At 41.5% G+C, this 55,804-nt stretch carries 64 protein-coding genes (1 of these 64 running past the window's edge); 39 read left to right on the forward strand and 25 right to left on the reverse strand.

The window, feature by feature from the left end:
- Positions 1-595: 595 nt before the first annotated feature.
- On the forward strand, positions 596-1,585 hold the full coding sequence (locus DWY79_RS07095; protein WP_230328090.1) for an O-antigen ligase: 990 nt from the start codon (positions 596-598) through the stop codon (positions 1,583-1,585).
- A gap of 5 nt (positions 1,586-1,590) precedes the next feature.
- The gene (locus tag DWY79_RS07100) at positions 1,591-2,469 is read left to right on the forward strand and encodes a phosphorylcholine transferase LicD (RefSeq protein ID WP_230328091.1); all 879 of its coding nucleotides are present in this window, start codon (positions 1,591-1,593) and stop codon (positions 2,467-2,469) included.
- Here DWY79_RS07100 and DWY79_RS07105 read toward each other — a convergent pair.
- The 6 genes from DWY79_RS07105 to DWY79_RS07130 all read right to left on the reverse strand — a co-directional run bounded on the left by DWY79_RS07105 (position 2,464) and on the right by DWY79_RS07130 (position 8,511).
- Positions 2,464-3,204, reverse strand: a complete 741-nt coding sequence (locus tag DWY79_RS07105) for a WecB/TagA/CpsF family glycosyltransferase (RefSeq protein ID WP_122369089.1) — start codon at positions 3,202-3,204, stop codon at positions 2,464-2,466. The two genes, DWY79_RS07100 and DWY79_RS07105, sit on opposite strands and share 6 nt — an antisense overlap.
- Complete coding sequence (locus DWY79_RS07110) at positions 3,194-4,441, reverse strand: glycosyltransferase family 4 protein (RefSeq protein ID WP_122369090.1); 1,248 nt, start codon at positions 4,439-4,441, stop codon at positions 3,194-3,196. Before DWY79_RS07110 ends, DWY79_RS07105 begins: the two co-directional genes overlap by 11 nt.
- Positions 4,442-5,494 (reverse strand): glycosyltransferase family 4 protein, encoded by a 1,053-nt coding sequence (locus tag DWY79_RS07115; protein WP_122369091.1) that lies wholly within the window; start codon positions 5,492-5,494, stop codon positions 4,442-4,444.
- A complete protein-coding gene (locus DWY79_RS07120) occupies positions 5,491-6,000 on the reverse strand; it encodes a DapH/DapD/GlmU-related protein (RefSeq protein WP_158593840.1) in 510 nt (169 codons plus the stop codon). The genes DWY79_RS07115 and DWY79_RS07120 overlap by 4 nt, the downstream gene beginning before the upstream one ends.
- A 98-nt stretch (positions 6,001-6,098) precedes the next feature.
- A complete protein-coding gene (locus DWY79_RS07125) occupies positions 6,099-7,700 on the reverse strand; it encodes a GNVR domain-containing protein (RefSeq protein ID WP_122369093.1) in 1,602 nt (533 codons plus the stop codon).
- Positions 7,701-7,707: 7 nt separating this feature from the next.
- Positions 7,708-8,511 carry a polysaccharide biosynthesis/export family protein gene (locus DWY79_RS07130; RefSeq protein ID WP_122369094.1) on the reverse strand — a complete coding sequence of 268 codons (804 nt, stop codon included), beginning with the start codon at positions 8,509-8,511 and terminating at the stop codon, positions 7,708-7,710.
- Between the two features lie 196 nt (positions 8,512-8,707).
- On the opposite strand from DWY79_RS07130, the gene DWY79_RS07135 reads away from it, so the two are divergent.
- On the forward strand, positions 8,708-9,547 hold the full coding sequence (locus DWY79_RS07135; protein ID WP_005856099.1) for a S1 RNA-binding domain-containing protein: 840 nt from the start codon (positions 8,708-8,710) through the stop codon (positions 9,545-9,547).
- A 96-nt stretch (positions 9,548-9,643) separates the two neighbouring features.
- Here the strand turns inward: DWY79_RS07135 and lepA are convergent, their stop codons facing one another.
- Positions 9,644-11,431 (reverse strand): translation elongation factor 4, encoded by a 1,788-nt coding sequence (gene lepA / locus DWY79_RS07140; protein WP_005856098.1) that lies wholly within the window; start codon positions 11,429-11,431, stop codon positions 9,644-9,646.
- A gap of 86 nt (positions 11,432-11,517) precedes the next feature.
- Here lepA and DWY79_RS07145 point away from each other — a divergent pair, with 86 nt between their 5' ends.
- The 18 genes from DWY79_RS07145 (at position 11,518) to DWY79_RS07230 (ending at position 26,490) form a co-directional block, all read left to right on the forward strand.
- Positions 11,518-13,716, forward strand: coding sequence for a tetratricopeptide repeat protein (locus DWY79_RS07145; RefSeq protein ID WP_122369095.1), 2,199 nt, complete (start codon positions 11,518-11,520; stop codon positions 13,714-13,716).
- Between the two features lie 41 nt (positions 13,717-13,757).
- On the forward strand, positions 13,758-14,279 hold the full coding sequence (locus tag DWY79_RS07150; RefSeq protein WP_005856094.1) for a GNAT family N-acetyltransferase: 522 nt from the start codon (positions 13,758-13,760) through the stop codon (positions 14,277-14,279).
- A 365-nt stretch (positions 14,280-14,644) separates the two neighbouring features.
- On the forward strand, positions 14,645-14,971 hold the full coding sequence (locus DWY79_RS07155) for a helix-turn-helix transcriptional regulator (protein WP_118195647.1): 327 nt from the start codon (positions 14,645-14,647) through the stop codon (positions 14,969-14,971).
- A gap of 77 nt (positions 14,972-15,048) precedes the next feature.
- Complete coding sequence (locus DWY79_RS07160) at positions 15,049-15,282, forward strand: thioredoxin family protein (RefSeq protein ID WP_004292400.1); 234 nt, start codon at positions 15,049-15,051, stop codon at positions 15,280-15,282.
- Between the two features lie 10 nt (positions 15,283-15,292).
- A complete protein-coding gene (locus tag DWY79_RS07165) occupies positions 15,293-15,736 on the forward strand; it encodes a nitrophenyl compound nitroreductase subunit ArsF family protein (protein ID WP_004292399.1) in 444 nt (147 codons plus the stop codon).
- A 1-nt stretch (position 15,737) separates the two neighbouring features.
- Positions 15,738-16,445: an aromatic aminobenezylarsenical efflux permease ArsG family transporter gene (locus DWY79_RS07170; RefSeq protein ID WP_011107126.1), complete on the forward strand. Its 708-nt coding sequence runs from the start codon at positions 15,738-15,740 to the stop codon at positions 16,443-16,445.
- Positions 16,446-16,478: 33 nt separating this feature from the next.
- Positions 16,479-16,805: an arsenite efflux transporter metallochaperone ArsD gene (gene arsD, locus DWY79_RS07175; RefSeq protein WP_011107125.1), complete on the forward strand. Its 327-nt coding sequence runs from the start codon at positions 16,479-16,481 to the stop codon at positions 16,803-16,805.
- Positions 16,806-16,832: 27 nt separating this feature from the next.
- The gene (gene arsA / locus DWY79_RS07180; RefSeq protein ID WP_011107124.1) at positions 16,833-18,545 is read left to right on the forward strand and encodes an arsenical pump-driving ATPase; all 1,713 of its coding nucleotides are present in this window, start codon (positions 16,833-16,835) and stop codon (positions 18,543-18,545) included.
- 4 nt (positions 18,546-18,549) lie between these two features.
- Positions 18,550-18,978, forward strand: a complete 429-nt coding sequence (locus DWY79_RS07185) for an arsenate reductase ArsC (protein WP_011107123.1) — start codon at positions 18,550-18,552, stop codon at positions 18,976-18,978.
- A 12-nt stretch (positions 18,979-18,990) separates the two neighbouring features.
- Positions 18,991-20,037: an ACR3 family arsenite efflux transporter gene (gene arsB, locus DWY79_RS07190; RefSeq protein ID WP_011107122.1), complete on the forward strand. Its 1,047-nt coding sequence runs from the start codon at positions 18,991-18,993 to the stop codon at positions 20,035-20,037.
- Positions 20,038-20,039: 2 nt separating this feature from the next.
- The gene (locus DWY79_RS07195; protein ID WP_011107121.1) at positions 20,040-20,540 is read left to right on the forward strand and encodes a hypothetical protein; all 501 of its coding nucleotides are present in this window, start codon (positions 20,040-20,042) and stop codon (positions 20,538-20,540) included.
- Between the two features lie 25 nt (positions 20,541-20,565).
- Positions 20,566-21,471 carry a permease gene (locus tag DWY79_RS07200; protein WP_011107120.1) on the forward strand — a complete coding sequence of 302 codons (906 nt, stop codon included), beginning with the start codon at positions 20,566-20,568 and terminating at the stop codon, positions 21,469-21,471.
- Between the two features lie 25 nt (positions 21,472-21,496).
- Positions 21,497-21,700, forward strand: a complete 204-nt coding sequence (locus tag DWY79_RS07205; RefSeq protein ID WP_015532707.1) for a hypothetical protein — start codon at positions 21,497-21,499, stop codon at positions 21,698-21,700.
- Positions 21,701-21,867: 167 nt separating this feature from the next.
- Positions 21,868-22,728: an RteC domain-containing protein gene (locus tag DWY79_RS07210; protein ID WP_011107118.1), complete on the forward strand. Its 861-nt coding sequence runs from the start codon at positions 21,868-21,870 to the stop codon at positions 22,726-22,728.
- 210 nt (positions 22,729-22,938) lie between these two features.
- On the forward strand, positions 22,939-23,298 hold the full coding sequence (locus DWY79_RS07215; RefSeq protein ID WP_011107117.1) for a helix-turn-helix domain-containing protein: 360 nt from the start codon (positions 22,939-22,941) through the stop codon (positions 23,296-23,298).
- Positions 23,261-25,303 (forward strand): bifunctional DNA primase/helicase, encoded by a 2,043-nt coding sequence (locus DWY79_RS07220; protein WP_105100239.1) that lies wholly within the window; start codon positions 23,261-23,263, stop codon positions 25,301-25,303. Before DWY79_RS07215 ends, DWY79_RS07220 begins: the two co-directional genes overlap by 38 nt.
- A 12-nt stretch (positions 25,304-25,315) precedes the next feature.
- Positions 25,316-25,594 carry a helix-turn-helix domain-containing protein gene (locus DWY79_RS07225; RefSeq protein ID WP_005926255.1) on the forward strand — a complete coding sequence of 93 codons (279 nt, stop codon included), beginning with the start codon at positions 25,316-25,318 and terminating at the stop codon, positions 25,592-25,594.
- Between the two features lie 374 nt (positions 25,595-25,968).
- Positions 25,969-26,490: a dihydrofolate reductase family protein gene (locus DWY79_RS07230; protein WP_015532708.1), complete on the forward strand. Its 522-nt coding sequence runs from the start codon at positions 25,969-25,971 to the stop codon at positions 26,488-26,490.
- A gap of 105 nt (positions 26,491-26,595) precedes the next feature.
- Here the strand turns inward: DWY79_RS07230 and DWY79_RS07235 are convergent, their stop codons facing one another.
- From DWY79_RS07235 to mobA, 6 genes are all read right to left on the reverse strand, one after another.
- Complete coding sequence (locus DWY79_RS07235) at positions 26,596-28,677, reverse strand: type IA DNA topoisomerase (RefSeq protein WP_122369096.1); 2,082 nt, start codon at positions 28,675-28,677, stop codon at positions 26,596-26,598.
- Positions 28,674-28,862: a hypothetical protein gene (locus DWY79_RS07240; RefSeq protein WP_011107113.1), complete on the reverse strand. Its 189-nt coding sequence runs from the start codon at positions 28,860-28,862 to the stop codon at positions 28,674-28,676. The genes DWY79_RS07235 and DWY79_RS07240 overlap by 4 nt, the downstream gene beginning before the upstream one ends.
- Complete coding sequence (locus DWY79_RS07245) at positions 28,859-30,394, reverse strand: DUF3945 domain-containing protein (protein ID WP_122369097.1); 1,536 nt, start codon at positions 30,392-30,394, stop codon at positions 28,859-28,861. Before DWY79_RS07245 ends, DWY79_RS07240 begins: the two co-directional genes overlap by 4 nt.
- Before the next feature lie 173 nt (positions 30,395-30,567).
- Complete coding sequence (mobC, locus tag DWY79_RS07250; protein WP_122369098.1) at positions 30,568-32,577, reverse strand: conjugal transfer protein MobC; 2,010 nt, start codon at positions 32,575-32,577, stop codon at positions 30,568-30,570.
- Positions 32,578-32,597: 20 nt separating this feature from the next.
- On the reverse strand, positions 32,598-33,836 hold the full coding sequence (gene mobB / locus DWY79_RS07255; protein ID WP_011107110.1) for a conjugal transfer protein MobB: 1,239 nt from the start codon (positions 33,834-33,836) through the stop codon (positions 32,598-32,600).
- The gene (gene mobA / locus DWY79_RS07260; RefSeq protein WP_007216065.1) at positions 33,821-34,258 is read right to left on the reverse strand and encodes a conjugal transfer protein MobA; all 438 of its coding nucleotides are present in this window, start codon (positions 34,256-34,258) and stop codon (positions 33,821-33,823) included. Before mobA ends, mobB begins: the two co-directional genes overlap by 16 nt.
- A gap of 358 nt (positions 34,259-34,616) precedes the next feature.
- Between mobA and DWY79_RS07270 the strand changes: the two genes are divergently transcribed.
- The 17 genes from DWY79_RS07270 to DWY79_RS07350 all read left to right on the forward strand — a co-directional run bounded on the left by DWY79_RS07270 (position 34,617) and on the right by DWY79_RS07350 (position 46,856).
- Positions 34,617-34,994, forward strand: coding sequence for a hypothetical protein (locus tag DWY79_RS07270; protein ID WP_117981711.1), 378 nt, complete (start codon positions 34,617-34,619; stop codon positions 34,992-34,994).
- Positions 34,991-35,752 (forward strand): ParA family protein, encoded by a 762-nt coding sequence (locus DWY79_RS07275; protein ID WP_122369100.1) that lies wholly within the window; start codon positions 34,991-34,993, stop codon positions 35,750-35,752. The genes DWY79_RS07270 and DWY79_RS07275 overlap by 4 nt, the downstream gene beginning before the upstream one ends.
- 4 nt (positions 35,753-35,756) lie before the next feature.
- Positions 35,757-36,197 (forward strand): DUF3408 domain-containing protein, encoded by a 441-nt coding sequence (locus DWY79_RS07280; protein ID WP_122369101.1) that lies wholly within the window; start codon positions 35,757-35,759, stop codon positions 36,195-36,197.
- A gap of 1 nt (position 36,198) precedes the next feature.
- On the forward strand, positions 36,199-36,879 hold the full coding sequence (locus DWY79_RS07285; protein ID WP_122369102.1) for a hypothetical protein: 681 nt from the start codon (positions 36,199-36,201) through the stop codon (positions 36,877-36,879).
- Positions 36,880-37,043: 164 nt separating this feature from the next.
- Entirely contained in the window at positions 37,044-37,340 is a 297-nt protein-coding gene (locus DWY79_RS07290) for a DUF4134 domain-containing protein (RefSeq protein WP_007216059.1), read from the forward strand.
- Positions 37,341-37,351: 11 nt separating this feature from the next.
- Positions 37,352-37,678, forward strand: coding sequence for a DUF4133 domain-containing protein (locus DWY79_RS07295; RefSeq protein ID WP_032529744.1), 327 nt, complete (start codon positions 37,352-37,354; stop codon positions 37,676-37,678).
- On the forward strand, positions 37,675-40,179 hold the full coding sequence (locus DWY79_RS07300; protein ID WP_120145316.1) for a TraG family conjugative transposon ATPase: 2,505 nt from the start codon (positions 37,675-37,677) through the stop codon (positions 40,177-40,179). The genes DWY79_RS07295 and DWY79_RS07300 overlap by 4 nt, the downstream gene beginning before the upstream one ends.
- A gap of 27 nt (positions 40,180-40,206) precedes the next feature.
- The gene (locus DWY79_RS07305; RefSeq protein WP_118196841.1) at positions 40,207-40,563 is read left to right on the forward strand and encodes a DUF3876 domain-containing protein; all 357 of its coding nucleotides are present in this window, start codon (positions 40,207-40,209) and stop codon (positions 40,561-40,563) included.
- A 4-nt stretch (positions 40,564-40,567) separates the two neighbouring features.
- Positions 40,568-41,197: a DUF4141 domain-containing protein gene (locus DWY79_RS07310; protein WP_122369103.1), complete on the forward strand. Its 630-nt coding sequence runs from the start codon at positions 40,568-40,570 to the stop codon at positions 41,195-41,197.
- Positions 41,198-41,216: 19 nt separating this feature from the next.
- On the forward strand, positions 41,217-42,242 hold the full coding sequence (traJ, locus tag DWY79_RS07315) for a conjugative transposon protein TraJ (RefSeq protein ID WP_122369104.1): 1,026 nt from the start codon (positions 41,217-41,219) through the stop codon (positions 42,240-42,242).
- A gap of 12 nt (positions 42,243-42,254) precedes the next feature.
- Complete coding sequence (gene traK, locus DWY79_RS07320; protein WP_007483923.1) at positions 42,255-42,878, forward strand: conjugative transposon protein TraK; 624 nt, start codon at positions 42,255-42,257, stop codon at positions 42,876-42,878.
- Positions 42,879-42,881: 3 nt separating this feature from the next.
- Entirely contained in the window at positions 42,882-43,187 is a 306-nt protein-coding gene (locus DWY79_RS07325; protein ID WP_121962875.1) for a TraL conjugative transposon family protein, read from the forward strand.
- Complete coding sequence (gene traM, locus DWY79_RS07330; protein WP_122369105.1) at positions 43,162-44,526, forward strand: conjugative transposon protein TraM; 1,365 nt, start codon at positions 43,162-43,164, stop codon at positions 44,524-44,526. Before DWY79_RS07325 ends, traM begins: the two co-directional genes overlap by 26 nt.
- 39 nt (positions 44,527-44,565) lie before the next feature.
- Positions 44,566-45,474 carry a conjugative transposon protein TraN gene (gene traN, locus DWY79_RS07335; RefSeq protein ID WP_122369106.1) on the forward strand — a complete coding sequence of 303 codons (909 nt, stop codon included), beginning with the start codon at positions 44,566-44,568 and terminating at the stop codon, positions 45,472-45,474.
- A gap of 2 nt (positions 45,475-45,476) precedes the next feature.
- A complete protein-coding gene (locus DWY79_RS07340; protein WP_032854648.1) occupies positions 45,477-46,055 on the forward strand; it encodes a conjugal transfer protein TraO in 579 nt (192 codons plus the stop codon).
- A 21-nt stretch (positions 46,056-46,076) separates the two neighbouring features.
- A complete protein-coding gene (locus DWY79_RS07345) occupies positions 46,077-46,526 on the forward strand; it encodes a DUF3872 domain-containing protein (protein ID WP_122369107.1) in 450 nt (149 codons plus the stop codon).
- Positions 46,527-46,538: 12 nt separating this feature from the next.
- Positions 46,539-46,856 carry a hypothetical protein gene (locus tag DWY79_RS07350; RefSeq protein WP_044301334.1) on the forward strand — a complete coding sequence of 106 codons (318 nt, stop codon included), beginning with the start codon at positions 46,539-46,541 and terminating at the stop codon, positions 46,854-46,856.
- Between the two features lie 301 nt (positions 46,857-47,157).
- Here the strand turns inward: DWY79_RS07350 and DWY79_RS07355 are convergent, their stop codons facing one another.
- The 3 genes from DWY79_RS07355 to DWY79_RS07370 form a co-directional block, all read right to left on the reverse strand.
- Positions 47,158-47,637, reverse strand: coding sequence for a hypothetical protein (locus DWY79_RS07355; RefSeq protein ID WP_122369108.1), 480 nt, complete (start codon positions 47,635-47,637; stop codon positions 47,158-47,160).
- Between the two features lie 19 nt (positions 47,638-47,656).
- Entirely contained in the window at positions 47,657-47,872 is a 216-nt protein-coding gene (locus DWY79_RS07360) for a DUF3873 domain-containing protein (RefSeq protein WP_007483934.1), read from the reverse strand.
- Between the two features lie 280 nt (positions 47,873-48,152).
- Complete coding sequence (locus tag DWY79_RS07370; RefSeq protein WP_122369110.1) at positions 48,153-48,686, reverse strand: antirestriction protein ArdA; 534 nt, start codon at positions 48,684-48,686, stop codon at positions 48,153-48,155.
- Positions 48,687-49,161: 475 nt separating this feature from the next.
- Here DWY79_RS07370 and DWY79_RS07380 point away from each other — a divergent pair, with 475 nt between their 5' ends.
- On the forward strand, positions 49,162-49,605 hold the full coding sequence (locus DWY79_RS07380) for a PH domain-containing protein (protein WP_122369111.1): 444 nt from the start codon (positions 49,162-49,164) through the stop codon (positions 49,603-49,605).
- A gap of 33 nt (positions 49,606-49,638) precedes the next feature.
- Here DWY79_RS07380 and DWY79_RS07385 read toward each other — a convergent pair whose 3' ends face one another.
- The 9 genes from DWY79_RS07385 to DWY79_RS07425 all read right to left on the reverse strand — a co-directional run.
- Entirely contained in the window at positions 49,639-50,091 is a 453-nt protein-coding gene (locus DWY79_RS07385) for a RadC family protein (RefSeq protein ID WP_122369112.1), read from the reverse strand.
- 258 nt (positions 50,092-50,349) lie between these two features.
- On the reverse strand, positions 50,350-50,856 hold the full coding sequence (locus DWY79_RS07390; RefSeq protein WP_122369113.1) for an ORF6N domain-containing protein: 507 nt from the start codon (positions 50,854-50,856) through the stop codon (positions 50,350-50,352).
- Between the two features lie 12 nt (positions 50,857-50,868).
- A complete protein-coding gene (locus DWY79_RS07395) occupies positions 50,869-51,453 on the reverse strand; it encodes a site-specific integrase (protein ID WP_122369114.1) in 585 nt (194 codons plus the stop codon).
- A gap of 76 nt (positions 51,454-51,529) precedes the next feature.
- Positions 51,530-52,762, reverse strand: a complete 1,233-nt coding sequence (locus tag DWY79_RS07400; protein WP_118196620.1) for a site-specific integrase — start codon at positions 52,760-52,762, stop codon at positions 51,530-51,532.
- A 397-nt stretch (positions 52,763-53,159) separates the two neighbouring features.
- On the reverse strand, positions 53,160-53,435 hold the full coding sequence (locus DWY79_RS07405; RefSeq protein ID WP_122369115.1) for a hypothetical protein: 276 nt from the start codon (positions 53,433-53,435) through the stop codon (positions 53,160-53,162).
- A 299-nt stretch (positions 53,436-53,734) separates the two neighbouring features.
- Positions 53,735-54,016, reverse strand: a complete 282-nt coding sequence (locus DWY79_RS07410) for a hypothetical protein (protein ID WP_122369116.1) — start codon at positions 54,014-54,016, stop codon at positions 53,735-53,737.
- 128 nt (positions 54,017-54,144) lie between these two features.
- Positions 54,145-54,645: a hypothetical protein gene (locus tag DWY79_RS07415; protein ID WP_122369117.1), complete on the reverse strand. Its 501-nt coding sequence runs from the start codon at positions 54,643-54,645 to the stop codon at positions 54,145-54,147.
- Between the two features lie 291 nt (positions 54,646-54,936).
- Positions 54,937-55,329, reverse strand: coding sequence for a hypothetical protein (locus DWY79_RS07420; protein WP_122369118.1), 393 nt, complete (start codon positions 55,327-55,329; stop codon positions 54,937-54,939).
- A 61-nt stretch (positions 55,330-55,390) separates the two neighbouring features.
- On the reverse strand, positions 55,391-55,804 hold the 3' portion of the coding sequence (locus tag DWY79_RS07425) for a hypothetical protein (RefSeq protein ID WP_122369119.1). 288 nt of this gene lie beyond the right edge of the window; 414 of the gene's 702 nt are visible here — the last part of the coding sequence; its start codon lies off the right edge, out of view — the gene reads right to left on this strand; the stop codon is at positions 55,391-55,393.

The following is a 55,804-nucleotide window of genomic DNA, read 5'->3' on the forward strand; positions in this document are numbered from 1 at the left end:
GTTCATTGGCGAAGTATCTTAACTTTGCCGGTCAATAAGCCTAAGATACCTTTTTCGTAAGCAACATCCAATAAAATCTACTCAATAAGAGGAGCTGAAATGAAAAGCAGGTCCATTCAAAAAACGCATGGAATATTTCTTCATATTATATTTCTATTTTTGTTATTTATTGTACTTGCTAGTTGCCCCTGCCAACTCTACCTATATAACCAAAGACTTAAATCTTTACTAAAAAAAGTGCGAGGCATAGATGTGAAGAAAATAATGCCTATTTTTGCAAAGTTATATATTAAGTATATAGTGAGTACAAATTGACATTAGGTAAACATTCAACATGATACAAGAATTTATCGACCGACATTTCTATCATCTTTTTCTCATTACTCTTTTTTTTGGTGTCGTATTATATGGGCTAATCGGTTTTCAGTCGATTGACGAATTATGTGGAGCCTTGTTATTTCTCATGTTCCTATTTCATATGTTCAATACCAAGGACTGGGAGATCAATAAGTTTTTCATGATTGTCCTATCCGTATTTCTATTCTATTTATGTTATTCATTTTACATTCATAGTAATAGTACCAAAGGTATTCTAATGGATTTCATTATCCAGCTAAAGCCTTACTTGGCATTCTTCTGCGTATATCAACTCATGCCCACATTTAGTGAAAAGCAGAAGACTATATTACGCCAAAGTAGTGTTTTATGTTGGGGATTGCTAATTCCCATTGGTATAGCAGGCATGGTTAATCCTAAAATCTTCACGGTTACTATGGCACATGCATCCAACTATGCGGCAGCTATTACAGCGCTAGCTTTAGTATTCTTTTATACAAGCGAAAACTCACGGAAAAACAGAATACTTTTTATTATTATGTTAGCGATCGGATTGGCATCCGGCAGATCAAAATTTTATGGTTTCTTTATCTTGGCTGCTTTTATCGTACTCTATTTCAACCATACGGACCGTATCAAAGTCAATCTGAAAAATATCATCTTGTTTCTTTGTATCACTGTTTTCATCGCATTCGTAGCCAAAGAAAAAATCGAACTCTATTTTTTGCAAGGTATATCAGAAGGTGCGGAGAAAGATTATGTAGCTCGTTTCGCTTTATACGCAACATCTTTCTTAATATTTATAGATTACTTTCCTTTTGGCTGCGGATTAGGAAGCTTCGCAACATTCGCATCCGGGGCCTATTACTCACCTATCTACAAGAAGTATGAGATAGACGGAGTATGGGGTATCAGTAAGAGTTATCATAGTTTCATCTCGGACACTTACTATCCCTCATTAGCTCAATTCGGTGTCCTAGGAGTTATTCTATTCATATTATTTTGGATATATCTGCTTAAAAAGGCGCTTCATTACCTCAAAGTTACTTCTGATATGCAACTTACTAACATTGCCATGATCTTGATAGCTTTTTTTGCTGTAGAAAATATCGCAGACGCAACATTTACCAGCAATAGAGGTCTTTATTTCATGATGTTTATGGGTATCATCTATGCAAATATGAAACAGCGAATTAGAGCACATGATATAGCCGAGATAGATGATGAAATTAAAGAAACAAAAGAATAATATATATGACAGACTTCCAATCTATATTTCCTGACATCCGAGAAACAGGAGAAACCCCTTTAAGACAAGCGCAACTTGTAATGTTACGTATGCTAAAAATTATAGACTACATTTGCCGGAAACATGACCTACGTTATTGGTTATGCTCCGGTACCCTTCTAGGTGCAGTACGTCATCAAGGGTTCATTCCTTGGGATGATGATCTTGATATTTGTATGTTACGCGAGGATTACAACCGATTTATACAAATCGCCCCTTTAGAATTTCCGACAGACATATTCCTACAGACACAAGAGACCGATCCCTCTTACGATTATCTACCACTACCGTGTAAAGTCAGAGATAAAAACAGCCTAATTATATCTGAAGGTATGGAAAATCAAAAGTATCAGCAAGGTCTTTTTATTGATATTTTCCCGACAGATCGTTATCACACAGGAGGATTATCTTTCGCCATGGAGAAATGTATGAAGAGCTATTTCAGATTTATCACTAAATGCCTAGACGCAAAGCTGGGGAAAGATCGCTCTTTAAAGAATAAACTAATATCCTCGTTTGAACCCATTTTCAAATATTTGACTATCATCTATAAGAAAATGATACAAAAACATATTAATAAGAATTTACAACTTTCTAATGACGAGTGTCTTATCGGTCATGGAATGGATACACCTTGGAGGAGATACTTTAAGTATGATGAAATATTTCCTTTAGAGGATATGAAATTCGAAGATGCTATCGTTAAAGTTCCACACAATGCGAATGCTTACTTAACTCAATTGTATGGAGAAAACTATATGACTCCTCCTCCAATGAAAGATCGGATACAGAAACATGCGCTCCGCTTAGAGCCTATATTAAAAAAAAAGAAAGAAATCTTATGATTTCTTTCTTCCCCTTTTCATATACACTTTAAATATATCGTATAAGAAAACGCAGTTATATACGAGATATCTTTTCCACATACGCCTAGGTTCGCTAATCAAGCGTCCAAACCATTCCAAGTTCCAGTCGATCATCCACTGAGGTGGCCTACTCTTTGTTCCAGAGTAAAAATCAAAAACCGCTCCAATTCCACAAATAACAGAGGTATCGATAAACTTATGATTCTGAAAGATCCAAGACTCTTGCTTTGGAGCTGTCATGCCAACAAAAACAACATCAGGCTCAAATCGTTGGATTGCCTCTATCATTAACCGATTATCCTCTTCCAAGAATTGAGCTTTATAAGGCGGGCTATACATTCCTACCTTTATGGAAGGATACTCTTTGCTTAAACGTAACTTTATTTTTTCTAATGTCTTATCAGAAGCCCCTAGATAAAAACAAGATCCCTGTTTTTTCTCTAAAAGTTCTAACAGCATACGATGCAGATCCGCACCTGCTATCTTTTTTATCTTTATCCCTGTTAGCAAACGAGTAGCCCACACGACTCCCACTCCATCCGGCAATAGGACATCACTCGTTTGTAAAGCCTTCTTAAAAACAAAATCAGAGTTAGTCATGACCCAAGAATAAGCATTAATCGTATTTATTACACAACGCCGTTCCGGAAGCTTATCCAACTGAAAACAGGAAGCTATCTCAAAATCGCCAACTAATATTTTTTTATCCACCATACTTTTTTAACACTTGACTATATATAGATAATACTTGCTTTGCTTTATAATCCCATGATAGTTTTTGAATCTCATTCATACAATTTGCTGATAGTTCCCGCAACATACCCCGGTTCTTTGACAACTCTCTTATCACGGAGGCAAAAGCACGAGCAGAAGCATGAGGATCGGACAACTTTATCTTACGCCCTATTTTTTCATTCACAACCGCTCCGAAGCCACAAGTATCAAAGCAAATCACAGGCAAATTACATTGTAAAGCTTCTAAAACAACCGTGGAAGTAGCTTCCGATACGCTGGTAAAAAAGAAGATATGCGCATCTTGCATTAATTTAAAAACATCTTCATGAGGGACTTTCCCATACCACTCACATTTATCATCAACAGACAATGAAGACGCTAAATTTTTATAATAAGCAGTCTCTTCAACACTCCCTTCCCCTACGATATGCAAACGAACATCAAGATCCCTTAAATTCGCAATCGTCTCCAAGGCTATATTCAATTGTTTAGCATAGAAAAAACGTCCCACCCAAAGCAAGTCCAACCGACCTTTCGAGGAGTAGCGATCCACATTCAAGTTATATTCACCAAGTGCACAACCCGTCTCGCTGATCAGGAAAGAATCTCGCTGATAATAACCTTGAAAGACTTTTTGCGTCTCCGGGGTAGCAGCCAATAATGCATCCGCCCTCCGTACCGCATTTCTCACTCTCGGATAATATCGCATTTGCAACTTATTCAGCACATTCTTCAATCTCAGTCTAAAAGCATATTTAAAGCCAGCGCCCGCCAAATAACATTCAGGAAAAAGATTCATTCCACCAACAGGCCCCCAAACAAAAGGTAAACCCTCTATTCTCCACAAATAACCGGGCTCTCTAAAACCTATCATATTCAATTGGTGAACAAGATCAATCGGATATTGCCGCATAATCTGATGCGCTTGCTCCAACGCTCTCTCCTGCCATTTTCGATAATAATAATAAAAACGCCAATCACCTTGATTCCAACAAATCTCACGGACCCAAGGCTCTACCGGCAGATAAAAAAAGTGAATAGTATCCTTTTGGGGTAAACTACTCAAGGCCTCTTCTATTTTATCTCGCCACTCACCTTCTGTTATGATGTATAGTTCGCAATACTTGGATAATGCTAAAATCCAATTCCAACCCATACCGGGTTCAGAGCCCCAATGCGGACTACACGCATATGCATTTACTAAGACAGATATCATTTATTCCCCTAATAATTCTTTATAGACCTCGCCTAGTTGATTATTTATAAAATCTAAATTAAACACCGATTCAGACAATTTATGCGATTCCTCAGCTATATGGTTTCGCAAATTCTCATCTTTGACCAATGCCTCTAGCTGGATTTGCAATTTCTTTATATCCCCCGGATCAAATAATAAAATATTCTCACCATCTTTCGCAACATCCATAATACCACCAACAGGAGTACAAACGACAGGAAGAGCAAAAGCCCAAGCATCCAATACCGACATTGGAAAACCTTCCGCATAACTCGGTAGACAAAAAATGGAGGCCTCACCAAACAGCCGGTCTTTCTCTTTTCCGGATACCCAACCACAAAATTCCACATTAGAAGAAATCCCTAAAGACTCTGCCAACATTTTTCCTTCCTCAATCTCTCCATTTCCTGCTAACATCAATTTCCATTCCGGATACTGGGTGACCAAACCGGAAAACGCTTTTATCAAATCGTTATATCCTTTCCTTTTATCAATAGTACCAGCAAACAAGATATATTTTTTTCTCTCATAATTCGTTCCTACGAGAGGCAAAGATATGATTGGATTATACAATATACGTACATTATATTTAACATCCAAGGCTTCCTCTACATACTTTTTCCATTGTGAGGATAACACGAAAACGACATCACTCGCAAGAAACGCTGTCCGATAAAGGATGCGATTTCGTTTCTCATAAATGATAGAGGGGGTGGAACAATGCAAATGAGTTATAACTTTCTTCCTTAGGAGTTTTGCTGGATACAAATAAAACGATTTTCGAAATACAGATGTATGCGTCGATACATGGATATGAACTAAATCATAAAATGGCAAAAGAAGCAGATATTGAATTAACGAAGTTATAAAATAATAGATTTTCATTATATTACTTCTATCAATATATGCTCCAATCCATCTCGTATGATATTTACGCCATTGCTTACCCTTTTCATGAGCACTAACAACAGCGGTGATCCCTCCCCTCGTACCTCGAGATGTCGCAACCACTAAAACTCTCTTCGAACTCATTCTTTCCTTATTGTATTTATTTGCTCAATAGTCAATCGCTCATGCGGTTCATATAAGATCTCCTCATGTTTCTTTATATCATCGGTAGGAAAACGATATTTCAAGACTTTAGCAGGAACTCCACCAACAATCGCATATGGAGGCACATCATGTATGACCAGAGAAGACGCAGCAACCACGGCCCCACGTCCCACCGTCACACCTTTCAATATCGTTACATTCGCCGCGATCCATACATCATCTTCTATATGCACATCCAAGTCGTCTCCTGGCTTCTTTACTTTTATGTCATACATAAAAGATCCAACATCCGACATTCGATGATCTCCTCCTATGATAGTCACTCCCGGGCCGAATAAAACTTTATTCTTTATATATATACGGCTTTCTGTCGCCACAAATAAAGCACGAGGGCCGATATACACATTATTACCAATGGAGATATTCCGATATGTAAAATCAGATGTGATCGCAGAAAAACGAACATTGTGACCACAAGATATCATCCAATTCTTATATATCCCCGAAAGCAAGCGATTAGCCCCTCCCTTGACACATAAAATAGCATAATAGCACAATATAGCAAAAATCCTCATTATTTCTCCTATTTCATACTTCTATACAAATCATACAAAGACAAAAATTGTTCTTTTACAAACAAATAAGCCACAGGTAACACAAGTGTCAATAGCAACATACCAATAGCAGCGTACAATTTACGAGGTCCAACCGGCTTACTTTTTACATAGGCAGCATCCACAATCCTTGCCTTATCTCTAGCTTGACCCAAAATGAGAGCTGCCTCCTCCCTTTTTTGCAATAATATCAAATAGACTCCTTGAATGATCTCTTGCTGACGTTTCATTTCTACATATTGACGTTCCGCAACGGGATAACTATTCATCTTCTCATAAATCTGCTTCTCTTTCTCTTTCACGTCGCGTACAGATATTTGAAGTCCTTTCCGTGCATTACCAATAGTCTCCACAACACTCTTACGTAGCTTATCCGCTTGCTCCGTAAGTGTCCCGACCAATGGATTATTTATACTTGAGTTCTGAATAACACGTGCACGCTCTAATAAAATCTCATTATAGGAAGTCAAAGGACCACCTTTCTCTCCTTCTTGGGCTGACAATAAAACTGGCACCAAATTATATTTATTCGACGGATCTTTCACAAATGCATCCATCATATCAATGATATTAGCTTGAGCTTCTAATTCTATTAATTTCGTCTGGAGCTCTTTCATCTGCTCAACATAGAATTGGACATCATGCTCAATATCCATTAGTTTATTCTTGCTTTTATATTCCTCGATTTTATTCTCAACATCAGCTAATTCCGCAACAATATTTTGGATGCGACCATCTAGGAATGTAATCGTCTTTGTGGCCTCAGTCTTTTTATACGTATCAGATTGGGTATTATAAAGAGCAATCAACGTATTCAACATATCTGTTCCACGCTTTTTCTCATATTCTGTACAGGATAACTCAATGATATTTGAAGACTTTGAACTTTCCTCTATAGAAAATTCCTTTTCCAAATCTTCCGCAACCCAACCAGCCGGACGATATGTTATATTCAACTTTGCGGAAGAAATTTGTTCTTGTCCAGGCGCAAAAGCCAAAACAAAAACTCCCATAGGCAACTCTATAGATGCCGGTAAAGAGGAGAAACTAAACTTTTTCTTTTCCATACTCCCTGATTCCACTGTCACATCGATTTTTCCTGACTTCATGGCAACAAAGAACTCAACTTCTTCTTCCAAGCGAGTATTTGTCAAAGAATCGGTCGTCATCTTGAAAGGAGTCTCCTCATAAAGACGGTATCCCCACGCATAAGGTCTTGAATATTCAACATTTACACCTAACTCTAGAACCATATCCCGCAAAAGCTTATTGGATGTCAAGGTCATCAATTCATCTTCAATATTTATCATTCCGCCAGAATTCCCCCCCAGCCCAAAAGATTTCATCAACCCGGCAGCCTCTCCTAATCCAAAGCTACTCCCTCCAAGGTCTTTATCCTCTTGAATCTGGATACGAGCCATCATCTCATAAGTACGAGGGTAATAAATCAGATATAAAACCGCAGGGATTATAGAAAACAGGAATACCCCTAAAAATAATTTCCAGTGCAACAGATATCTTACGATAATACTTTTAAGTCCGATTGTTTCGTTGTCTTTCACTTCCATCATCTAATTATTATTTAGTAATAGCCAATATAACAGTCGTTATCACAGATACAGCGCTCAAAATTGAGGAGAACACGGTTATACTATATTGTTGGGCTTGACTGTAACGGGCGTTTCTCTTCTTCGCGTTATTCGGTTCCACATAAACAACATCATTTTGTTGAAGATAATAATAGGGGGAAGTAAATATATCCGGCTCGGTAATATCCAAACGAGCAAACTCCTTCTCTCCATTATTATCTCGTATAACCAAGATGTTCTTACGGTTTGCGTTAATTGTCAAATCACCGACTTGACCGATAGCATCTAAAATTGAAAGACGATCATTTTTCACGGAAATCGCACCCGGCCGAGCGACCTCACCCATCATCGTGACCTTATAATTAACAATCTGTACATTAACCAATGCATCTTTCACATAAGGGGAGATCATTTCTTGCATTTTATCACTTAACTGTTGCTTGGTCAATCCCGCCACATGGATCTTTCCCAAAACAGGGAAATTTATGTCACCTTCCTGATCAACCAAATACGTTCTTAATTGACCGGAAGAAACCGTCGTAGTCTCACCTTGAGTCGCATAGGCATATACAGGGGGATTAAAGGGAGTAACGACTGTCGGATCCCATGCCGTAACGGTTATCGTAAGTAAGTCATCAGGGCAAATCTTCGAGGTATAAGCTTGATTCATCTTACTCACTTGTTCGGGGGTCAAGGCATCCACTCCCTGGAAATAAACCACATCTTTAGGAACAGAACAAGCCCCTAACAATAAGACAAACAATGCCACTACTGATACTAATTTCACTCTCATAATCTTTGTTTTCTTCAAATAAGGTGCAAATATACGTTTTTTAGTTTGAACATGAGGCCTCAAAAGGACCACAAGTATAAAGATACTTCTATAACGATGCAATTGTCTAGATATTGCTGCATGCTAAATCAAAATTATAGTTGTTTTTACCGCTTTTTCATGATTATTGCGTAAGTTTGTGACAAAACAAAAACATATGGTTGAGATAGGAAAATACAACACGCTGAAAATAGTGAAAGACCTTGACTTCGGGGTTTATCTGGATGGCGGTAACGGGGTGGAGATCTTGTTGCCGACTCGTTACGTACCTAAAAACGTGAAACCCGGGGATGAGGTCGAGGTGTTTATTTATCATGATAATGAAGGGAGGTTGATCGCTACTACCGCACGTCCTCTGGCAACGGTCGGGGAGTTCCAGTTCATGGAAGTAAAAGACGTGAATAATGCCGGCGCATTTCTGGAATGGGGTATCATGAAAGATTTGCTCGTTCCTTTCAAGGAGCAGAAAATGCCGATGAGAGAGGGGAAATGGTACTTGGTCTATGTCCGGCTGGATCATGTGACAGGACGTATCATGGCATCCGCACGTATCGAGAAGTTCTTGAACAATACCCCTATCGATTACGAACAGAATCAAGAGGTTCAGTTATTGGTAGCTGACGAGACGGATCTTGGCTATAAAGTGATCATCAATAACCAGCATTGGGGATTGATCTATTATAATGAGGTATTCCAGCGTCTTGAGAAAGGTGAGCATCTGAAAGGCTATATAAAAGAGGTGCGTGAGGATGATAAGATAGACGTAAGCCTAACGCCGCAAGGCTACCAAAAGGTAGAGGGGATCGCCGGCGTCATTCTGGAAGCGATGAAAACACAAGGGGGATACATCCCGGTACACGACAAGAGCGATCCGGACGTGATCTATTCCTTATTCCGCTGTAGCAAGAAAGCTTTCAAACAAGCGATCGGGGCACTCTATAAGCAACATCTTATCACGCTGGAAGATGGCGGGATACGGCTCGTGAACGAGAAGTGACCCATTTATATAAAAAAAGTCAATGGAATCCGTTACAGAATCCATTGACTTTTCTTTATAAATCCATTGAGTTAGCGAACGGATTCCATTGACTTTCTAATCCAGCTTCAATACGGCCAAGAACGCTTTTTGCGGAACTTCTACCGTACCGATCTGCTTCATTCGTTTCTTTCCCTCTTTCTGTTTTTCCAGCAATTTACGCTTACGGGAGATATCGCCTCCATAACATTTCGCCGTCACGTCTTTACGGACAGCCTTAATTGTCTCACGAGCGATAATCTTAGCGCCTATCGCCGCTTGGATAGCGATATCGAATTGCTGGCGGGGGATCAACTCTTTCAGTTTCTCGCACATACGACGTCCGAAAGTAACGCTATTATCCACGTGCGTCAATGTAGACAAAGCGTCTACCGGCTCACCGTTCAACAGGATATCTAATTTAGCCAACTTACTGGGACGGAAATCATGTAAATGGTAATCGAAAGAAGCGTACCCTTTTGAAATACTCTTCAACTTATCATAAAAGTCGATTACGATCTCGCCCAACGGCAAGTCATAATGAATCTCGACACGATCACCAGAAATATATTCTTGCTTAAGCAGGACGCCACGCTTACCCAGACAGAGTGTCATGATCGGGCCGATATAGGTAGTGTTCGTGATCACGGAAGCACGGATAAACGGTTCGTCTATATGATCGATCAAAGTCGGGTCCGGCAAGCCTCCCGGATTATGTACCTCGATCTCCTCCCCTTTCTTTGTATGCACGATATAAGAAACGTTCGGTACAGTGGTTATCACATCCATATTGAACTCACGATCCAAACGCTCCTGAACAATCTCCATATGCAACAAGCCCAAGAAACCGCAACGGAACCCAAAACCCAACGCGGCGGAACTCTCCGGCTGGAAAGTCAAGGAAGCGTCGTTCAACTGCAATTTCTCCAATGACGCACGAAGGTTCTCGAAATCCTCGCTATCGATTGGATAGACACCGGCGAAGACCATCGGCTTCACCTCCTCAAAACCGGCGATCGCGTCTTTAGCCGGGCGAGACACATGAGTGATCGTATCACCGACACGCACCTCCCGGGACGTCTTGATACCGGAAATGATATATCCTACGTCTCCCGTCCGGATCTCCTCACGGGGGCACATATCTAATTTCAATATACCTACCTCGTCGGCGTCATACTCTTTTCCTGTAGCGATAAACTTCACATGGTCACCTTTACGGATCACGCCGTTTACCACCTTGAAGTAAGCGATAATACCACGGAACGGATTAAAGACGGAGTCAAAAATCAAACACTGCAACGGGGCCTCCGGATCACCTTTCGGGGCCGGGACCTTCTCCACGATCGTATTCAAGATCTCAGTCACTCCCTCGCCTGTCTTTCCGCTCGCCCGTAAGATATCCTCACGAGGGCAGCCCAACAGTTCCACGATCTGGTCCTCTACCTCCTCCGGCATGGCGCTAGGCAGGTCGATCTTGTTCATCACCGGAATAATCTCTAAGTCATTCTCTATCGCCATATATAGGTTAGAGATGGTTTGCGCCTGAATACCTTGGGCCGCGTCCACGATCAGCAACGCACCCTCGCAGGCGGCGATAGAACGGGAAACCTCATACGAGAAGTCCACGTGTCCCGGAGTATCGATCAGGTTCAGTATATATTCTTCACCCTTATAATTATACTTCATCTGGATCGCATGGCTCTTGATCGTAATACCACGCTCACGCTCTAAATCCATGTCGTCAAGGACTTGAGCTTGCATGTCTTTACCTTCTACTGTCTTGGTATACTCAAGCAAACGGTCTGCCAAGGTACTTTTCCCATGGTCAATATGAGCAATAATACAGAAATTGCGGATATTCTTCATCTGCTAAATTTATTTTTAGGTACGCGAAGATAGGAAATTTAGCCTAAATACTATACTTTTGGCATACCATTTGTTGTTAATAGTATATGACAATACAAGAAATAAATAAAGCATACAACCGAATTATCGGTTCATTAGACGAAAAGGAGCTAAAGAATGCGTTCGATTTTCTCCAAGGTTTAATAGCGGGAATACGTGAGTACTCATTCCAAGACAGGTTGAACGAGCTACAAGATACTTATAAATATATGTTGCGATACCGGATCGAGGGGGCTAAAGATCCGATGCAAGACCAAATATACAACAACTTGATCGCATCCAGCTATGAGTTCGCGGATATAGTGAAGCACAAGGCCTTATCGGTAGATTCGCCTCTCTCCTATTATAGCCGTAGGCGAATGATGCAAAAGGAGCTTACCAACTATGACCAGCTCCACAAGGTCTTGAGAAACGCCTCTCTGGTGAAGATAGAGACTCCGACCGGAACCATCACGGAGCAGCAGCAAATCGAATCCGCCACGATCCTATTGTTCAATAAGATCTGGACCTCGAATCCTCTCAATAAGGAAGAAATAGCCTCCATCAGGAACCTATTGAATGACCAAGAGTTGCCTTTTATCATCGGTAGCCAAATCGTATCGGCATTAATGCTGGGGTTGCAAGTCGCTTTCGATAAGGAGAAACTGCTATTATTATTCGATGCGGCCAATCTCCAAGAAGATGAGATTCGTTACCGTGCGTTGATCGGGATTCTCCTGACGCTCTATACCTATAGGAAACGTACGGCGCTATATCCGCAGATAGCGGATCGACTAGCGGCTTTATCCGAGGGATTTCCTAATTTCACGAAAGCGATCCGAACGATTACCCTTCGTTTTATCCTAGCCCGTGAGACAGAGAAGATCACCCGTAAGCTACAAGACGAGATCATTCCGGAGATGATCAAGCTAGGCCCTAAAATCAGTCAAAAGATAAACTTAAAGGATATCAATCCGGAACTTCTCGGAAACGAGATGAATCCGGAGTGGCAGAATATGTTATCGAACAGTTCCTTAGGGAAGAAAATGGAGGAGTTCAGCGAACTGCAACAAGAAGGCGCGGACGTAATGCACTCTACTTTCGTGCACCTAAAGCATTTCCCCTTTTTCCGGGAACTGGGTAACTGGTTCATGCCATTCACGACCGAGCATTCCGCTTTTGGCAATCAGTTGAGCAAGAATCAAACGGAAAAGGACATGCTAGATTCCATGACTCTTGCGGCATTCATGTGTAATTCCGATAAATACTCCTTATATTTCAGTATGATGCAATTGCCGGATCAAGCCCGTCAAATGATGATGGGACAATTTGGTAGCCAAGCCTCCGAGATGATTCAGCAAACGAAGGAGGAATTGATCAGTAAACGGGGAAAACTGGAAATCATATCCGGACAGTACATACAGGACTTGTATCGTTTCTTCAAACTTTATCCGGGACATCTGGATTTTGATGACATATTTACATCTGCGCTAGACTTTCATAACCTGCCAATTTTGCAGCCTTACGTCAGTGATGAGGAAAGTTTGACAACTATAGCGGAGTATTATCTCCGGAAGAATTACTTCCTCGACGCGCTCACGATCTACAATCGCTTATCCGACGCAAATCAAGAAAGTGATATCTTATTCCAGAAAATCGGTTACTGCAAACAAATGAATGGCGATATACAAGGCGCCTTGGAGGCTTATTTACATGCGGATCTTATCAATCCGGACAGTAAATGGGTTATTCGCCGGATCGCCGGTTGTTACCGTACCTTAAAGCAACCGGAAGAAGCGTTGAAATACTATCATCGTTACGAGGCTTTCAATCCGAATGATTTATCGATCCAAATATGTATCGGCCACTGCCATCTTGAACTCAAGAATTATAATGAGGCGCTGAAATATTATTTCAAGGTAGATTATCTGGACAATAAAAGCACGAAGGCTTGGCGTCCGATCGCTTGGTGTTCTTTCTTGACCGGTAAATACGATCAGGCCCGTAATTATTACAAAAAGATCATGGATAATCAACCCAACACCCAAGATTTCTTGAATGCGGGACATACGGAATGGGCATTACAGAATATAAAGGGAGCGCTTGCTTTTTATAAAAAAGCCGTGGAGAAAGAGTCCGGTGATTTCTCGAAGTTCCAAGAGCAGTTCAATCAAGATATCCCCGATCTTCTTGTAGCGGGAATCGAGGAGGCGGAAGTGCCGTTGATGATGGATCAACTCCGGTATTCCTTGAGCGATATATTCTAACTAGTCATCCAACAATTTGAGAAGACAAGAAAAAATATCGTATGAAAGAGATGATACTAAAGACAAAGCGACTCCTATTAAGGGAATTAAAACAAGATGATTTTGATGATATCTGTAAGCTTTTACAAGATCCGATTGTAATGTACGCTTACGAGGGAGCGTTCAGTAAAAAAGAGGTACAAGAATGGCTTGATAAGCAATTAAGGAGGTATCAAAACGATGGCTTTGGCTTATGGGGGATGATAGAGAAAGGCAGCGGAGAGCTTATCGGTCAGTGTGGTCTCACCTATCAAGAATTCAACGGTCAACAGGTTCCGGAGATCGGTTATTTGCTTAGGGCGGAATACTGGCATAAAGGTTATGCTACCGAGGCCGCCATAGCTTGTAAGGAATACGCCTTCAATATCCTTAACTTCGACAAAGTATACTCCATCATACGGGACACAAATATCCCCTCTCAAAAAGTAGCACTAAGAAACGATATGAGGGAAATCGCAAATTTCATAAAACATTATCGCAATATCGATATGCTTCATTTAGTATTCTGCGTGGATAAGTCATAGTTATCAAGCGGAAAGACTGGGTACTGAACCCAAACGCCCAACCGCCTATAAATCAGTCTTTTATTTTCCAATATTTCAAATAGGTAACGAAACAGTAACGATTTTTATTAACGCTTTTGTCCGGCTTTGTCCGCTGTTTGTCTGCCTATCTCACGGGTTCAAAGATACAACTCTTTTCCGAATTACGCAAATGCCTGAATATAAATGTTTCCATGTAGGTGCAAGGTGCAAGCTATATATATAGATATATACTTGCACCTTGCACCTAAAAAATGTTTAATCTAAAAAATATCATCTGTTTTATTTTGCCAATTTAAAAATAGTTCGTAGTTTTGCGAACAACAAACAAGAAAGGAGATATAAAAGTGAAAACTAAGCAGTACACAGAGGAACAGGAACAGATGGCTCGTTTTGCTAAAGCTATGGGTCACCCGGCACGAATGGCAATTCTTAGTTTCTTAGCTAAACAAGAAAGTTGTTTCTTCGGAGATATTCACGAAGTACTACCCATTGCTAAAGCAACCGTTTCGCAGCATTTAAAAGAACTGAAAGATGCAGGGTTAATTCAGGGGGAAATAGAAACACCAAAAGTTCGGTATTGTATCAACCGAGAGAATTGGGAACTTGCCCGTAAATTATTTGCTGCATTTTTGGGTGATTGTAAATGTACGGGTACATCGTGCTGTGGATAACAGCACCTTTTTTTGAGAATAATGTTCGTAGTTCTACGAATTACGATTGGTATATTAACTTTATAATTGAATAGAAAATGGAAATCAAAGTATTAGGAACTGGGTGTTCAAGCTGTAAGGCATTGTACGAAACCACAAAACAAGCTATTTCAGAACTGGGCTGCGATGCAACTCTAATTAAGGAAGAAGATTTATTAAAAATCATGGAGTATAATATTTTAAGTCTCCCGGCTTTGGTTATTGATGGTAAAGTCATATCTGCCGGAAAAAGATTATCCTTATCAGAAGTGAAAGAATTGATAACTAAATAAATTATTTACTATGAAGAAGTTATTTTATCTACTGATTGCAACAATCGTTTTAATTTCCTGTGGTAATGGTTCAAAGAATAAAACAGAAACCAGCATAGCAAAAGAAAATCAAACTAACCGTGTTGAAGTTCTATATTTTCACGGTGCGCAACGTTGCATAACCTGCCGGGCAATAGAAGCCAATACGGTAGCTCTTTTAGATAGCCTTTATTCCAAAGAACAGGCGGACGGTAAAATCATCTTCAAGGTGATAGATATATCCAAAAAGGAAAATGAGCAAATTGCAGATAAATACGAAGTTACATGGTCGTCTTTGTTTGTGAATGGCTGGAAAGACAGTAAAGAGAATGTAAATAACATGACGGAGTTTAGTTTCTCCAATGCAAGAAATGAACCGGATAAATTTAAAGAGGGAATAAAAAACAAGATTGACGAATTACTAAAAACATTGTAAGATGGACTTTCTTCAATCACTATTAGACAATAGTTCTATTCCTGCTATTACAGCCTTTATCTTAGGGACTTTAACGGCAGTTAGCCCTTGTCCTTTGGCTACTAATATAACGGCAATAGGATTTATCAGTAAGGATATAGAGAACCATCACCGTATATTTATAAACGGATTGCTTTATACATTCGGCAGAATAGTAACTTATACAGCACTTGGTTTCATTCTTATTCCTATTCTTCGTGAGGGTGCAAGTATGTTCATGGTTCAAAAGGCAGTCAGTAAATACGGTGAAATGTTGATTGCTCCGGTTTTAATTATTATCGGAATATTCATGCTTGATATTATAAAACTGAATATACCAAAAGTCAATATTGGCGGAGAGGGTCTAAAGAAGAAAACAAAAGGCAGTTGGGGAGCTATGTTATTAGGAGTTTTATTTGCTCTCGCCTTTTGTCCTACAAGTGGGGTTTTCTATTTCGGTATGCTTATGCCCTTGGCAGCAGCAGAAACAGGCGGGTATCTTTTACCTGTAATTTATGCTATTGCTACGGGACTACCTGTAATCCTTGTTGCTTGGATATTGGCGTACAGTGTTGCCGGATTAGGCAAGTTTTATAACAGAGTACAAATCTTTGAAAAATGGTTTCGCAAAATTGTTGCCATCCTCTTTATTGCGATAGGAATTTATTATGCGGTCATTCTTTATCTATAAACAAACAATGTATTAATTAAAATAAAAGACAGTATGAAAACAATAGAAATTTTTGACCCGGCAATGTGTTGCCCTACGGGTTTGTGTGGAACTAATATTAATCCTGAATTAATGAGGATAGCCGTTGTTATCGAAACATTGAAAAGACAGGGTGTTGTTGTTACCCGTCATAATTTGCGGGACGAACCGCAAGTTTATGTAAGTAACAAGACTGTAAACCAATATCTTCAAAAGAATGGTGCAGAAGCACTGCCTATTACTTTGGTGGATGGTGAAATTGCAGTTTCTAAAGATTATCCCACAACTAAACAAATGAGTGAATGGACAGGAATTAATTTAGACTTGATGCCCGTTAAATAATCGTTGAACAAATTAATATACAGAATAATGAAAGCATTTAATTTATCCGATATAGAACTAACAAAATACTTATTCTTCACAGGAAAAGGTGGAGTAGGAAAAACCTCTATTGCTTGCGCTACGGCAGTGGGATTAGCTGATAAAGGGGAGAAAATTCTTCTTATCAGTACAGACCCGGCTTCTAACCTGCAAGATGTTTTCAATCAAACCCTAAACGGACATGGTACAGCTATTTCAGAAGTACCGGGGCTGACGGTCGTAAACCTTGACCCTGAACAGGCAGCAGCAGAGTACAGGGAAAGTGTGATTGCACCTTTTAGAGGACAATTACCTGAAAGCGTTATTCAAAATATGGAAGAACAACTTTCAGGCTCTTGTACGGTAGAAATCGCTGCCTTTAATGAGTTTTCAGACTTTATCACCGATGCTGATAAAGCGAAGGAATACGACCACATTATTTTTGATACAGCACCTACCGGACACACATTGCGAATGTTGCAGCTTCCATCGGCATGGAGTACATTTATTAGTGAAAGTACACATGGCGCATCTTGTTTAGGACAATTATCAGGCTTGGAAGAAAGGAAAGGTATCTATAAACAGGCGGTTGATACATTGTCTGATACAAGCGCAACCCGGTTAGTATTGGTAAGCCGTCCTGAAATAGCACCGTTGAAAGAAGCTGCCCGTTCTTCGCATGAATTACAACTATTGGGAATTAAAAATCAGCTATTGGTGATAAATGGTGTTTTACAGCAATTAGATGAAGCAGACAATGTTTCACAACAACTGTATAACAGGCAGCAAAAGGCGTTACAAAGTATGCCTATTGCATTATCTGAATATCCCATGTATAGCGTTCCTCTGCGTTCTTACAATTTATCCAATATTGCCAATATCCGCCGTATGCTATACAGTGATAGTATTACGAATGAAATTCGTTATCAGCCGATAACTGATAGCAAAAGTATAGATGAATTGGTAAATGACCTCTATACTTCCGGTAAACGAGTAGTGTTCACAATGGGAAAAGGTGGCGTAGGAAAAACGACCTTAGCCACAGAAATAGCCTTGAAATTAACAAAGCTCGGTGCAAAGGTTCATCTTACCACTACTGACCCGGCAAATCACCTGAACTATGATTTTGCCATCAAATCAGGTATTACGGTAAGCCATATAGACGAAGCGGAAGTGCTGGAAAAATACAAGAATGAAGTTCGTAGCAAAGCTGCCGAAACCATGACTGCCGAAGATATGGAATATATAGAGGAAGATTTACGTTCACCATGTACGCAAGAAATCGCCGTATTTAAGGCTTTTGCTGAAATTGTAGATAAAGCGGAGAATGAAATCGTAGTGATTGATACTGCACCAACAGGACATACTTTGTTGCTTTTGGATGCTACCCAAAGCTATCACAAAGAAGTAGAACGTACACAGGGAGAAGTAACCGGAGCAGTAGCCAATTTATTACCCCGTTTACGCAATCCACAGGAAACGGAAGTAGTAATAGTCACTTTACCCGAAGCAACACCTGTTTTTGAAGCAGAACGCCTACAAATGGATTTGCAGCGTGCCGGGATTAACAACAAATGGTGGGTAGTAAATGCCTGTTTGTCATTGACAAATACAGCAAATTCATTTTTGCAAGCAAAAGCGCAAAGTGAATTGACTTGGATTAAGAAAGTAGAAGAATTGTCAAAGGGCAATACTGCCCTGATTGAATGGAAAAACTTATAAGAATATGAAGATTTTAATCCTTTGCACTGGTAACAGTTGCCGTAGCCAAATGGCACACGGTTTCTTACAGTCATTCGATAAAAACATGGATGTCTTTTCAGCAGGAACAAAACCTGCTGAAAAGGTTAATCCGATGGCGGTAAAAGTTATGTCTGAAACAGGAATAGACCTTACCAACCATACCCCTAAAAACGTTAGCCTGTATTTAGGGCACGAATGGGACTATGTGATAACGGTATGTGGCGGCGCAAATGAAAGCTGCCCTATGTTTACAGGCAAGGTAAAAAACAGATTGCACATTGGATTTGACGACCCATCAGAAGCGACCGGGACACCGGAGTTTATAAATAGTGAATTTCTTCGGGTACGGGATGAAATAAGAATGCGTTTCTATGATTTTTACCTGCAAGAATTAAAACCGCAATTAAAATAAAGGGCAGTCATTATGGAAAAGAAACAAGGAATTGGATTTTTTGAAAGATACCTGACTATTTGGGTAGCCTTGTGTATCGTTATCGGGATAGCCATCGGACAATATCTTCCGGCAATACCGCAAACATTGAGCAAATTTGAATATGCCAACGTGTCTATACCTGTGGCTATCCTGATTTGGTTAATGATATATCCCATGATGCTGAAAGTAGATTTTCAGAGCATCAAGAACGTAGGCAAACGTCCGAAAGGGATTGTCATTACTTGTGTGACGAACTGGGTAATAAAGCCATTCACCATGTTTGGAATAGCTTATCTATTCTTCTACGTTATTTTCAAGTCATTAATCCCTGCCGGATTAGCCGAAGAATATTTAGCTGGGGCAGTTCTGTTAGGTGCTGCACCCTGTACGGCGATGGTGTTTGTATGGAGTCATTTAACCAAAGGGGATGCAGCTTACACATTGGTGCAAGTGGCAGTCAATGATTTAATAATATTGGTTGCTTTCGCTCCTATCGTTGCGTTTTTGTTGGGTGTCGGTGGCGTTTCTATCCCGTGGGACACGCTTATACTCTCGGTCGTACTGTTTGTTGTCATTCCACTTTCTGCCGGAATAGTAACCCGTGTAACGGTTATCCGGCGAAAAGGAATAGACTATTTCAATACCGTCTTTGTCCGCAAGTTCGATAACTATACGGTTGGCGGATTGCTATTAACGCTTATCATCCTGTTTTCGTTTCAGGGGGAAACGATACTGAACAATCCGTTACATATTGTCTTGATTGCCGTCCCGCTTGTCCTGCAAACGGTTCTGATATTCTTTGTTGCCTACGGTTGGGCAAAGTGGTGGAAGTTACCCCACAATGTCGCCGCACCTGCCGGAATGATTGGTGCGAGTAACTTCTTTGAGTTGGCGGTGGCGGTGGCTATTTCTCTTTTCGGCTTACAGTCCGGTGCTGCACTGGCTACCGTAGTAGGCGTATTGGTTGAAGTTCCAGTAATGCTTATGTTAGTAAAAATAGCCAATAATACAAGAAGTTGGTTTCCTAAAGTAAAATAAGAATGGGCAAGTCAGGAACAATTTGGTCGATGATAGCAAGTGTAATATCACCATTACTTGCTTTATTAGGTGTAATAAGTTGCTGTGGGCTACCTATATTAGCCGGAATATTAGCAACATTAGGAATTGGAGCGTCACAACTTAGTTTTTTTGCAGAGTATAAAGGTTGGTTTATTGGCTTTGCCATCATCTCCCTACTCTTTGGCTTTTATCAAGTTTATTTCAAAAAAGAAACTTGTGGATGTGGAACGAATGTTTCAGAAACAAATCTGAAAAGACGTTCCAAATCAAAGTCTTTCCAAAAATTCTTCTTGTGGTTAGGTGTGGCAATACTTGTATTCGTTCTGTTTATTGGAAATAAAAATCAAACAGTCCAAAGCAATGAAAGTGGCGGATGCTGCCCGGCAAACACACAATCAGTGCAACCAGAAGAAAAGAAATGTTGCGGAACACAGCCACAACCTGAACAGGAAGAAAGCTGTTGTGACACTACATTTAATTAATAAATAGTTTTTAATTCAATAGATTATGAATACTTTATTAGACACATTACAATACTTCGTATTTATTACGATTGAGTTGATAGCCTTATTTCTGTTAATCAGCGCAGCCGTAGAAATTATACTGATGTATATCCCGGAAGAAACGATTCGGAAAAAGCTATCAGGTTCGGGTATTATGGGCAATGTCATAGCTGCCGGATTTGGGGCATTAACCCCTTTCTGCGCTTGCTCTACCATTCCTATGACAGTAGGTTTTCTAAATGCAGGAGTTCCATTTGGTTCTACAATGTCCTTTCTGATAGCTTCTCCATTACTCAATCCTATCATTATAGGTATGTTGGGAGCTTTGGTAGGATTTAAGGCAATGGTTTTCTATTTTGTCATCGCTTTTATCTGTTCCGTTGCATTTGGATATGTTCTCGAAAAAATAGGCGCACAAAAGTATGTGAAAAATGTTCGGGTGAAACCCAGTTGTTGTTCAGGCAGCGAACAGCCTAAAAACAAAAGGTTGCTTCCTTTCCGCCAAAAAATAAAGATTGCTTTTATAAATGCGTGGGGGAGCCTTAGACCTATTATGATATATTTACTGATAGGTGTTGCTCTCGGTGCTGGCATTTATGGCTATATGCCGCAAGATTTTGTGTTGAAAATAGCAGGTGCAGACAATCCTCTCGCTATACCTGTGGCTGCCGTATTGGGTATTCCTCTGTATATCCGTGCAGAAACAGCTATCCCCATCGGCATAGCATTGATGGGCAAAGGTATGAGCATCGGGGCGGTTATTGCCCTCGTTATCGGTGGTGCAGGAATGGCTATTCCCGAAATGAGTATGCTTGCCAGTATATTCAAGAAAAAACTGGTAGGCATGATAGTGGCGGTTATCTTTTTAACGGCAGTTATCGCAGGTTATGTATTTAACCTGTTTTTATAATCACTTAAAAATAAATAGTTCAATTATGGAAGAAAAGGAAGATAAGAAGAAAGGCTTTTTTGCCTCTCTATTTGCTCCGAAACCTTGTAAATGTAGTTGCGGAGTGCAAATAGAGGAAGTAGAAGAAGATGGAAATCCGTCAGAGAATTTGAAAAAGGACGAAACCAAAGTATCAGAAAAGAATGATACGAGTGAAAATCAAGGTAACTCTTGCGGATGCTGTGGCTAAAATCATTCATCAATATTCTGTTTGAAAGGAAACTAACTTAATACAATTTTTTAATTGGCTATCTAATGTAGGAAGTATGCTCACATACTTTCTACATTTATTTATTGTATATTAAAATATAAAAATAAACTTCTATTTGCAATATAAATGACAGAAGAATATATGACATGAATAGCGAAATCGAATATGAGAATTTTATAAAGAACATAGACCTTGTAATCTATGATAAAATAGATATTGATAATTGGAATATTTCAATAGACTTAATATTTGAAGTAGTAGAGTTCCTACAAAAATCACTCGAAGAATTAAGAACGATTATTATTGAGCATCCGTTTGAAAGTAAAGAAGAGGAAATTTATTTTTTCAAATATATAAAACCGGAAGTCTTGGGACGATTATTATACTTCACAGATGTGTATAACGCTGAAATGAGAAAACCGAATGGTAGCATTGAGGTAGTAAAGAAGCACTACAATGACAGATTGGATGAACTGACCTCCTATTTTGAAAGTAATTTAGACTTCTATCAATATTACCGTTCCAAAGCGACACATTTAGATAATCATTATTTTGTAAGGGGGCATATTGATTTTAAACTATGCCCGAATTGTACCCCTTATGACCGTGACCCGGAATTTTCAACTTGCTACGACCACAAAGCAGCACAAATATTAGCAAATGATATGCTTAGCATTTATTTGAATAAAAGGCTACATTATGTAGATAAGCAAATAATCATTGAAGAAAGTCGAGCATTTCTTTCTGAACACCCTTTTCGATGGACTGCTCCAAAGATAGCATTAGTAGAACTTGGATATTCTATTTATGCTGCGTGTGTCTTGAATAATGGTAAAGCAGATATTAAAGAGATTATGACTTATTTAGAAGCATCTTTCAAAGTTGATTTAGGGGATTACTATCGGACTTATATAACAATAAAAGACCGGAAGAAAGACCGGACTTCATTTCTTAGTAACCTAATAAAGTGTTTGCTGAAGAAAATGGATGAAGACGACAACTTATAAAAAACAAAAGCACAAAAACAACCAAGTATCTACCAACTTGGTTGTTTTTGTTTTTACCCGTTTTCACCCATTTTTTCTTACTTTTCAGCTCAAAACAGATGGTTTTTAGGCTAAAATCCTCAAAAAAATAAATCTTCCAACTTGGAAAGAGGTTGGAAGATTTATTTTTTCAAATGCTTCAACTTTGCAGCAAATCAATTAGTTAGCAAAATGGAGATAATAACATTCGAGTCAAAAGCCTACAAGGATTTAGACAACAAAATTACCGCTATCGCCGATTACATATTCAATCACACGGAAGCGGAAAGTACCAATGAAGATGAAATTTGGGTGGATAGTTACGAGGTCTGCACATTTTTGAAAATCAGTGAAAAGACACTGCAACGTTTGCGAGTGGCTGGAACTATTGCCTACTCCAATATTCGGGGGCGTTACTTCTACAAAATAAGCGAAGTAAAACGGATGCTGGAAGAACGACTGATAAAGAGCAATAAAGAGAATATTCAAGACCTGATAACCAACCACCACCTATATGTTAAGGAAAGAAGAAATATTAGAAAGGACAAGTAACGGGCTATCTGTATTCAAGCACTATGTACCCGGTAATTGGCGGATAGGTCGAAATTTCTTGAACCCGCTTTATGAAGATAATAAAGCGTCCTGTAATATCTATTTCGACCGCCGAAGTGGTATATATAAGATGAAAGATTTTGGCAATGACAATTATAGCGGTGATTGTTTCTTTTTCGTGGGGCAACTTAAAGGGTTGGACTGCAATAATTCGATGGATTTTGTGGAGATACTGGAAACCATCGACCGGGATTTGGGATTAGGACTGGCAACAGGTAACCCGATACCTGTTACCCGTAATTCTTGCCGTGTGGTGGATAATATATTGGAAGAAACACCTGAGAAGGAAAGCAAACCTTACCAGTTCAGGGAACAGAAATTTCCGCTTGCTGAATTGATGTACTGGCAACAGTATGGTATCACACCGGAAATATTGGAACTGTACAAGGTCTGTTCCCTACGGGATTTTCAGAGTGTAACAGCGGATGGAACACAATTCACTTATACTTCATCCGTAACAGAACCAATGTACGGATATAAAAGTAAACGATATATAAAACTGTATCGTCCATTCTCAAAAACTCGTTTCCTCTATGGGGGTAATTTCGGAGATAATTATTGTTTCGGATTGGAACAACTACCCGCAAAAGGTGATACACTGTTTATTACGGGCGGAGAAAAAGATGTCATGTCATTGGCTGCACATGGTTTCCATGCTATCTGCTTCAACAGTGAAACGGTGACTGTTCCCCCTACCCTGATTTATAAACTGACTTTCCGGTTTAAACACATCATCTTATTGTATGATACCGATAAAACGGGAAAGGAAAGCGCACGCAAACAGGAAAAACAGTTGGAAGAATTTTCAGTAAAACGGCTGCTTTTACCGCTTTCCGGCACGAAAGAAGAAAAGGATATTTCCGACTATTTTAAAGCGGGGAATACCCGTGAAGATTTCCTGAAATTGTTTATCGAATTTTTAGATAACCTATATAGTGATACATTGATTATGCTTAAATCGTGCGAAATAGACTTCAATAATCCCCCGGCAAAAGCACAGGTGATAATTTCTGCCGGGGACGTTCCACTGGGGACACAAGGAAACCTGTTCGGCATTACGGGTGGCGAGGGAACAGGTAAAAGTAATTATATCGCTGCTATGTTGGCAGGCTGCATCTGCCAGCCGGATAAGGAAGTTGATACTCTCGGCATACAGATTACTGCCAACAGTAAGCGCAAAGCGGTATTACTTTACGATACGGAACAATCCGAAGTACAACTGTTCAAGAATGTAAGTAACCTGTTAGCACGTGCGAAGCAACCGGACAAACCGGAAGAACTGAAAGCATTTTGTTTGACGGGGATGTCCCGCAAAGAACGTCTGCACGCCATTGTTCAGAGTATGGATAAGTTCTATTACCAATATGGGGGCATACAGTTAGTAGTGATAGACGGTATCGCCGACCTTGTGAAAAGTGCCAATGATGAAGCGGAAAGTGTGGCGGTGATAGATGAACTATACCGACTGGCAGGAATTTATAATACCTGTATTCTTTGCGTGCTGCATTTCGTACCCAATGGATTGAAGCTCCGGGGGCATTTAGGCTCGGAATTACAGCGCAAAGCGGCAACTATCCTTTCCATCGAAAAGGACGAAGAACCTACACAATCGGTGGTAAAAGCCCTGAAAGTCCGTGACGGTAGTCCTTTGGACGTTCCTTTGATGCTTTTTGCTTGGGACAAAGCAGCCGGGATGCACCTTTATAAAGGGGAAAAGCCACGAGAGGAAAAAGAGAAACGCAAGGAAAAGGAACTGGTATGCGTTGCCCGTGATATTTTTGGACGGCAGACACATATTACCTATATAGACCTGTGCGAACAGTTGCAGCAGGTTTTGGACGTGAAAGAACGTACTGCCAAAAGCTATGTTCGTTTCATGCGGGAACGGGATATTATCATTAAAGACCCGTCCAACCAAAGTTATTTTATGATTGGTTTAATTTAATCAGGTAGCCTTATGTATATAGATAAAGACGATTTTACCGCATGGATGGAGCGTATCATGGATAGGTTCGATATGCAGGACAAGAAAATAGACCGGGTGATAAAAGGACGTAATTGTTTGGATGGTGAAGAACTGCTGGATAATCAGGATTTATGCTTGCTTCTGAAAGTAGCCCCTCGAACACTGACCCGTTATCGAAAAAAAGGAATACTCCCTTTCCTTATGTTGGATGGTAGATGTTATTACCGTGCCACGGACGTACACAAGTTAATCCGTGAAAAAACCGACTAATTTTTTCTTTTCTAATAGCTTTTAATCCTGTTTTGTCGTGAGATAAAACAGGATTTTCTTTTTCCTGTTCGGGTATATCCGGGACTTTCTGTATATTTGCAACAGTTTCATAAGACAATAACAGCATAGGTTGAAAAGCCGATTGCTTTTATATATAACATAGCGTTCGCAGAACGTCTCAACGTAGAAAACTGGTAATTTTCAAAGAGAAGAGATTTATGCGCAATGTTCATGCTATACTTCTGTATAGCGTGGGCTTGCCTGTTTCTTCTCTTAGGCGTACCAGTGCCTCTACGTTGGAATAGTGTGAGTTCACGCTTTTTTTAGACGTACTGGCGAACAGTTTATAACTAAAAACTGTTTGATACCAACTTATGAAACATTTAAAAACTTGTATTGCTGTATCTCTCGATGGCTTCATTGCCCGAAAAGATAATGATTTGGACTGGATGCCGGAAAACGTTAAAAAGGAAATTTCGGCAGCTTATGAACAACCCGGTATATTTCTTGCCGGAGTGAATACCTATAACATGATTTTTAAACGTTGGGGCGGATGGCCGTACAAAAGTAAAAAGACTTTTGTAGTGTCCCACTACGACACCAATGTGACGAAAAAGGAGAATGTAACCTTTCTTACCGATATACCCTTACGGGCAATCAATGAACTTAAATCAAGTTCGGAAACCGATATTCAGGTCATTGGCGGCGGTAAGTTTATAACCTCGCTGATTGAAGCGTCCCTGCTGGATGAAATAACGCTGTATATCGTTCCGGTCATGCTTGGGGACGGTATCAAGTTTATAGGAAAGACTTTCGGGTCGAAGTGGGAACTGACCGGACACCGGGTGATAGACAATCAGGTCGTTTACCTGACCTACCAGTATAAAGGAGAATGATTTAAAAAAGCACCCGGTGTCCCTCCGGGTGCTTCAACCACAAAAATTTCAATTATAAATCTATCTATAATGAAACTTTCTGTGGCAAATATAACGATTTTCGTCTTATTTCTTCGGTTTGCCTTTCTTTTCAGGGAACACGAAAGTAACATTAAACTGCCCGTCAAAGGCAAGTGAAGCGTCAAAGACTTTGCCGTTCTTGCTTTTAAAGCCTTTGATTAGCCCGGTTTTCCCGGTAGTCACCAGTTCGGTAATCTGTTTGTCCGTTAGCTGCTTGTCGCTCTTGTTGCGGAAGATGGTAACGGAACAATCCACATTGGAACATTTGGCGACTTTCGGATAGAAAAGGATGCGCCCGGTCTTGCATTTCGGGCAGATACAACCACTGCCCGAAACGAAAGAAAGTTGAACATCCAAAAGTTCAGCCGTGATTTGCCGTGCATACACTTCGATGCCTTTGCGGAACGTGTCGGGGTTCATTTCCCCGCTTTCTATTTTGGCAAGCGTATTTTCCCACATTCCCGTCATTTCAACGTCTGCTATCTTCTTGTCCCGGATGATGTTGTAAACGGCAAGACCTTTCTCGGTAGGGACAAGGTTCTTTTTCTCCCGGACGATATACTGGCGGGAAAACAGCGTCTCGATGATGGCTGCCCGTGTTGCGGGCGTGCCGATACCCGTATCTTTCATGCTGGCTTTCAGGTCGGCGTTTTCCAGTTCCTTACCTGCTGTTTCCATCGAAGAAAGCAAACTGCTTTCCGTGTGTAACGGCTTGGGCTTGGTCTGTTTCTCCAGTAATTCAATGCCGGAAAGCGGTAAACTATCTCCGTCCTGCATGGCTGGCAAAGCGGCGTTATCTTCTCCGTCCTCTTTCTCGCCGAATACGGCACGCCATCCGGCGGACTTGATTACAGACCCTTTGACCGTGAAAAGCGACCCTGCACATTCCAGCGTTACACTGGTAACGTCTTTGACGCATTTTTCAGAAAAGGCTTCCAACATCCGTCCGGCTATCAGTTCGTAGATTGCCTGTTCGTCCGCTTCCATCTTGTCGGGCAGGTTTTCAGTCACTATCAGGGCGTGATGGTCTGTTACCTTGCCATCGTTCACGGAACGGGAATTTAAGGCTTTGCCTTTCATCCCGGCGGCATATCCGCCAAAACGGGTGTACTGTTCCAAATTGACAAGACGTTCCGGGATTTCCTCGAACACGTCCTGTGAGATATAACGGCTTCCGGTTCGGGGGTAGCTGATTAGTTTACCCTCGTATAACTTTTGTGCGATGGATAGGGTTTTGTCTGCGGAAAAGTTCAGTTTGGTATTCGCTTCTTTTTGGAGCGTGGTTAAATCATAGAGCAACGGCGGTTCTTGGTTCACTTCCTTACGCTCTACGGTTTTCACCTGTACTGTTTCCGCTTCCTTTATCCTTTGCAGCGTGTCGATGGCGGGCTGCTGCTTATCGTATTTGTCTGTGGACAGTGCAGCAAAGGAAACATTGTCTTTTGCCGCCTGTAATTTCAGTTGCCAATACTTTTGTGGGACAAAGTTCTTGTTCTCCAAAAAGCGGGTACATATCATTGCCAACGTGGGCGACTGTACCCGTCCCAAAGAAAAAATGCCTTGTCCGGCTGCCACACTTAAAGCCTGTGTACCATTAATTCCAATTAAATAATCCGCTTCGCTGCGTGCCTGTGCCGAAAGGAAAAGGTTATCATACAGGCTACCGGCTTTCAGGTTTTGCAGTCCCTCACGGATTGACTTGTCGGTAAGGCTGCTTATCCATAAACGGACAAAGGGCTTGTTGCATCCAATGTAATTGTAAATATATCTAAATATGAGTTCTCCCTCTCTCCCTGCATCGGTAGCGACAATTATCTTATCCGACTGGTCGAATACGTCTTTGATTACTTTTAGTTGTTTCAATGCGCCGGGGTCTGCCTTGTACACTTTTTCCGCTTTCACTTGTCGGGGTGTAAGTTGAAAACTATCCGGGATAATAGGCAGACTTTCCCGGCGGAAACTCTGTATGCCATATGCTTCCGGCATTGCCAAACCGACAAGATGGCCGAACGCCCAGGTAACGAGATACCCGTTACCTGAAAGATAGCCATCCTGTTTTTCACTCGCTCCTAAAATACGGGCAATGTCCCTTGCCACGCTTGGTTTTTCTCCGATTACTGCAATCATTCTAATTTTGATTTTAATTGTTCCACTTCTTTTTGTCTTAGGATTTTCCGGTCATAATAGATGTGATAGCCATCTACATAAAATTGTCGGTTCTGCTCGTCTATGGCTTCCCAGTCTGTTTTGTAACAGACAAGGGTAAACAGGGCGAAACCGACAACCGGGATAAGGATTAACACCGCTATCATCTTTTGCGTCCCCTGCTCTGTTTGGGTTTGTCCGTCTGCTCCTGCTTCTCCTTTTTATCCTGCTTGGTTTTTTGCTTTTCAGTGGGCTTGTCCTGACCCTTTTTCAAGGGTTCTTTCACTTTCTTGGTGGCTTCGTTGGTCTTGCCTTCCGAATTGACCGCTACCTGTGTGCGGTTCTTGCTGGCGGGGGTAATTTCTTTCACGGCGGAACGGTCAAAGCTGGGATTGTCACTGTAAAAGCCTAACTTCTTCTTATCATGGTTCACCTGAATATAAGCATCATATTCGACCCCCCGCTTGTCTTTCAGTCCGGCAACAAAGATGGTTTTGTCATTGACTAAATCCTGCTGTTGCTGGCGGGATAACTCTATTCCTGAAATGCTTTTGGGAATGGTTACACCGTCACTGGTGACAAGGCTGTTCTGCTGTGTCTGTTTCTGCCCTTGCTCCTGTGACTGTTTGGCATTGGGATAGATAAATTCCAGACTTTTCTTGTCGGCATTGACCTGAACAGTTGCGGAAAAGGGATTTTTACGGTTGGAAATCATGTTTTCAAGGAATACGCCTTTTCCCTCCCGTAAGGCTTGTTTCTGTTCCTTGTTCAGTTTGACACCTTTTATTTCATCCGGTATTTGAACACTGCTTGCACGCATGGAAACCAGTTCATTCGTTACCTTATCCACACTGACAAAAGAAGGTATCATTTCTCCCGTGATATAGTTTTTCAGGTTTACTATCCGTCCCATGTTCCCCGTTTCAAGAAGATTGGCTTTATCCTCTTTGGAAAATTCATGTCCGAAAAACGGGCGTTCAAGTTCCGGCTTTTGTCGGATGCCGTGTATCGCCAAAACTACATTCCCGTCTTTGTCGTACCGGAAAGATAAACGTGCGTCCAGTTTCATAATGGCTGAATTATAGTTTCCGGCGATGGTAAACGCTCCGGGCGACTTGTAGCCCCTTAACATGGGTTCTAAAGCCTTTGCCTTTTCAAGCTGTTCTTTGGATAGACCAAAATTCTTCAAGGCTTCCCAGTCCACTTTATCCGGGTCAATCACATACTTGCTTTTGTCGGGTTGCTGCGGTGTTTGCGCCATTGCTCCCGCTTCTTTGGCTGGCTGCTGTGGTTGTTGGGCTTGGGTTTCCTGTTGTTCTTTCTTCGCTTCCTGCTTCACGGTTTCAGGTGTCACCCGGTAACGCTCTATGCCCGCTTCGTTTTCAGGTGTCGGATGATTGAAATTATCCCTGATTATCGGCTCGATTTTGGGAAGTTCAATCTTTGGGATTTTGAAGAAGTTAAAACGGGTCGGGTTCTTCAACTGGTTCATCATGTTGGAAAAGAAGTTGGAAAAGAAATCACCGTGACGGTCGAATTTCAAAAGTTCACTGTTGTTCTCCGGCGGTACGGTTTGGAGTTCCCCGTTTTCATCTACGCCTTTTACTGCGCTGATTGTCTTTTTCTCCTTATCCAGTACAAGAAGAATATCCATCATCTGTTCGTCAGTGGTGGATTGGCTGGCTGTGTTTACATCCATAATGTTTTGAATTTTAGTGAGTAAATAAATTTTCGGAAGTAAAAGTAAGGATGAAATAGAGTATATTTAAGGCTTTGGGAATAGGTGGCTTCATTAGTCCCTGTTTGTCCTTATTTGTCCCTGCCAATAAAAACGGCAGCCTGTAAAAAGCTGCCGTTTGTCTGAAAAATCTTCTATTCTTCTGTTTTTATTAAGTGCTGCAAATTGGGGTCGTTCTTAATCCGTTCCATTTCGTCCGTGACAATCTGCTGGACTTCTTGCTTGACCCGGTTGTAGTTCGCCTGTATTTCTTCCTGCATCCGGTCGTTCCCGTCCTCGTCCCTGAAATCTATAATTTGGGGCAGCTTCTTGTAGTTGGCAGTTTCCCGTTTCACTTGCTCGTTATCCACCACAATTTCCGCATGGAATATTTTTTGCTCGATGCGTTCATCGAAGTTGTCACTAACCGCACCCACAAACATACCCTGCGTTAAGTTAGATATTTTACTGGGCGGTATCAAACTATCCATCTGCGTACTGATTGAGGTTGATTTATCATTCCGGTTGATAGTCATGCTTTGGCGTTTCTGCAAGACCTTTCCGAAACGGTCTGAAAGCGTTTTTGCCGTTTCAGAAACCACCTGACCGCTAAAAATATTACCTACCGTATTTTCGATAACTTTGCTTTCCTTATCCCCATAATCCCGGCGTAACTGGCTGAAATCCTGAAAGCCCAAACAGACCGCTACCTTGTTGCTTCGTGCCGTTGCTATCAGGTTATCCAGTCCCCGAAAATAGATGGTCGGTAACTCGTCAATGATTACGGAACATTTTAGCTGGTGCTTCTTGTTTATCAGCTTCACGATACGGGAATTATACAGTCCCAAAGCACAGGAATAGATATTTTGACGGTCGGGATTATTGCCTACCACCAAAATTTTAGGTTCTTCCGGATTGTTTATATCCAGTGAAAAATCATCCCCTGTCATTACCCAATACAGGGCAGGTGAAATCATTCTTGAAAGTGGGATTTTAGCACTTGCAAGCTGCCCTTGAAGCTGGTCTTGCGCATTGGATTCCCATGCGTCCATGAACGGTGAAAGGTAGTTTTCCAGTTCGGGATAACTGGTTAAAATTGTAAACGTGTCGGCATATTTCTTGTTCAGAAATTCAATGGCGTGCGGGAATGTACAATACTTTCCACCCTGATATATTTTCAAAAACCATATTATAGAAGCAAGTAAAATAATAGGACTTTCCACAAAGAAATCCCCTTGCTTGGTTATCCAACTGCGGTTCAAATTTAACATGATTGTGTAACTGGCTTCGTATGCGTCCGATATGTCCGTCATAAACGCCGGATTTATCGGGTTACATCGGTGGCTCTTACGTGGGTCATCAAAATTGATTATGTAAAATTTGGGCTTCACCTTGTACCCGTCCGAATGGTTAAGCAAATGATTGTAGGCTATCTCCGAAAGGTCGGGAAATTTGTAGTCATACAGATACATTGCGAAGCCCTTTTCTATTTGCTGTTTGATAAATTGGTTTACGACACAAAAAGACTTCCCACTGCCCGGATTTCCAACAACGATGCACGCACGAAAAATTGCTACAACGTTTATCCATCCATCGTTCCACTTCTTTTTATAGTAGAAACGAGAACGAAGATTTACGGAATATTCGTTTTCTATCAGGCGTGTTTCCTGTGCGAAACTTTCATTTTCTAAATTAAACACATCATCCATCAGGTTATTTTTCAACAGGCGGGAAATCCACACTCCGGCAGCCAATAACGAAAGATACCCGGCTGTCATGGTAAAGATATACAATGCCGTGTTTGCCGCCAGTGGCAACGGTAAAACCAATAACCACCAGTTCAGGAAGAACAGGATAAAACCGATTGTCAGGAATACATAAATCTTGTTCCATGTGATTTTTTCCTCTTTCACTCCCTTTGTACCCAAACAGGAAAGCGCAAGGAATACCACTGAAAAAAGTTTGGTATATAGGATATTGGAGAACAGCCCGGCGGTACGCTGGAAGTTCAACAGGATTTTATCGACTACCCCGATATTGATACCCCACTGCCGGAACGACTGGTAACAAAACCAGTAAATGTTTATCACTACAAATAAAATACTGATTGCCCGCATAAAGTCCATGACCTTTGCAAGTCCTCTTAAATCATCTTCATTCTGCATAATTGAAATTTTTATATTTATTAAATACGTCTTTGTTTCTTCTTCTTTTTCTTCTTGGGTGGTGGAACTTGGCTGTTATCAGGTGGCGTATCATTCCCACCGGATAAAAGGCTGAACAGTCCCGCAATGGCTTTTCCTGTATTTTCAAGATGTCCGGTCGGGTTATATTCCGGTTTTTGTTCCTGCGTTTCCTGTTTGCTGTTTCCCGACAAAGTACGGGAGCCGGAAAACAGGTCGTTGAACACATTGGCGGAAAAGTCCTTTCCCAACCGTGAACCGTTCAGGACGGTACGGTTTTCGTGGTCGATGAATGTTACACCGTATATCCTGCCTGTATCGTTCTGCCGGAAAAGAACGTCTATACCTTTCCTTTTCAGTTCTTGTTCCAGTTCCTTACGGCTATGGGCGGATTTCATCACTGCGCCGACCGTCCGGCGGGTACGCTCTTTCAGGTTCTTGTCCTGAATGTCTTTTGTGGATTTCTTGATGTGTCGCTGGATGGCTTCGTAACCTACCGACTTACCCAAAGAGGATGATTTGAACGGGTTGCCTTGTTTTTCCCCTTTGTCATTGGTTGCCGAATAGACAATGCCGTTATAGGGTTTGCCGTTCACTTCCCCTTTCACTTCTTCTGCCTGTACATTATATATAGATAGCAACGCTTTGTATTCCGTGAAACTTTGGAAACGGTAGCTGCTGGCAAGGGCTTTCACCGTATTGGATAACTGGTGCTTTACGTCCCCTGCCCGGTAGTCCACCTTTTTAAGTTCGGGGCGGTCGGCTGCCTGTTTCTTCTCTGCCGGATGCAGCCCGTACTTCTGTTCCAGTTCACGGGTGATTTGTTTGCTGCGGATATGCTCGAACTTGTCGTTTATCTTTTTGCCCGTATCATCCACCCGGATGGAAACGATATGTATATGATGCCTTGCAATATCTTCGTGCTTGTAAACCATATACGGCTGGTTGCCGTACCCCAACTTATCCATATATTCTTTGGCTATATCCGCAAGCTGGCTATCGGAAAGTACATCGTCCGGGTGCGGGTTCAGGGAGATATGGATAATCGGCTTTTCCGTTTTCAGGTCTGCGGGCAGGTGCATATCGAAACATTCCATACAACGCCGGATGCTGAAATTTCCGTCCTCACTTTCAAACATACGGTTACTTAAAAGTACCTTTCCCTGTTCTTCGTCCACCTTGTTTTGGTTGTAAGAAAGTGCACCGAACAGGGAACTGCCTACGCTTATCTTTGCAACCATCTTGTTTCAAATTCACGGGTCAGTTCAATAATTTGGCGGTTCAGGTCGGCAAGTTCTATCGTTGCCTTTTCCAGTTTATAGAGAAAAGCGAGTGCTTTCTTCTCCGAAAAATTGGTATTGAGAGCCTTTACCACCTGATTATAATTCACGGCTATACCCCTGTACTGGGAATATAAAGCGGTCAGCCGGGTATAATATTCTACCGCCGCCTTGTCGATTTTAATCACTTTGAACGGTTCGCCAAAGATGCGGGCGGTGATAAAATGCGCTTTGGTGCGCATACCCGACTGGTCGAACAATGCCAAAAAGCGGGCGTGGTCTATCGCATTGAAGCTGATAGAGTACCGGAACACTGCCGGGTCTGCTTTGGGCTTTCGTCCTGCGCCACCCGGACGGGGCGCATTTTCATTTTTCTGTTTCATGTTTCATTTCTTTAAAGGGTTACGACTTCGGAGTGACCCTATCCCGGCTTCGTCCGGGCAAGGCGTTCAAAGCTGCTGAAAGAATTTCAAGCTGCTTAGAACACACCTTGCTATTTGCCAGTGCAAATAAAAATCCGCCTACGGACGGATTGGAGTTAGCGGATATTGGAACGCTCCCGACACCGGGGGCTTGGTTAGCCTGACCGATACCTTTCGGTTGCAAAGTAACGGGTATTAAAAATGCTGTGAAATAGCGGGTTATAGGACAAATGAGGACAAACGGGGACATTTGAGGACACCTTTCAAAAGGGGTTGTTTTTCTACGTTTATTTGTCCCGGATTTCAGAAAGAAAGCAATATGGATAGATGGATATATGTAACGGAAAGCGGACGGAAAGAAAGCGGTTTTGAAAACTTGAAAACAAGATTTCAAGATTGCAATCTTTCAAGAAAGCAGGAAAGCAAACCGGATGGAATGATTGAAAGGAAACAGGCTTGCAATCGGGAAAGCAAACGGTCTGCAAAGAAAACAAGCTGTCTTTGTGGAATGAATGAAAACAAAAAAGCAAGGAAGAAAACAACCTGCCTTTGTAGAAAGATAGCAAGAAACAAGGAAAGAGAAAAAGAAGTCATTCCGGCTTTTGAGCTTTCAACATGGCACGAAAGAAAACCATCCGTCAATCTGTACGGATGGAATGAAATAAAGATGTATCACAAAAAAGAATTATTACAATGAAGAAAGAAACCTTGTATGTGGCTTTCTCCACCCAAAAGGGCGGGGTCGGCAAAACAACATTCACCGTCTTGGTGGCAAGTTACCTGTATTACCTCAAAGAGTATAACGTGGCGGTCGTGGATTGTGACTACCCACAACATTCTATTTCCGCCATGCGCAAACGGGATGCCGAACAGGTAAACGGCGATGAGTATTACAAACAGCTTGCCTTTCACCAGTTCAAGACACTGGGAAAGAAAGCCTACCCGGTGCTTTGCAGTTCACCGGACGAAGCGATTAAAACGGCGGATGAATATCTTGCGTCTGCCGGGATGGATTATGATGTGGTCTTTTTCGACCTGCCCGGAACGGTGAACAGTGAGGGTGTTATAAACTCCCTTTCAGGAGTGGATTATATTTTCACTCCCATAGCCGCCGACCGGGTGGTATTGGAAAGTAGCCTTTCCTTTGCGGTGGCTATCGACAAACTGCTGGTAAGGAATGAAGCGTGCCGACTGAAAGGGCTGCACCTGTTTTGGAACATGGTAGATGGGCGGGAAAAAACAGACCTGTACACCCTGTATGAACAGACCATCGGGGAACTGGAATTACCCCTTATGAAAGTATTTATCCCGGACACCAAAAGGTTTAAAAAGGAACTGGACGCACAGCGTAAAACCGTGTTCCGTTCTACGCTGTTCCCGGCGGACAAACGGCTGGTAAAGGGCAGCAACATGGAAGAACTGATAACCGAAATCGCATACCTTATTAAATTGTAATGATATGGCAAAGCAAAGCGGCGGGAAACCGCAAATTGACGAGGATTTTATGAAAGAGATTATTTCACAGGGCTTGCCCGTGAAAAAACAGGAAACACCATCGGTGATGGTAGATACACCGGAGAAACCGGATGATAAAGCGGAAACAGTAGATAAAGTGGAAACGGCAAAGGAAGAAAAGGCGGTGAAAGAACCTGCCCGCCGGAAAAAGAACACTCCGGGCGACTACCGGGAAACCTATTTCATGCGGGTGGACTTGACCGACCGCCAACCGTTATATGTCAGCCGTACCACACACGAAAAGCTAATGAAGATAGTAACCGTTATCGGCGGACGCAAGGCAACCGTGAGCAGCTATGTAGAAAATATCCTGCTCCGGCATTTCGACCAGTTTCAGGACGAGATAAACGAACTGTACGAAAGCAAATTTGAAAAGCCGTTCTGATATGTTGAAATGGTTTATTATCGGAACACTCCTGTATTACGCCGTTCTCTTATGGCGATACAGGGATAGCTTGGGAACATGGTTCACGGGTGGGAAAAAGCAGCCGGAACAACCGGAAAGCAAACCGACCGTGAAAGCCGGAAACGGTGATTGTCTTGTAGGTGCAAGCCGTTACCGGATGGGACAAATGAGGACAAACGGGGACATCTTAGGACACCTTTCAAAAGGGGTTGATAATGCTTCTATATTTGTCCCGCAAAGCGATGAAACGGTAACTGAAACACCTGCTGCGCAAGCGATTGAAACCGAATTTGAAATGGAATTTGAAACGGAAAATACGGAAGAAACGGACGTTTCGGCGGATGAAATCGAAGCGGAAGAAATCGCCTGTTACATAGGTGAGGGTGAACCGGAAATGGCGCAAGGTATCACACTGGGGGAACTGGCGCAAATGGTTCAGGTCATTCAGATAAAACAAGCATCCGACACAGAAGAACGGCAAGCGGTTCAAACCATCTGCCGGACGGAAACAAACCTGTTTCATTCGCTGGTGGAGCAGATAAACGGGGGCAGGTCACGGGTAGCGGAACTTTTACAAAAGCATGAGATACCCGTGCCCGCCACCGTCCCGGCTGCCGGAAGTAATGAAATGGCAGACTTTGACATGAACGATTTTCTTTAATGGTAAACTTTAAATAATAAGATGATGAAACAAAGAGATTACGGTTAGGACAAACCTTTGCATCAACGGGGAATACTCCCCGCAACCACAAAAATTCAATTATTAATCACTCCGCCGGGCGGACTATCCAACCGCCCGGCAATTTAAAAATCAATGTATTTATAATGAAAAAGAAAGTTCTCTTTTCGGCAGTCGCTCTATTGGCTGCATCCTCTGCTTTTGCACAAGGTAACGGCATGGCGGGTATTACAGAAGCTACCAACATGGTAACATCCTATTTCGACCCGGCGACAAAATTAATTTACGCCATCGGTGCGGTGGTGGGCTTGATTGGCGGCGTGAAAGTCTATGGCAAGTTTTCTTCGGGCGACCCTGACACCAGTAAAACGGCGGCTTCTTGGTTTGGTGCTTGTATCTTTTTGATTGTCGCTGCCACTATCCTACGTTCATTCTTCCTCTAAAGAAATGGACTATGGCAGACTATCCGATTAACAGGGGGATAGGCAAGCCAGTTGAGTTTAAAGGGTTGAAAAGTCAGTATCTTTTCATTTTTGCGGGCGGGCTGTTAGCCCTGTTCGTGCTTTTCATCATCATGTACATGGTAGGCATTAACCAGTGGGTGTGCATCATCTTCGGCGTTACTTCGGCAACGTTGCTTGTATGGCTCACATTCCGGTTAAACGAAAAGTACGGGACACACGGGTTAATGAAATTGTCCGCACGCAAAAGCCACCCTTTCCATATCATCAACCGAAAAGCCATATCCCGATTATTCCATTTAAAACAAGCATCGAAATGAGAAATATATTAAAAGCTACTACGCTGGAAAACAAGTTTCCACTGTTCACGGTGGAAAACGGGTGCATCGTTTCCAAAGACGCCGACATAACGGTGGCGTTCCGGGTGGAACTGCCGGAACTGTTCACCGTCACGGCAGCCGAATACGAAGCGATACATTCCGCTTGGAACAAGGCGGTAAAGGTGCTGCCCGATTATAGCATCGTTCATAAACAGGACTGGTTCATCAAAGAAAACTATGCGCCTGACATCCAAAAGGATGATTTGAGTTTCCTTTCCCGTTCCTTTGAACGGCATTTTAATGAAAGACCGTTCTTAAACCATACCTGCTATTTGTTTCTGACGAAAACGACAAAGGAACGTAGCCGGATGCAGAGTAATTTTTCTACTCTTTGCCGGGGCTTCCTTGTCCCCAAAGAGATAAAGGACAAGGAAACGGTTACAAAGTTCCTCGAAGCGGTGGGGCAGTTTGAAAGCATTATGAATGATAGCGGTTTCATTACCCTTACCCGCCTGACTTCGGACGAAATCACCGGGACAAAGGAAACGGCGGGTATCGTGGAAAAATACTTTTCACTCTCACAAACAGACACTACCACATTGAAAGATATTCAACTGAACGCCGAAGATATGCGGATAGGTGACGATATTCTTTGTTTGCATACTCTTTCGGATGCGGAAGATATGCCGGGCAAGGTGGGAACTGATACCCGCTATGAAAAGCTATCCACCGACCGGAGCGATTGCAGATTATCTTTTGCTTCTCCGGTGGGCGTGTTGCTCTCCTGTAACCATATCTATAACCAGTACATCTTCATTGACGACCATACGGAGAACCTGAAACAGTTTGAAAAGATGGCTCGCAATATGCACTCCCTTTCCAAATACAGCCGTGCCAATCAGATTAACAAGTCTTGGATAGAGGAATATTTGAACGAAGCACATTCACAGGGGCTTATCTCCGTGCGATGCCATTGTAATATCATGGCATGGAGTGACGACCGGGACGAACTCAAACACATTAAAAATGATGTGGGGTCACAGCTCGCACTTATGGAGTGCAAGCCACGTCATAACACCACCGACACACCGACCTTGTTTTGGGCGGGCATACCCGGCAATCAGGCGGACTTTCCGGCGGAAGAAAGTTTCTACACCTTTATAGAACAGGCTCTTTGTATGTTCACCGAAGAAACGAACTACAAAAGTTCGCTTTCTCCCTTTGGTATCAAGATGGTGGATAGGGTCACAGGAAAGCCGTTGCACATTGATATTTCAGACCTGCCCATGAAAAAAGGTATCATTACCAATCGCAACAAGTTCATACTTGGGCCGAGTGGTAGCGGCAAATCATTCTTCACCAATCACATGGTGCGCCAGTATTACGAACAAAATGCGCACGTCCTGCTGGTTGATACCGGAAACAGTTACTTAGGATTGTGTGAAATGATAAACCGGAAAACGCACGGGGAAGATGGGATTTATTTTACCTATACTACTGAAAACCCGATAGCGTTTAATCCTTTCTATGTGGAAGATGGGGTATTCGATATTGAAAAGAAAGAGAGTATCAAAACGCTTATCCTGACCCTTTGGAAAAGGGACGATGAAGCACCCACACGGGCGGAAGAAGTGGCTTTGTCAAACGCCGTAAGTTCCTATATCGAACTGATTACTAAGGATAGTTCGGTTACTCCCTGCTTCAATACATTCTATGAATATGTGAAAAATGACTACCGGGCGCACCTGCAAGAAAAGAACGTCCGGGAAAAGGATTTCGATATAGACAACTTCCTGAATGTATTAGAACCTTACTACAAAGGGGGCGAATATGATTACCTGCTGAACTCCGACAAGGAGCTTGATTTGCTGCATAAACGTTTCATTGTCTTTGAGTTGGATAATATCAAAGACCACAAAATCCTGTTCCCGATTACAACCATTATTATCATGGAAGTATTTATTTCCAAAATGCGTAAACTAAAGGGTATCAGGAAATTAATATTGATAGAAGAAGCGTGGAAAGCGATTGCATCGGCGAATATGGCGGATTACATAAAATATTTATACAAAACCGTTAGAAAGTATTTCGGCGAAGCGATTGTAGTCACACAGGAAGTGGAAGATATTATTTCCTCGCCTATTGTAAAAGAGAGTATTATAAACAATTCCGATTGTAAAATACTGCTCGACCAAAGGAAGTATCTTAATAAATTCGATAGCATACAGAATCTTTTGGGACTGACCGATAAGGAACGTTCACAGGTGCTTTCCATCAACCTTGCCAATCATCCGAACCGGAAATACAAGGAAGTTTGGATAGGCTTAGGCGGTACACAATCAGCCGTATATGCTACCGAAGTGAGTTTGGAAGAATATTTTACATACACCACCGAAGAAACGGAAAAGATGGAACTTTTCGCCTTGTCCGAAAAGTTGGGCGGCAACCTCGAACTTGCTATCAAACGGCTTGCTGAAAGCAAGCGCAATCCTGAAAAATAATCAATTAACAATTTAAAATCAATCAGTATGAAACATTTAAAATTCCTGTTTCCGGTGCTGTTATGCACTTTGTTACTGGGGCTTTCCTCCTGCAAAGAAACGAACGCCGACCGTCTTAGGGCGATGCGTGGTGACTGGGAAAGCGTGAAAAACCGTCCGGCGTTTACTCTCTTTGAGGAAAACGGGCATTATAGGGTAACGACCCGCAAAATGACCTACCGGGGGACTATCCAAACGGAAACCTATCAGATTTCAGAACAGGACGGAAACCTGTTCATCGAAACGGGGCTTTCCGTCCTACTGACCTATGACAAGGAGAACGACCGGATTTTGCTTTCACCCGGCGGAGAATACAAACGGAGTAAACAACCAATAAAGAAATAAGCGTATGAGAATAAAGATTATAATGCTGCTTGTAATAGGCAGTTTGTTTGCTGTTCGGGCAAACGCACAGTGGGTGGTGAGTGACCCCGGCAACTTGGCGCAAGGGATTATCAATGCGTCAAAGAACATCATTCAGACTTCTTCGACCGCACAGAATATGATAAAGAATTTTCAGGAAACGGTAAAAATATACCAACAAGGTAAGGAATACTACGACAGGCTTAAATCAGTGCATAACCTTGTCAAAGATGCCCGGAAAGTACAGAAGTCTATCCTGCTTATCGGGGAGATTTCCGACATCTATGTGAACAGTTTTCAGAAGATGCTTTCGGATGAAAACTATACGCCGGACGAACTTTCAGCCATCGCCTACGGCTACACCCAACTGTTGCAGGAAAGTTCCGATGTGCTGGAAGAAATGAAAGGTGTTGTGAACATCAACGGGCTTTCCATGTCGGACAAAGAAAGGATGGACGTTATCGACCGGACGTATAACTCCATCAGGAACTACCGGGATTTGGTGAGTTATTATACCCGCAAAAATATTTCTGTTTCCTACCTGCGGGCGAAAAAGAAAAAGGACACCGACCGGGTAATGGCTCTTTATGGTTCAGCGGATGAACGTTACTGGTAACTTCAAATAAATCAAAGATATGTTATTAGCAATCGAATTTGATAACCTGCATCAGATTTTACAAAGTCTGTACACGGATATGATGCCGTTATGCGGGAACATGGCGGGGGTAGCCAAAGGAATAGCGGGACTGGGGGCTTTGTTTTATGTGGCTGCCAAAGTATGGCAGTCGCTCGCCAGTGCCGAACCGATAGACGTTTACCCTTTGCTCCGTCCCTTTGTAATAGGCTTCTGTATTATGTTCTTCCCCACATTCGTACTGGGTACGATTAACAGCGTGATGTCACCAGTAGTCAAGGGGTGTAACAATATGCTCGAAACGCAAACTTTCGATATGAACGCCTACCGGGAACAAAAGGACAAACTGGAATATGAAGCGATGGTGCGCAATCCGGAAACGGCTTACCTTGTTTCGGATGAAGCATTTGATAAACAGATTGACGAATTGGGATGGTCTGCCAAAGATATTGCCACAATGGGCGGTATGTACATGGATAGGGCAGCCCACAATATCAAGCAATCCGTCCGGGATTGGTTCAGGGAATTGTTGGAACTGCTTTTTCAATCGGCAGCCCTTGTGATAGATACTATCCGAACCTTTTTCTTGATTGTCCTTTCCATACTGGGTCCGATAGCCTTTGCCATCAGTGTATATGATGCCTTTCAGGCGACACTGACCCAATGGATAACAAGGTACATTTCCGTTTACCTGTGGCTGCCCGTTTCAGACCTGTTCAGTTCCATTCTTGCCCGAATACAGGTGCTTATGCTCCAAAAGGATATTCAGGAGCTATCAGACCCCAATTTTGTACCCGATAGCAGCAATTCAGTGTACATAATCTTTATGATAATCGGTATCATCGGTTACTTCACCATCCCCACCGTATCGAACTGGATTATTCAGGCGGGCGGAATGGGCAACATGAGCCGGAATATAAACAGTGCAGCCAATAAAACGGGCAGTGGCGTTGGTGCGGTAGCCGGAGCAGCCACCGGGAACGCTGGCGGCAGGGTCGGCGGTAAACTAATCAAAGGTAATCAATAATTAAAAATCAAGATGGAATTTAAAAGTTTAAAGAACATTGAAACCAGTTTCAAACAGATACGGCTTTTCGGTATCGTGTTTGTCGTTATGTGTACCCTGATAACGGGTTATGCCGTTTGGAACTCCTACACGTTTGCCGAAGCACAACGGCAGAAGATTTATGTGCTGGATGGTGGCAAATCGTTAATGCTTGCGCTTTCGCAAGACCTCTCGCAAAACCGTCCGGTCGAAGCAAGGGAACACGTGAAGCGTTTTCACGAACTCTTTTTCACGCTCTCACCGGATAAGAACGCTATCGAAAGTAATATCAAACGGTCGCTGTTCCTCGCCGATAAGAGCGCATTTAACTATTACCGTGACCTCTCGGAAAAGGGATATTACAACCGTATCATTTCGGGCAATATCAGCCAGACCATACAGATAGACAGCGTTTCTTGCAATTTCGATGTGTACCCGTATGCGGTGGCTACCTATGCCCGCCAAATGATTATCCGTGAAAGCAGCGTGACGGAAAGAAGCCTTGTCACCCGTTGCCGGTTATTGAACGCTGTGCGCTCGGATAATAACCCGCACGGCTTTATGATGGAAAGTTTCGAGATAACGGAAAACAAGGATTTGAACACCATAAAGCGGTAAGCCATGATACGGAAAATTCTCTCTCCGGTCAATCAGGCGATTACCCGCATACAGGACTGGGCGGATGAAAAACTCCGCCACCTGTGCGGGCGCATGACACCGGAAATAAGGCTGGCGGTAATCCTGCTTATGCTCCTGTTCTTCGGCGGGCTATCCATCTACTTTACGGTATCATCCATTTACCGGATAGGAAAAGAGGATGGCGAAACCATACGGATAGAACACATCAGGCAGTTGCAGTTACAAAGTAAAGACAGTACGAACATTTTTAATCAGTCAGACAATGGAAGAAAAAGAAGTGAAGAATGAAGTTCCCACACCGGAAACGGCAAAGGGAAAAGAACCTGAAAAACAGGGAAAGGAAAAAAAGGAACTGACCCCGCAGCAGATACAGCAACGAAAAAAGATGCTGGTTTACCCGCTTATGGGACTGGTTTTCTTGGGGTCTATGTGCCTGATTTTTGCACCGTCCGATAAGGAAGAAACAAAGGTGGAAAACGTGGGCGGATTTAATGCCGATATTCCGCAACCCAAAGGGGACGGGATAATCAGCGATAAAAAGACCGCCTACGAACAGGAACAAATGGAGAACAAACAGGCGGACAAGATGCGCTCCTTACAGGATTTTGCCTTTTCGCTCGGAGAGGATAACGGGAACGGGGAAGATTTGACCCTGATAGATGATGCTCCGGCAGAAAAACCGAAAACCAATGTAATAGACTTCGGGGCGGGTGCGCCGAACAATAGCCGTTCCTCTATCCAATCTTCGGCGGCAGCTTACCGGGACATGAACCGTCAGTTAGGCAGTTTCTACGAAACGCCGAAAGAGGACAAAGAAAAAGAGGAACTCAAACGTCAGGTGGAAGAACTTACTGCCCGGCTCGATGCGAAAGAAAACGGTGCGGGCAACATGGATGAACAGGTTGCACTTATGGAAAAGTCCTACGAACTGGCGGCAAAGTATATGAACGGCGGACAGCAGGAACAAGTAGCGCAAGTGATACCTACCGCACCCGTTCAGGGCAAAGGAAATGCCGCACCTGTAAAATCGGTATCGGACAGGACGGTTTCAGGATTGCAGCAACCTATGAGCAACGCCGAATTTGTCGCCGAATACAGCAAGCCACGCAATTACGGGTTTAATACGGCGGTCGGCAGTGGTTATTCGATGGGAAAGAACACTATCCGGGCGTGTGTGCATAACGACCAAACACTTATGGACGGGCAAACGGTTAAACTTCGGCTATTAGAACCGTTACAGGCGGGGAACGTGATTGTCCCGAAAAACAGCCTTGTTTCAGGAAGTGCCAAAGTGCAGGGGGAACGGCTCGACATACTGGTGTCCTCGCTCGAATATGCGGGTAACATCATTCCGGTGGAACTTGCCGTGTACGACAGTGACGGGCAAAAGGGGCTTTCCGTTCCCTCATCACTGGAACAGGAAGCAGTCAAAGAAGCGATGGCGAATATCGGTGCGGGACTGGGTACGAGCATTTCCTTTGCGCAAAGTGCCGGACAGCAGGTCGCAATGGATATAACAAGGGGCGTGATGCAGGGCGGTTCGCAATACCTTGCAAAAAAGTTCCGGACGGTAAAAGTACACCTGAAAGCGAACTATCAGGTGATGCTTTACGCCAAACAGCAATAATCTATTTATCAATTATCAACCATAAAAATTTCAATCCAAATGAAAAAGTTAATGATTTTATTCGCTCTTATCATGGGCGTGGTTTCCGTGAAAGCACAAAGTAACGATTTGTATCAAGGCATTACAAAGAAACTGCCTTACCGCCAAATGGTGACACCTTACGGCGTACAGGTGACATTCGCCAAAACGGTACATATCATTTTCCCGTCTGCCGTTAAGTACGTGGATTTAGGCAGTAACTACATTATTGCCGGAAAAGCGGACGGGGCGGAAAATGTTGTCAGGGTCAAGGCTACGACAGAGGGCTTTCCCGGTGAAACCAATTTTTCCGTTATCTGTGAGGATGGCAGTTTTTATTCCTTTAATGCAAAGTACGCACATGAACCGGAAATGCTGAATATCGAAATGAAAGATTTCTTGGAGAATGAGGACACAACGGATTTCAGCCATACCCGGATGAACATCTATTTCCGTGAACTGGGCAGCGAAAGCCCGCTTTTGGTAAAGCTGATTATGCAGTCCATCTACAAGAACAATGACCGGGAAATAAAGCATTTGGGATGCAAGCGTTTCGGGGTGCAGTTCTTGGTAAAGGGCATTTATTCGCATAACGGGCTGTTCTATTTCCATACACAAACAAGGAACAGTTCAAACGTGCCGTTTGATACTGATTTTATCCGATTCAAGATTGTGGATAAAAAGGTAGCCAAAAGAACGGCTATTCAGGAAACCGTTATCGACCCGGTGCGGAGTTATAACGAGATACTGGTTATCGGTGGCAAAAGTACCGTCCGCACCGTGTACACCGTTCCGCAGTTCACTATCCCTGACGATAAGATATTAGTTATCGAATTGGTGGAAAAGAACGGTGGCAGACACCAAACCATCCGGGTGGAGAACTCCGACATCGTGGCGGCAAAAGTGATTAACGAACTCAAAATCAAATGAACATGAAAAGGATATGCTGTATTATATCCCTTTTTGTGCTGTGCCTGACTTTTAACCAGGCACACGCACAAAGATGTCTGCCGGGAATGAAAGGCTTGCAGGTTACGGGTGGCATGGCGGACGGTGTTCACTGGAACAGTAAAAGTGATTTCGCTTATTACTTCGGGGCGGCTCTTTCCACCTATACCAAAAACGGGAACAGGTGGGTTATCGGCGGGGAATACCTCGAAAAGCATTACCCCTATAAGGATTTACAGATACCCGTGAGCCAGTTTACAGGTGAGGGCGGTTACTATCTGAATTTCCTTTCCGACCGGAAGAAAACCTTTTTCCTTTCGCTGGGCTTGTCTGCCCTTGCCGGGTACGAAACAAGCAACTGGGGCGATAAATTGCTGCCCGATGGTTCGACCTTGACCGATAAGGACGGTTTTGTCTATGGCGGTGCGCTGACGCTGGAACTGGAAAGCTATATTACCGACCGGGTGGTGTTCCTGATTAACGCAAGGGAAAGATGCCTGTTCGGTTCTTCAGTCGGAAAGTTCCATACACAGTTTGGCGTGGGACTGAAATTTATAATGTGATAAACTAACCTATTATATATAATGTATATGAGAAAGATTATAAGCCGCATTTTGATAGGCTGCTATGTAATGGCCGCCTTGTTATTGGTGGGTGCGTGTAATGACGATGTGGATATACAGCAGTCTTACCCGTTTAGTATCGAAACGATGCCTGTTCCGAAAAAATTAAAAGTGGGTGAAACCGCCGAAATCAGGTGTCAGCTTCACCGGGACGGGCGGTTTGAGGAAACAAAGTATTTCATCCGCTATTTCCAGCCGGACGGGGCGGGAACGCTGAAAATGTCCGATGGGACGGTTTTACTGCCGAATGACCTGTACCCGCTTCCGGGTGAAACATTCCGGCTTTATTATACTTCCGCATCGACCGACCAGCAAACGGTAGATGTGTATTTTCAGGATAGCTTCGGGACGTTACAGCAATTAACATTTTCATTTAACAATGACAATAACAAGGAAGAAGAAAACAAATAAAGTAAAAAGGACATGGTTAAAATAGAATTGGATATAAACGGTATTTCATTTTTTGTAAATACCACATGGAAAACGGATGCAGTTCCGGCAGTCGGTGACATTGTGATAGTGGATAAAGAAAGCATTTCCCAATTTGACCGGGTGGAATTAAGGAAAACACCGTCTAATCAGGCTTTCAGGTGGGCGGATGAAGAAGATAATGCACCCGTACTGGAACATTTCGATTTTGATACGGAAATGGTTGTCAAAAAGCGGACGTGGAAATTTGATGCCGAAGATGAAGAAATGGTATGTGTTCTGAAAGTAACCTTTCTGCACCATGAGGAATAATATCAGGTTTCAGATATACTATCCTTATGGTATGTAATTTCTTTATGGCTTTGGCTGCCTTTTACCTGCTGGTGGGTGGCTGGTGCTGGCATGAAATGAAATACGCTCCGACCGATAAGGAACTATGGGGCGAAGAATTGGAATGATACGTTATGCGTAATGTTATGATAGATAATCCGGCGGGTATTTCCCGGCGGGTTATCTTTTTTATAGGGAATGGAAACAGGTTTCTTTGCTACCTTTCTTTGTCCGCTTAGGCTCACGGAAAGAAAGTAGCGGCGGCATTTGCCGCCGTTCTTAATTAACCGATTATAATGTTCTTTATGGGTGTGTTATGTTCCAGCCATTCTTTTACACATTCCATATTATATTCACTCGTTATAACTGCCTTATCTACGTCTATGGGCGTGAAACGGGTGCTTTCGTAGCTATCTATCCAGCCTTTCAGGGAACAGACACCCCATGTTTTCACATCCTCAAAAATACCGTCTAATGTGCCGATGGGGTCGCCGAAAGTAACTATCATTGCATCGAATGTCGTTTCGTCGGGCAACAGTTCCAAATATTTCAAAGACCCGAAACCGTCTGCCTTACGTCCGAAAGACCAGTCATAGGAATAAAGTTCATCCCCCCACTGGTGCGGCGTGTCGAAACGTACTTTCACCTGCACGGAATGTTCGTTTTCTTCTACGGCTTCAATAATACCCGTTACCAGTAAGCCCGTAAATATGCACTTACAACGTCTGCCGATAATTTTTTTATTTACTTCTGTCGTTTTCATAAATGTAGCTTTTAAATTGTTATTGTACCTTTTCTTTTTTCGCCATCCATTCATCCCGCCGTTTGCGGCACTCGTCAAGTGTTTTGGCAAGGGTGCTGAACAGTTCGCCGTCTGTATGGCGGTAATCATATTGATAATAGATTTGACCCCTAAATGCGCCTAAACAGCATTTTACATATTTTTCCTCTCCCGGTGTTTGGGTAATGCTTACCCCGTTTTTGTTTAAACTTTCCATATTGTTATAATTTAAAATGAGTTATCAGATAATCAGAAGTGAAAGCAGGACAATGAAAATAAATGCCATAAAAAACAGGCAAACGGCGGAGATAAGCAGCCGGAGAACAAAACGGATAATAAAAAAGCCTATGATTAGGGCTATCCACATTCCGGCGGTGCTGCTGGCTGCTTGATAGATGATAAAAGCAAGTATAAACCATCGTAAAAAAGTCGTTATCTTATTATATACTTTCATTGTCTTGGTGTGTTGTGGGTGGATTGCTCCACCCAGTTAGTAATCAGGAGCGATAAAAAACGAAACCATCTTTAAACCAATATCCACTACAAAAAAGGTCGGTGGCGTATTGTGCATAATTGAAATATTGCAGCACGAAATCCGATAAATCTTGTGTTTCCCTTATGTATTCTTCTGCATAATCTTCTTCGCTGTCGTACTGCCCTATATAATCATTAGTAAAGGCGGAAACAAGGCTGTCTGCATCTTCTTTATTAAAGTCCTTGTTTGCATCCTCACACCATATAAAAAAGGCTTCCTGTACCGTTTCATCCATATTTTCGGTAGCGTCCCGTAACTCGAAAAACTTTTCAGACAAACTACTTTCGGAAAACAGGGTTTCAGGGATATTTTCGTAATCCTGAAACATATATTCCGGGTCTTGCTCGTCCTTGTGCAGGTCGGCGCACGCTTCCAAAAATTCGTCCTTGTCTGAATAGTCGGAAAGGTCTAACCACTTGCCGAAAAGTGAACCGTTATTATACTTGTTGTAAGTACCTACATAAACTCTTGCTTCTGATAATGTTACTGCTTCCATGACTTCTGTTTTTTTAATTTATGCGGATTTGAGAGGTAAGGGAGTTGAGTTTCATAACCTTTTTTCCTGTTTCTCGTAAATCTGACTTTTTTTTTATGCGTTTCCGGTCGGGGCGGTCGTTTTCGTTTCATATAGGCTTTAAAGGGTAGTGTTTAGGCTTTGCAAGATTTTAAAGAAAAATACTCTTTGGACGAAGTACAACAGGAAGATTTTTGTTTAAACCCTTTAGGGCTTGACCTTGCAAAGACGTGAAGAACACGGAAATACCTTTGCCTATGTGAAACGATAATGACTGCTCCGGCTGGGAACTGCCTAAGAGGAAGATTTACAATAAGAGAAACTGGAAAAATGGTTTTATTTTAAATTTAAGTTTTGGTCTGAAAGAAAAATCTAAGATTTATTTTATACCGTTTTGATTATATGTACTTTTGTCCCCTGATAATAAAACTATGCAATCTATTAATTTACAAAGACTATGAGCTATATTCAAAACAATCTACAAGCAGGTGAAGAAATTAAATATAAGGCAGATATTCACTGGTATATATTCGTATATCCGGCAATACTGTTATTACTGGGTGCTTTCTTTTCTTCTGCACAGACAGGTTTCATTTATTATATCGGCTTACTTCTGTTATTGTTGGGACTGTTCCAGTTGATAAAAAGAGTTCTTCTAAAGATGGGGGCTGAATATGTTGTCACAAATAAAAAGGTCATTCTAAAATCAGGTATTCTAAGCCGGGACGCTCTCGAATTGATTTTAAGTAAATGTGAGGGACTACGCATTAATCAAAGTGTCATGGGACGTATTTTAGGTTTTGGTTCTATTGTCGTAACTACGGGTGGGGCAACAAATCAATTTAACTTTATTGCCAATCCTATGAAGTTCAGGAACGAAATCAATGCGCAAATTCAATAATTAAAGAGAGTATTTAAAGAACAAAGAAAGGGCTCAAATAAGCCCTTCGTCTGCAAAACTGTAATAGCTTTCTTCTGTTAAGATGATATGGTCTAACAGGTGTAAATCTAAGACCTTGCAGGCTTCATTTATTTTGGTAGTTATTTTTTTATCCGGTTCGCTCGGATGTAGGTTGCCCGATGGGTGGTTATGTGAGAGGATTATACCCGAAGCGTGGACTTTTAAGGCAGTTTGCAGGATGATTTTCACGTCCATTACAGTTTCAGACATACCACCTTTAGAGATAAGGGAAACGCCTAAAGCCTTGTTAGCCCGATTGAGGAACATTACATAACTTTCTTCGTGGTGTTCCATACATTCAGAATAGAAAGGTTTTAAGTAAGAATAAGAAGTTTCAGAAGAAAGTATTTTCACTCTTTCGGATGCTTTTACATTGTCCTTATAAGAGATAGTGATTTCCGGCATGGTAAATTCTGTTGTTTTCATAACGCTTGAATTTTAAATTAAACAATAAGAAATTTTGCCGGACACCCACAGTTTGGCGGGGACTTCAACCTAATCTTTTCAAAAAATACGACCCGTAGGTGTGGAGATTTTTTAGAAAACCGGAACGGCTCGGATTTGGTACTTGTCCCCACCGGGCTGTAACTTTGCTAAAATTTGTGATTGAGATACATTACTTTAGGGAACTGAAAAAGGGGTATCACTGATGACACCCCTTAGACAACCGAATACCTTAAACAGTTATTCGTCATAGGTTCTATATCCTATCGGTTTGCGTGGCTTCGGTTCGGGTTTGCTTAATAACTGGGTAAGTGCTTGGTACACTTCGCTGAATTGTGCATCCGTACTCTGTTCCAGTTCTTCAATGCGTTTAAGAAGTTCCTCGTAACCGATTGACATTTGACGCATGAGGACGAAAGCACGCATGATGGAAATATTCACGTCTATGGCAGTCTGACTGCGTAAGACACTACTAAGCATGGCGACACCCTGCTCCAAAAATGCGAGAGGCGGGGTCGGTGTGTGCCGGATATTTTCAGGGAACTTATCACAAATTGTGATAAGTTCCTGCCATTCATCCTTTGTTAGCTGAAAAGCAAAGTCATCGGGAAAACGAGATAAGTTTCTTTTTACAGCCTGTTTCAAAGCTCTTGTTTCAACTTGATAAAGTTCCGCTAAATGAAAATCAAGCATGACACGGCAACCTCTAATTTCAAAAATCTTGTTTTGAATGATTTGTAAGTCCATAATTTCCTATATTTAAGTATTAAACAATTTTTCTATCTTCCTAAACTTCTCTGAAAGTATTGCCATATCCTCCTGTACCTTGTCATTGGTCGGCTCTATAAAAGAGCGTATGCAATTTAGTTGGGTGTGTCCTAAAATATCAGCAACAGTTTTTAGCGAGATACCATTTGCAACAGTCACCGTACCGATAAAAGTATGACGTGCTAAATGGAAAGTTAAATTCCGATTTATACCACATAACCGGGCTATTTCTTTCAAATTATGGTTAAAAGCTGCCTTACATGATAAGGGTAGTAGTTTTCCATCAGATTGTTTCCCTTTATATTTGTCTAAAATCAGACAAGGGATAGCCAAAAGCGGAATTTCCCGTATTTTATTACTCAATGGTATATATATCTTCATTTGACGCTTTCCGTTCTCCAAAATCTCTATATTATATTCTTGTAACTTATCCACATCATCAAACGTAAGTCCGGTAAAACAGGAAAAAAGAAATATATCCCGAACTCTATCTAAACGGGCAATAGGTAACTTTACTTTCACGATTAATTTTTTTTCTTCCGGTGTGAGAAATTCTCTTTTTATATATTGTTTCATACGACAATAATTTTTAGGGTTAATAAATAGGGTAGAAAAGGGACTTATCACATATTGTGATAAGTTCCCTATATACCTATTTCATAGATACTTCTTTGTAGATTTTTTCAATGCCGACAAACTTCTTGTCAAGTCCCTGCATATCGTTACTTATCTTATTATTGGTAATGCGGGCGTATATCTGTGTAGTTTCTATATTGGTGTGTCCCAACATCTTACTAACAGTTTCGATGGGTACACCTTTGGCAAGTGTAGTTGTGGTAGCGAAGGTGTGCCTTGCAAGGTGGAATGTCAAGTTCTTTTTAACACCACATACATCAGCTATTTCTTTCAAATACGCATTAAGTTTCTGATTACTGATAATAGGAAGTATCTTTCCATCAGGCAATTTACCTTTGTACTTTTCCAGTATCATTTTAGGTATATCCAGCAAAGGAACATTCACATCTGTATTTGTTTTTTGACGCTTGGTTATTATCCACAAATTACCATCAAAGGACTTGCGAATATTGTCTTGCTTCAAGTTCGCAACATCTGTATAAGCCAAACCACTGAAACAGGAAAAGATAAAAACATCACGTACCTGTTCCAAACGTTCGGAAACCATCTTCTTTTTGAGGATTATTTTTATTTCATCTTCTGACAAATAACCTCTATCCACTTTCTCCAAACGGATTTTATAACTGGCGAATGGGTCGCCTATCAGGATGCCGTTATTACGGGCTATCAAGATAATGCGTTTGAAAAACTGCATAAACTTGGCTGTTGTGTTAAAGCCACATTTACAGGTAGTACGCAAATATAGCTCGAAATCGGTAATGAACATCGGGGTTATTTCATTTATGGCGAAATCCGATACATTATATTTGCTTTGGATGAACTCGGCAAGATGGCGGCGGGTCACTTCATATTTGCGGTAGGTAGCAATCGTTTTAGATATGCCGACCAACTGCTTAACATCATCATTGTGCTTTTTAAAAAGAGTAAGGATGGTTTCGTGTTTCTCACTGTGTCCCAAAAATTCATTCTTCACCTTTTCGGCTGTTACATAATTGTCACGCCGTTGTTGTTCGTGGTAGATATTGTTCAGGGATGCTTTTATATCATCTAATAAAGCATTGATTTTGCCTGCATCCTTACCTTTGGCTTTTCCTGCTGCGATATTCCAGCTATCAGGCAAAATGCTTTGTTTTGTACTGAACTGGCAAAGTTTACCGTCAATGGTAATTCTTGCCATAATCATAACCTCACCGTTCTTTTTTTCAGAGCCTTTCTTTAAATAGAAAAGGACTTTAAATGTACTCTTCATAACCTCACATTTTTAAGTTGCAAAACTACTAATAACTCGTTAAATGTGAGATAGATAGACGGTGGACAAATTCAGACTTTCTGCGGTCATTTCGGGACAAATCGTTACCGTTTTTGTCCGGTAGGGAATAGGTAACGATTTAGTAACGAAACTATGTCTTTTCAAGTCCTTTTGTTGTCTTGGAAACAAGACTTATAGGCAATAAAAAAACCTACAAATCGCTGATTTGTAGGTTTTTGTCCACTTACTGTCCTGTTTTGTCCAGTAGGTTCTGCGGAGAGACAGGGATTCGAACCCAGGGAGCGGTTACCCGCTCACCGCATTTCGAGTGCGGATAATACAATTTGATTATCAATTTGTTACAACAGATACTGTAAATACATAGTAAAAACGACATTTATAGTCGTCTTTTTTGATGCAGGTCTATCATCCAGTTAGCCCATTCGTCCGTCCCATACCTCGGAATTTCGAACCATTCCTTTTCGCCCAAATGAGGCAAGAGTTGCATGATCCGCTCCAGCTCATTCCGGAACCTGAAAACATCCTCTTCCGTTAGCCTTACCGAATAATGCCTCTTGCATTCCTTTAATCCGGGGAAAGCTTGAAGCAGACTCATGATCTCGGTAAAAACGGGAGACTTGCCTTTGTCTATCCTTAACGTGATTCCGGACATTCCTTTTCCCTCTTCTCTAGTTGGTATGACAGTAGAGCATTTTCCTGCTCCAAGGCATTACACCGGCTAGTAGCATCTTTGAGCTGTTTCCGGAGTGAGGCTATTATTTTGTCTTTATCTTCCATGTAATTATATTTTAAACTAAAAACTATGTTCGATAAACAGATTCAACAAATTAAAATTCGCAAAGCCGTATCTAATGCAATGCGACAAGTGAAAGAAGGCAAACAACCTCCTTTCGTAGGACTGTATCTCACAAAGAAACAGCTTGAAGAACTCAAACCATACGCAGATGAATATTATTTCAACTGCGTTTTGAAAGCCAGAGTTCCCAAAGCATCAAGTTCTGTTTTATAATCAGTATATAGACGTTCTTGACCTATTATTATATCGACATTTCCATCTGAAATAGAATAATGAACGTCTATAACTTCCGCTATATGTGAAACGCCTTCAATATCAAAAACAAGCTTTTCCCCTATCCTTGGAAGCTGTTCCATACAAAGAGTATTCTTAGAAGGATTATACACTCGGTAAATTTTATCTTCTTTATCAAAACGAAGTACACTAACTATTTTCATAAATCTACAATTTATAATTCAAATACTACTACCTTGTGAAAGCATAAGCCAACATTAACCAAGAAATTAATATTGAAAGCTCATTTTCCATACCTATCCTATTTAAATCGTCCTAAAATTCTACCGACTTATTCATCATCACATACTACATGCGATATTATATCACAAGAAGCATAATATTCAGCATTCGGATCAAAATCAGAACTATCTTTAATTATTAAATCTTCGTCTATTATCTCGGCATTTAACATGTGGACATCTTTTGCATAAGCAATTAAGTCTTTACATTTAAATTTTTTTGTTTCTATAACAATGTTACCTTTTACAAATATCTTCCTCACAACAACCTTACTCCTTAAAAACAAGACTTCCGATTGCAACTTTTCTATGTCTAATTTTACACCTTCAAATTCTTTCTCTACATTCTCTTTTATACGTCCTTTAATATCAAGAATATTATATCCGAACATAACAGCCAATATCGCCAAAAGGAATGAAAGAATTCCCATAATAAAACCGAGATAATCAAACCCTCCAATTCTAGGATGCTCTTGGCATAGTGCAGTAAAAGCAACAATTATCAATATGATAAGGAATGGATATATTATCCAACGTTCTTTTTTGTTCATTGTATCCAATCTAATATTTCTTATTTACAATATCACATCCGCAACCACATGCAGCTTCACAATCCATTGAAAACAGAACTAGCTTTTTATATTTTAGAATGACAAACATTTAATACTTATCACCATGATCAAAAAAATTATTTCCGTTTACATCCGATACAAATTAGTAAAGATGTTTTTGAAAGATACTTTACATACCGACTTCGACGACGATGCCATATTTATACAGAGCGTTGTAATCTTTATCTTGACTGGCAAATATCGATATGGAAATTTACAAGAATCTGATACTTAGCGACTATTAGCAACCCTGCGTATTTCAAATTCTTTGTTATCTATCGAAGGTAATATAACAGGTACTGAGAATTTAATAACAGTCTGATTATTATTACCTTCTTCTATTTTCTTGGACATTCCTATGTCTATGCCAACATGAGCCAGCACTGCGGATATAGAGCCTTTTCCGGAAACATCCGATTTTTCATTTTGCTCCTCTCCCAGTACTACTTGGAATTCAACCATTTGAACATAATGCACTTTACCTTCAATATTAGCCTTAGGTGTAATCATTTGAACATTTCTTGGGCTTATAATCGCCCCTTTAACACCACATACATCTTGCGCCTCTTTCACCCCTTGCACAATGTCAAGTAGCGTATCCCGAACAAAATCCTTTAGTTCCATAATTAAAAATTTTCAATCATTATTTCCTTGTAAAAGCATAAGTCAACATTAACCAAGAAACTTATCCTTTATTGCCGGGGTTATCATGATCCATCTTTTTCTTTGCGATTAACGATATATTATCATAATCATTCCACAAACACGAAACTACATAAGTATAATTATCATATTCAAATGTCCATACTATTACAGGAACTGCACTAAATTTGAAATAAATAGACTCTTTTGTATATCTTTCTGACTCTAAAAAACCTTTTCCTTTTATCGTTGTGTTAATTAATTTGCGACTTAATAATTGTTTTTCATCAATAGTATTATTATACACTTCAAACGAAATTACAAAAATATCAGAACTGGATCGATTGTAGATCAGAGCCTCAATTTCAGAATTAGAATACACTCTTGTACCAGAATAAATTGTATTTTCATATCCAGAAGACAGATTTATAATTTGATTTAATTCCATTGATTTAGT

The organism is Parabacteroides sp. AF27-14 (assembly GCF_003635425.1).
In the GTDB taxonomy this organism is placed as follows: Bacteria; Bacteroidota; Bacteroidia; order Bacteroidales; family Tannerellaceae; genus Parabacteroides; species Parabacteroides distasonis.

What these genes read in the sequence shown, in the direction of transcription:
- DWY79_RS07115 (WP_122369091.1), bottom strand. Translation starts at nt 5,494, where the DNA reads ATGAGTTCGAAGAGAGTTTTAGTGGTTGCGACATCTCGAGGTACGAGG.
- DWY79_RS07400 (WP_118196620.1), bottom strand. Translation starts at nt 52,762, where the DNA reads ATGAAGAGTACATTTAAAGTCCTTTTCTATTTAAAGAAAGGCTCTGAA.
- DWY79_RS07360 (WP_007483934.1), bottom strand. Translation starts at nt 47,872, where the DNA reads ATGGAAAGTTTAAACAAAAACGGGGTAAGCATTACCCAAACACCGGGA.
- DWY79_RS07415 (WP_122369117.1), bottom strand. Translation starts at nt 54,645, where the DNA reads ATGAACAAAAAAGAACGTTGGATAATATATCCATTCCTTATCATATTG.
- traJ (WP_122369104.1), top strand. Translation starts at nt 41,217, where the DNA reads ATGTTATTAGCAATCGAATTTGATAACCTGCATCAGATTTTACAAAGT.
- DWY79_RS07295 (WP_032529744.1), top strand. Translation starts at nt 37,352, where the DNA reads ATGGCAGACTATCCGATTAACAGGGGGATAGGCAAGCCAGTTGAGTTT.
- mobC (WP_122369098.1), bottom strand. Translation starts at nt 32,577, where the DNA reads ATGCAGAATGAAGATGATTTAAGAGGACTTGCAAAGGTCATGGACTTT.
- traK (WP_007483923.1), top strand. Translation starts at nt 42,255, where the DNA reads ATGGAATTTAAAAGTTTAAAGAACATTGAAACCAGTTTCAAACAGATA.
- DWY79_RS07285 (WP_122369102.1), top strand. Translation starts at nt 36,199, where the DNA reads ATGTTGAAATGGTTTATTATCGGAACACTCCTGTATTACGCCGTTCTC.
- DWY79_RS07135 (WP_005856099.1), top strand. Translation starts at nt 8,708, where the DNA reads ATGGTTGAGATAGGAAAATACAACACGCTGAAAATAGTGAAAGACCTT.
- DWY79_RS07210 (WP_011107118.1), top strand. Translation starts at nt 21,868, where the DNA reads ATGAATAGCGAAATCGAATATGAGAATTTTATAAAGAACATAGACCTT.
- DWY79_RS07170 (WP_011107126.1), top strand. Translation starts at nt 15,738, where the DNA reads ATGGACTTTCTTCAATCACTATTAGACAATAGTTCTATTCCTGCTATT.
- DWY79_RS07390 (WP_122369113.1), bottom strand. Translation starts at nt 50,856, where the DNA reads ATGGACTTACAAATCATTCAAAACAAGATTTTTGAAATTAGAGGTTGC.
- arsD (WP_011107125.1), top strand. Translation starts at nt 16,479, where the DNA reads ATGAAAACAATAGAAATTTTTGACCCGGCAATGTGTTGCCCTACGGGT.
- DWY79_RS07185 (WP_011107123.1), top strand. Translation starts at nt 18,550, where the DNA reads ATGAAGATTTTAATCCTTTGCACTGGTAACAGTTGCCGTAGCCAAATG.
- traN (WP_122369106.1), top strand. Translation starts at nt 44,566, where the DNA reads ATGAAAAAGTTAATGATTTTATTCGCTCTTATCATGGGCGTGGTTTCC.
- DWY79_RS07130 (WP_122369094.1), bottom strand. Translation starts at nt 8,511, where the DNA reads ATGAGAGTGAAATTAGTATCAGTAGTGGCATTGTTTGTCTTATTGTTA.
- arsB (WP_011107122.1), top strand. Translation starts at nt 18,991, where the DNA reads ATGGAAAAGAAACAAGGAATTGGATTTTTTGAAAGATACCTGACTATT.
- DWY79_RS07290 (WP_007216059.1), top strand. Translation starts at nt 37,044, where the DNA reads ATGAAAAAGAAAGTTCTCTTTTCGGCAGTCGCTCTATTGGCTGCATCC.
- DWY79_RS07350 (WP_044301334.1), top strand. Translation starts at nt 46,539, where the DNA reads ATGGTTAAAATAGAATTGGATATAAACGGTATTTCATTTTTTGTAAAT.
- DWY79_RS07225 (WP_005926255.1), top strand. Translation starts at nt 25,316, where the DNA reads ATGTATATAGATAAAGACGATTTTACCGCATGGATGGAGCGTATCATG.
- DWY79_RS07235 (WP_122369096.1), bottom strand. Translation starts at nt 28,677, where the DNA reads ATGATTGCAGTAATCGGAGAAAAACCAAGCGTGGCAAGGGACATTGCC.
- DWY79_RS07095 (WP_230328090.1), top strand. Translation starts at nt 596, where the DNA reads ATGGATTTCATTATCCAGCTAAAGCCTTACTTGGCATTCTTCTGCGTA.
- DWY79_RS07275 (WP_122369100.1), top strand. Translation starts at nt 34,991, where the DNA reads ATGAAGAAAGAAACCTTGTATGTGGCTTTCTCCACCCAAAAGGGCGGG.
- DWY79_RS07300 (WP_120145316.1), top strand. Translation starts at nt 37,675, where the DNA reads ATGAGAAATATATTAAAAGCTACTACGCTGGAAAACAAGTTTCCACTG.
- DWY79_RS07370 (WP_122369110.1), bottom strand. Translation starts at nt 48,686, where the DNA reads ATGGAAGCAGTAACATTATCAGAAGCAAGAGTTTATGTAGGTACTTAC.
- DWY79_RS07120 (WP_158593840.1), bottom strand. Translation starts at nt 6,000, where the DNA reads ATGATATCTTGTGGTCACAATGTTCGTTTTTCTGCGATCACATCTGAT.
- DWY79_RS07215 (WP_011107117.1), top strand. Translation starts at nt 22,939, where the DNA reads ATGGAGATAATAACATTCGAGTCAAAAGCCTACAAGGATTTAGACAAC.
- DWY79_RS07280 (WP_122369101.1), top strand. Translation starts at nt 35,757, where the DNA reads ATGGCAAAGCAAAGCGGCGGGAAACCGCAAATTGACGAGGATTTTATG.
- DWY79_RS07380 (WP_122369111.1), top strand. Translation starts at nt 49,162, where the DNA reads ATGAGCTATATTCAAAACAATCTACAAGCAGGTGAAGAAATTAAATAT.
- DWY79_RS07125 (WP_122369093.1), bottom strand. Translation starts at nt 7,700, where the DNA reads ATGATGGAAGTGAAAGACAACGAAACAATCGGACTTAAAAGTATTATC.
- DWY79_RS07245 (WP_122369097.1), bottom strand. Translation starts at nt 30,394, where the DNA reads ATGGATGTAAACACAGCCAGCCAATCCACCACTGACGAACAGATGATG.
- lepA (WP_005856098.1), bottom strand. Translation starts at nt 11,431, where the DNA reads ATGAAGAATATCCGCAATTTCTGTATTATTGCTCATATTGACCATGGG.
- DWY79_RS07110 (WP_122369090.1), bottom strand. Translation starts at nt 4,441, where the DNA reads ATGATATCTGTCTTAGTAAATGCATATGCGTGTAGTCCGCATTGGGGC.
- traM (WP_122369105.1), top strand. Translation starts at nt 43,162, where the DNA reads ATGGAAGAAAAAGAAGTGAAGAATGAAGTTCCCACACCGGAAACGGCA.
- DWY79_RS07410 (WP_122369116.1), bottom strand. Translation starts at nt 54,016, where the DNA reads ATGAAAATAGTTAGTGTACTTCGTTTTGATAAAGAAGATAAAATTTAC.
- DWY79_RS07420 (WP_122369118.1), bottom strand. Translation starts at nt 55,329, where the DNA reads ATGGAACTAAAGGATTTTGTTCGGGATACGCTACTTGACATTGTGCAA.
- DWY79_RS07345 (WP_122369107.1), top strand. Translation starts at nt 46,077, where the DNA reads ATGTATATGAGAAAGATTATAAGCCGCATTTTGATAGGCTGCTATGTA.
- DWY79_RS07405 (WP_122369115.1), bottom strand. Translation starts at nt 53,435, where the DNA reads ATGTCCGGAATCACGTTAAGGATAGACAAAGGCAAGTCTCCCGTTTTT.
- mobA (WP_007216065.1), bottom strand. Translation starts at nt 34,258, where the DNA reads ATGAAACAGAAAAATGAAAATGCGCCCCGTCCGGGTGGCGCAGGACGA.
- DWY79_RS07395 (WP_122369114.1), bottom strand. Translation starts at nt 51,453, where the DNA reads ATGAAACAATATATAAAAAGAGAATTTCTCACACCGGAAGAAAAAAAA.
- DWY79_RS07310 (WP_122369103.1), top strand. Translation starts at nt 40,568, where the DNA reads ATGAGAATAAAGATTATAATGCTGCTTGTAATAGGCAGTTTGTTTGCT.
- DWY79_RS07105 (WP_122369089.1), bottom strand. Translation starts at nt 3,204, where the DNA reads ATGGTGGATAAAAAAATATTAGTTGGCGATTTTGAGATAGCTTCCTGT.
- DWY79_RS07205 (WP_015532707.1), top strand. Translation starts at nt 21,497, where the DNA reads ATGGAAGAAAAGGAAGATAAGAAGAAAGGCTTTTTTGCCTCTCTATTT.
- DWY79_RS07270 (WP_117981711.1), top strand. Translation starts at nt 34,617, where the DNA reads ATGGATAGATGGATATATGTAACGGAAAGCGGACGGAAAGAAAGCGGT.
- DWY79_RS07195 (WP_011107121.1), top strand. Translation starts at nt 20,040, where the DNA reads ATGGGCAAGTCAGGAACAATTTGGTCGATGATAGCAAGTGTAATATCA.
- DWY79_RS07200 (WP_011107120.1), top strand. Translation starts at nt 20,566, where the DNA reads ATGAATACTTTATTAGACACATTACAATACTTCGTATTTATTACGATT.
- DWY79_RS07385 (WP_122369112.1), bottom strand. Translation starts at nt 50,091, where the DNA reads ATGAAAACAACAGAATTTACCATGCCGGAAATCACTATCTCTTATAAG.
- DWY79_RS07165 (WP_004292399.1), top strand. Translation starts at nt 15,293, where the DNA reads ATGAAGAAGTTATTTTATCTACTGATTGCAACAATCGTTTTAATTTCC.
- DWY79_RS07355 (WP_122369108.1), bottom strand. Translation starts at nt 47,637, where the DNA reads ATGAAAACGACAGAAGTAAATAAAAAAATTATCGGCAGACGTTGTAAG.
- DWY79_RS07100 (WP_230328091.1), top strand. Translation starts at nt 1,591, where the DNA reads ATGACAGACTTCCAATCTATATTTCCTGACATCCGAGAAACAGGAGAA.
- DWY79_RS07220 (WP_105100239.1), top strand. Translation starts at nt 23,261, where the DNA reads ATGTTAAGGAAAGAAGAAATATTAGAAAGGACAAGTAACGGGCTATCT.
- DWY79_RS07230 (WP_015532708.1), top strand. Translation starts at nt 25,969, where the DNA reads ATGAAACATTTAAAAACTTGTATTGCTGTATCTCTCGATGGCTTCATT.
- DWY79_RS07160 (WP_004292400.1), top strand. Translation starts at nt 15,049, where the DNA reads ATGGAAATCAAAGTATTAGGAACTGGGTGTTCAAGCTGTAAGGCATTG.
- DWY79_RS07145 (WP_122369095.1), top strand. Translation starts at nt 11,518, where the DNA reads ATGACAATACAAGAAATAAATAAAGCATACAACCGAATTATCGGTTCA.
- arsA (WP_011107124.1), top strand. Translation starts at nt 16,833, where the DNA reads ATGAAAGCATTTAATTTATCCGATATAGAACTAACAAAATACTTATTC.
- DWY79_RS07325 (WP_121962875.1), top strand. Translation starts at nt 42,882, where the DNA reads ATGATACGGAAAATTCTCTCTCCGGTCAATCAGGCGATTACCCGCATA.
- DWY79_RS07340 (WP_032854648.1), top strand. Translation starts at nt 45,477, where the DNA reads ATGAAAAGGATATGCTGTATTATATCCCTTTTTGTGCTGTGCCTGACT.
- DWY79_RS07240 (WP_011107113.1), bottom strand. Translation starts at nt 28,862, where the DNA reads ATGATAGCGGTGTTAATCCTTATCCCGGTTGTCGGTTTCGCCCTGTTT.
- mobB (WP_011107110.1), bottom strand. Translation starts at nt 33,836, where the DNA reads ATGGTTGCAAAGATAAGCGTAGGCAGTTCCCTGTTCGGTGCACTTTCT.
- DWY79_RS07150 (WP_005856094.1), top strand. Translation starts at nt 13,758, where the DNA reads ATGAAAGAGATGATACTAAAGACAAAGCGACTCCTATTAAGGGAATTA.
- DWY79_RS07305 (WP_118196841.1), top strand. Translation starts at nt 40,207, where the DNA reads ATGAAACATTTAAAATTCCTGTTTCCGGTGCTGTTATGCACTTTGTTA.